51 protein-coding genes (1 of these 51 cut by a window edge) are annotated in these 57671 nt (G+C 63.0%); 35 read left to right on the top strand and 16 right to left on the bottom strand.

What is annotated here, in order from left to right; translation table 11 throughout:
* Positions 1-579, top strand: partial view of a pyrroline-5-carboxylate reductase gene (gene proC, locus A477_RS0111750; protein ID WP_017199188.1) — the 3' portion only. The gene continues 252 nt to the left of window position 1, outside the view; 579 of the gene's 831 nt are visible here — the last part of the coding sequence; its start codon lies off the left edge, out of view; it ends in the stop codon at positions 577-579.
* Between the two features lie 30 nt (positions 580-609).
* Here proC and A477_RS0111745 read toward each other — a convergent pair whose 3' ends face one another.
* Positions 610-1248: a potassium channel family protein gene (locus A477_RS0111745; RefSeq protein WP_011775951.1), complete on the bottom strand. Its 639-nt coding sequence runs from the start codon at positions 1246-1248 to the stop codon at positions 610-612.
* Positions 1249-1288: 40 nt separating this feature from the next.
* On the bottom strand, positions 1289-2722 hold the full coding sequence (locus A477_RS0111740) for a TrkH family potassium uptake protein (protein ID WP_026005556.1): 1434 nt from the start codon (positions 2720-2722) through the stop codon (positions 1289-1291).
* A gap of 102 nt (positions 2723-2824) precedes the next feature.
* Here A477_RS0111740 and A477_RS0111735 point away from each other — a divergent pair, with 102 nt between their 5' ends.
* The 3 genes from A477_RS0111735 (at position 2825) to gdhA (ending at position 6225) form a co-directional block, all read left to right on the top strand.
* The gene (locus tag A477_RS0111735) at positions 2825-4051 is read left to right on the top strand and encodes an acetoin utilization protein AcuC (RefSeq protein ID WP_017199186.1); all 1227 of its coding nucleotides are present in this window, start codon (positions 2825-2827) and stop codon (positions 4049-4051) included.
* A gap of 77 nt (positions 4052-4128) precedes the next feature.
* Positions 4129-4680 carry an ArsR/SmtB family transcription factor gene (locus tag A477_RS0111730; protein WP_017199185.1) on the top strand — a complete coding sequence of 184 codons (552 nt, stop codon included), beginning with the start codon at positions 4129-4131 and terminating at the stop codon, positions 4678-4680.
* Between the two features lie 207 nt (positions 4681-4887).
* Complete coding sequence (gdhA, locus tag A477_RS0111725; RefSeq protein ID WP_017199184.1) at positions 4888-6225, top strand: NADP-specific glutamate dehydrogenase; 1338 nt, start codon at positions 4888-4890, stop codon at positions 6223-6225.
* 75 nt (positions 6226-6300) lie between these two features.
* Here gdhA and A477_RS0111720 read toward each other — a convergent pair whose 3' ends face one another.
* Complete coding sequence (locus A477_RS0111720) at positions 6301-7647, bottom strand: alpha-hydroxy acid oxidase (protein WP_017199183.1); 1347 nt, start codon at positions 7645-7647, stop codon at positions 6301-6303.
* A 90-nt stretch (positions 7648-7737) separates the two neighbouring features.
* Between A477_RS0111720 and A477_RS0111715 the strand changes: the two genes are divergently transcribed.
* Positions 7738-8436, top strand: a complete 699-nt coding sequence (locus tag A477_RS0111715; protein ID WP_017199182.1) for a FadR/GntR family transcriptional regulator — start codon at positions 7738-7740, stop codon at positions 8434-8436.
* Between the two features lie 41 nt (positions 8437-8477).
* On the opposite strand, the gene A477_RS0111710 is transcribed toward A477_RS0111715, so the two are convergent.
* The gene (locus A477_RS0111710) at positions 8478-9509 is read right to left on the bottom strand and encodes a LacI family DNA-binding transcriptional regulator (RefSeq protein WP_017199181.1); all 1032 of its coding nucleotides are present in this window, start codon (positions 9507-9509) and stop codon (positions 8478-8480) included.
* 181 nt (positions 9510-9690) lie between these two features.
* Between A477_RS0111710 and A477_RS0111705 the strand changes: the two genes are divergently transcribed.
* The 5 genes from A477_RS0111705 to A477_RS0111685 are packed head-to-tail and all read left to right on the top strand — an operon-like array spanning position 9691 to position 15633.
* Complete coding sequence (locus A477_RS0111705; RefSeq protein WP_026005555.1) at positions 9691-11097, top strand: Gfo/Idh/MocA family protein; 1407 nt, start codon at positions 9691-9693, stop codon at positions 11095-11097.
* A 28-nt stretch (positions 11098-11125) separates the two neighbouring features.
* Complete coding sequence (locus tag A477_RS0111700) at positions 11126-12133, top strand: NAD-dependent epimerase/dehydratase family protein (protein ID WP_017199179.1); 1008 nt, start codon at positions 11126-11128, stop codon at positions 12131-12133.
* Positions 12130-13032 (top strand): 5-dehydro-4-deoxyglucarate dehydratase, encoded by a 903-nt coding sequence (locus tag A477_RS0111695; protein WP_017199178.1) that lies wholly within the window; start codon positions 12130-12132, stop codon positions 13030-13032. Before A477_RS0111700 ends, A477_RS0111695 begins: the two co-directional genes overlap by 4 nt.
* On the top strand, positions 13032-14201 hold the full coding sequence (locus A477_RS0111690; RefSeq protein ID WP_017199177.1) for a mandelate racemase/muconate lactonizing enzyme family protein: 1170 nt from the start codon (positions 13032-13034) through the stop codon (positions 14199-14201). Before A477_RS0111695 ends, A477_RS0111690 begins: the two co-directional genes overlap by 1 nt.
* Entirely contained in the window at positions 14182-15633 is a 1452-nt protein-coding gene (locus A477_RS0111685) for an aldehyde dehydrogenase (NADP(+)) (RefSeq protein ID WP_017199176.1), read from the top strand. Before A477_RS0111690 ends, A477_RS0111685 begins: the two co-directional genes overlap by 20 nt.
* 91 nt (positions 15634-15724) lie before the next feature.
* On the opposite strand, the gene A477_RS0111680 is transcribed toward A477_RS0111685, so the two are convergent.
* The 4 genes from A477_RS0111680 to A477_RS23305 form a co-directional block, all read right to left on the bottom strand.
* Positions 15725-16834: a M24 family metallopeptidase gene (locus A477_RS0111680; protein WP_017199175.1), complete on the bottom strand. Its 1110-nt coding sequence runs from the start codon at positions 16832-16834 to the stop codon at positions 15725-15727.
* Positions 16831-18897: a DUF6807 family protein gene (locus A477_RS0111675; RefSeq protein ID WP_017199174.1), complete on the bottom strand. Its 2067-nt coding sequence runs from the start codon at positions 18895-18897 to the stop codon at positions 16831-16833. Before A477_RS0111675 ends, A477_RS0111680 begins: the two co-directional genes overlap by 4 nt.
* Positions 18894-20156, bottom strand: a complete 1263-nt coding sequence (locus A477_RS0111670; protein WP_026005554.1) for a dienelactone hydrolase family protein — start codon at positions 20154-20156, stop codon at positions 18894-18896. Before A477_RS0111670 ends, A477_RS0111675 begins: the two co-directional genes overlap by 4 nt.
* Positions 20157-20326: 170 nt before the next feature.
* A complete protein-coding gene (locus tag A477_RS23305) occupies positions 20327-20491 on the bottom strand; it encodes a hypothetical protein (RefSeq protein ID WP_157367085.1) in 165 nt (54 codons plus the stop codon).
* Positions 20492-20533: 42 nt separating this feature from the next.
* Between A477_RS23305 and A477_RS0111660 the strand changes: the two genes are divergently transcribed.
* The 3 genes from A477_RS0111660 (at position 20534) to A477_RS0111650 (ending at position 23884) form a co-directional block, all read left to right on the top strand.
* Positions 20534-21478, top strand: a complete 945-nt coding sequence (locus A477_RS0111660) for a carbohydrate ABC transporter permease (RefSeq protein WP_017199172.1) — start codon at positions 20534-20536, stop codon at positions 21476-21478.
* Positions 21471-22403, top strand: coding sequence for a carbohydrate ABC transporter permease (locus tag A477_RS0111655; RefSeq protein ID WP_017199171.1), 933 nt, complete (start codon positions 21471-21473; stop codon positions 22401-22403). Before A477_RS0111660 ends, A477_RS0111655 begins: the two co-directional genes overlap by 8 nt.
* A 113-nt stretch (positions 22404-22516) precedes the next feature.
* Positions 22517-23884 (top strand): ABC transporter substrate-binding protein, encoded by a 1368-nt coding sequence (locus A477_RS0111650; RefSeq protein WP_017199170.1) that lies wholly within the window; start codon positions 22517-22519, stop codon positions 23882-23884.
* A gap of 69 nt (positions 23885-23953) precedes the next feature.
* Here A477_RS0111650 and A477_RS0111645 read toward each other — a convergent pair whose 3' ends face one another.
* Entirely contained in the window at positions 23954-25990 is a 2037-nt protein-coding gene (locus A477_RS0111645; protein ID WP_017199169.1) for a beta-galactosidase, read from the bottom strand.
* Between the two features lie 205 nt (positions 25991-26195).
* Between A477_RS0111645 and A477_RS0111640 the strand changes: the two genes are divergently transcribed.
* The 5 genes from A477_RS0111640 to A477_RS0111620 are packed head-to-tail and all read left to right on the top strand — an operon-like array spanning position 26196 to position 31371.
* Positions 26196-27482: an ABC transporter substrate-binding protein gene (locus A477_RS0111640; protein ID WP_017199168.1), complete on the top strand. Its 1287-nt coding sequence runs from the start codon at positions 26196-26198 to the stop codon at positions 27480-27482.
* A gap of 49 nt (positions 27483-27531) precedes the next feature.
* Positions 27532-28485: a carbohydrate ABC transporter permease gene (locus A477_RS0111635; RefSeq protein WP_017199167.1), complete on the top strand. Its 954-nt coding sequence runs from the start codon at positions 27532-27534 to the stop codon at positions 28483-28485.
* A complete protein-coding gene (locus tag A477_RS0111630) occupies positions 28482-29405 on the top strand; it encodes a carbohydrate ABC transporter permease (protein WP_026005553.1) in 924 nt (307 codons plus the stop codon). The genes A477_RS0111635 and A477_RS0111630 overlap by 4 nt, the downstream gene beginning before the upstream one ends.
* A 12-nt stretch (positions 29406-29417) precedes the next feature.
* Positions 29418-30059, top strand: coding sequence for a hypothetical protein (locus A477_RS0111625; protein ID WP_026005552.1), 642 nt, complete (start codon positions 29418-29420; stop codon positions 30057-30059).
* Positions 30060-30096: 37 nt separating this feature from the next.
* Complete coding sequence (locus A477_RS0111620; RefSeq protein WP_017199164.1) at positions 30097-31371, top strand: MFS transporter; 1275 nt, start codon at positions 30097-30099, stop codon at positions 31369-31371.
* Between the two features lie 111 nt (positions 31372-31482).
* Here A477_RS0111620 and A477_RS0111615 read toward each other — a convergent pair whose 3' ends face one another.
* Positions 31483-33546, bottom strand: coding sequence for a DUF6807 family protein (locus tag A477_RS0111615; protein ID WP_017199163.1), 2064 nt, complete (start codon positions 33544-33546; stop codon positions 31483-31485).
* A gap of 271 nt (positions 33547-33817) precedes the next feature.
* Between A477_RS0111615 and A477_RS0111610 the strand changes: the two genes are divergently transcribed.
* The 4 genes from A477_RS0111610 (at position 33818) to A477_RS23000 (ending at position 36846) form a co-directional block, all read left to right on the top strand.
* Entirely contained in the window at positions 33818-34837 is a 1020-nt protein-coding gene (locus tag A477_RS0111610) for an acetylxylan esterase (RefSeq protein ID WP_017199162.1), read from the top strand.
* A gap of 220 nt (positions 34838-35057) precedes the next feature.
* Positions 35058-36206 (top strand): 3-deoxy-7-phosphoheptulonate synthase, encoded by a 1149-nt coding sequence (locus A477_RS0111605; RefSeq protein ID WP_017199161.1) that lies wholly within the window; start codon positions 35058-35060, stop codon positions 36204-36206.
* Between the two features lie 163 nt (positions 36207-36369).
* Positions 36370-36582, top strand: coding sequence for a helix-turn-helix domain-containing protein (locus A477_RS0111600; protein WP_017199160.1), 213 nt, complete (start codon positions 36370-36372; stop codon positions 36580-36582).
* Between the two features lie 165 nt (positions 36583-36747).
* On the top strand, positions 36748-36846 hold the full coding sequence (locus A477_RS23000; protein ID WP_003792170.1) for a 30S ribosomal protein bS22: 99 nt from the start codon (positions 36748-36750) through the stop codon (positions 36844-36846).
* A 133-nt stretch (positions 36847-36979) separates the two neighbouring features.
* On the opposite strand, the gene A477_RS24005 is transcribed toward A477_RS23000, so the two are convergent.
* Positions 36980-37603, bottom strand: a complete 624-nt coding sequence (locus A477_RS24005) for a DUF559 domain-containing protein (protein WP_353579769.1) — start codon at positions 37601-37603, stop codon at positions 36980-36982.
* 486 nt (positions 37604-38089) lie between these two features.
* Positions 38090-38950, bottom strand: a complete 861-nt coding sequence (locus A477_RS0111585; protein WP_017199158.1) for an HAD family hydrolase — start codon at positions 38948-38950, stop codon at positions 38090-38092.
* A 169-nt stretch (positions 38951-39119) separates the two neighbouring features.
* Here A477_RS0111585 and A477_RS0111580 point away from each other — a divergent pair, with 169 nt between their 5' ends.
* The gene (locus A477_RS0111580) at positions 39120-39374 is read left to right on the top strand and encodes a glutaredoxin family protein (protein WP_017199157.1); all 255 of its coding nucleotides are present in this window, start codon (positions 39120-39122) and stop codon (positions 39372-39374) included.
* A gap of 75 nt (positions 39375-39449) precedes the next feature.
* Entirely contained in the window at positions 39450-40157 is a 708-nt protein-coding gene (locus tag A477_RS0111575) for a redox-sensing transcriptional repressor Rex (protein ID WP_017199156.1), read from the top strand.
* Positions 40158-40205: 48 nt separating this feature from the next.
* Here the strand turns inward: A477_RS0111575 and A477_RS0111570 are convergent, their stop codons facing one another.
* Complete coding sequence (locus tag A477_RS0111570) at positions 40206-41006, bottom strand: YhjD/YihY/BrkB family envelope integrity protein (RefSeq protein ID WP_017199155.1); 801 nt, start codon at positions 41004-41006, stop codon at positions 40206-40208.
* Here A477_RS0111570 and A477_RS0111565 point away from each other — a divergent pair.
* Positions 41005-41208: a PH domain-containing protein gene (locus A477_RS0111565; RefSeq protein ID WP_017199154.1), complete on the top strand. Its 204-nt coding sequence runs from the start codon at positions 41005-41007 to the stop codon at positions 41206-41208. The two genes, A477_RS0111570 and A477_RS0111565, sit on opposite strands and share 2 nt — an antisense overlap.
* A 60-nt stretch (positions 41209-41268) precedes the next feature.
* Here A477_RS0111565 and A477_RS23300 read toward each other — a convergent pair whose 3' ends face one another.
* Positions 41269-41961: a hypothetical protein gene (locus A477_RS23300; protein ID WP_157367084.1), complete on the bottom strand. Its 693-nt coding sequence runs from the start codon at positions 41959-41961 to the stop codon at positions 41269-41271.
* Positions 41962-42126: 165 nt separating this feature from the next.
* Complete coding sequence (locus A477_RS0111555) at positions 42127-42678, bottom strand: YceI family protein (RefSeq protein WP_026005548.1); 552 nt, start codon at positions 42676-42678, stop codon at positions 42127-42129.
* Between the two features lie 207 nt (positions 42679-42885).
* Between A477_RS0111555 and A477_RS0111550 the strand changes: the two genes are divergently transcribed.
* From A477_RS0111550 to A477_RS0111505, 10 genes are all read left to right on the top strand, one after another.
* Positions 42886-43551 carry a histidine phosphatase family protein gene (locus A477_RS0111550; protein ID WP_017199151.1) on the top strand — a complete coding sequence of 222 codons (666 nt, stop codon included), beginning with the start codon at positions 42886-42888 and terminating at the stop codon, positions 43549-43551.
* Positions 43552-43555: 4 nt separating this feature from the next.
* The gene (locus A477_RS0111545; RefSeq protein WP_017199150.1) at positions 43556-44161 is read left to right on the top strand and encodes a TlpA family protein disulfide reductase; all 606 of its coding nucleotides are present in this window, start codon (positions 43556-43558) and stop codon (positions 44159-44161) included.
* Between the two features lie 5 nt (positions 44162-44166).
* The gene (locus tag A477_RS0111540) at positions 44167-44922 is read left to right on the top strand and encodes a cytochrome c biogenesis CcdA family protein (RefSeq protein WP_017199149.1); all 756 of its coding nucleotides are present in this window, start codon (positions 44167-44169) and stop codon (positions 44920-44922) included.
* Positions 44922-46643: a cytochrome c biogenesis protein ResB gene (gene resB, locus A477_RS0111535; RefSeq protein ID WP_017199148.1), complete on the top strand. Its 1722-nt coding sequence runs from the start codon at positions 44922-44924 to the stop codon at positions 46641-46643. The genes A477_RS0111540 and resB overlap by 1 nt, the downstream gene beginning before the upstream one ends.
* Positions 46643-47710 carry a c-type cytochrome biogenesis protein CcsB gene (gene ccsB, locus A477_RS0111530; protein ID WP_017199147.1) on the top strand — a complete coding sequence of 356 codons (1068 nt, stop codon included), beginning with the start codon at positions 46643-46645 and terminating at the stop codon, positions 47708-47710. The genes resB and ccsB overlap by 1 nt, the downstream gene beginning before the upstream one ends.
* A 208-nt stretch (positions 47711-47918) precedes the next feature.
* Positions 47919-50015, top strand: coding sequence for an Hsp70 family protein (locus A477_RS0111525; RefSeq protein WP_017199146.1), 2097 nt, complete (start codon positions 47919-47921; stop codon positions 50013-50015).
* Between the two features lie 3 nt (positions 50016-50018).
* Complete coding sequence (locus tag A477_RS0111520; RefSeq protein ID WP_017199145.1) at positions 50019-52124, top strand: LuxR C-terminal-related transcriptional regulator; 2106 nt, start codon at positions 50019-50021, stop codon at positions 52122-52124.
* 175 nt (positions 52125-52299) lie between these two features.
* A complete protein-coding gene (locus tag A477_RS0111515; protein WP_017199144.1) occupies positions 52300-53595 on the top strand; it encodes an IniB N-terminal domain-containing protein in 1296 nt (431 codons plus the stop codon).
* Positions 53596-53719: 124 nt separating this feature from the next.
* Positions 53720-55594, top strand: a complete 1875-nt coding sequence (locus A477_RS0111510; RefSeq protein ID WP_237715789.1) for a dynamin family protein — start codon at positions 53720-53722, stop codon at positions 55592-55594.
* On the top strand, positions 55591-57066 hold the full coding sequence (locus A477_RS0111505; RefSeq protein WP_017199142.1) for a dynamin family protein: 1476 nt from the start codon (positions 55591-55593) through the stop codon (positions 57064-57066). The genes A477_RS0111510 and A477_RS0111505 overlap by 4 nt, the downstream gene beginning before the upstream one ends.
* Here the strand turns inward: A477_RS0111505 and A477_RS0111500 are convergent.
* Positions 57063-57479 (bottom strand): hypothetical protein, encoded by a 417-nt coding sequence (locus A477_RS0111500; RefSeq protein WP_237715788.1) that lies wholly within the window; start codon positions 57477-57479, stop codon positions 57063-57065. The genes A477_RS0111505 and A477_RS0111500 overlap by 4 nt on opposite strands.
* Positions 57480-57671: the final 192 nt, after the last annotated feature.

The following is a 57671-nucleotide window of genomic DNA, read 5'->3' as shown; positions in this document are numbered from 1 at the left end:
GCCCGGGAGATCAGCCCGGCGTTGGGGAAGGACACGATCGTTGTCAGCGTCGCGGCGGCAGTCTCCATCGCCCAGCTCGAAGCGGCGCTGCCGGACGGACAACCGGTGATCCGCACCATGCCCAATACGCCCGCAAGGCTGGGCCGCGGAGTCATCTCCGTCTCCCCGGGTACGCATTGCACGCCTGAGCAGCTGGCAATGGCCAAGAAGGCACTTGCCGGTGCCGGCACGGTGGTCCAGATTCCGGAGGAACAGGTGGACGCACTGTCCGCCATCAGCGGTTCCGGCCCGGCCTACGCGTTCTACCTCGCCGAAGCCATGGCGGCGGCCGGCGTCGAGCTTGGTTTGGACGAGGAACTGTCCGTGATGCTTGCCCGCGAAACCGTGGCAGGTGCCGGCTTCATGTTGGCCGAACCGGGAGCAAACCCCTCTGCCCTCCGCATCGCCGTCACCAGCCCGAATGGGACCACCGAGCGGGCCATCGCGGCCTTCGACGACGGCGGGATCCCCAAGATTATCGCCGACGGCGCCCGCGCGGCCGCAGCCCGGGCAGCAGAAATTACCAAGCAGCTCGGCTAAACCTACGGCTGGACCGCTACGGCTGGTCCGCTACGGTCGCGCCGCGAAGCGCTCCAGCAGGTCCACGTGTCCGGACACGATCAACATATCGTGGCCGGACACTTTGGTTTCCGGCCGGGCGTATGTGAAGTCCTCTCCCGGGGTTTTCACGCCGACAATGGTCACGCCGTACTTCGAACGGACCTTGGACTCCTCCAGGGTGAAGCCTACGGTTTCCTTGGGCGGGTACATCTTGACGATCGCGTAGTCGTCGTCGAACTCGATGAAGTCCAGCATCCGCCCGGACACCAAGTGGGCTGCTCGGACACCGGCGTCGGCCTCCGGATAGATCACGTGGTTGGCACCGATCCGGGTGAGGATCTTGCCGTGTGACGGCGTGATGGCCTTGACCCAGAGATGCTGGATGCCCAGGTCCACCAGGTTCACAGTGATGAGCACTGAGGACTCGATGGAGGTGCCAACGCCCACCACCGCTGAGCTGAATTCCTGGGCACCGAGCTGGCGCAGGGCATCAATATTGGTGGCATCGGCTTCCACCACGTGCGTGAGCACAGGCGCCCACTTCTGGACAAGGGTGCGGTCACGTTCGATAGCCAGGACTTCACGGCCCTGCTTGACCAGTTGCTCAGCCGTCGCGGAACCGAACCGGCCAAGGCCAATCACCAGCACTGGTGCGTTGTGGGCGGGGCGGTTGGCTGCCCCTGTGCTACTAGCCAATGATTGGCCTCTCTTCCGGGTAGTGGTACAGCTGGCTGCGTTGGCGCAGGGCCAACCCGGCCGCGAGGGTTACGGTGCCGACACGGCCGGCGAACATCAGCGCGGTTAAGACGTAAACGCCCGACGGCGGCAGCTCGGCACTGAGGTTTGTGCTGAGTCCCACGGTGGCGAAGGCGGAGATGGATTCAAAGAGCACCCTGTCCAGGGAGGCGCCGCTGATGGACAGGAGCAGGAAAGCCGCCACTGATACCAGGGTGGCTCCGGCCACGATCACGGAGATGGCCACGCGCATGGTGCCCTGCGGAATGGTGCGGCCGTAAACCTTCACGTCGGCGTCTCCGCGGGCTTCGGCCATGATGGCCAGGAACATGACCGCGATGGTGGTCACCTTGATGCCGCCCGCCGTGGACGCAGAGCCGCCGCCTGCGAACATCAGGGCGTCAGTGAGGAGCATGGTGGTGGATTCCATATGGTTCTGGTCCACCAGGTTGAAGCCACCCGAGCGGGTCATGACGGAGGCGAATAGTGAATGGATCACCTTGTCGCCCATGTCCATGCGGCCGATGGTGCGCATGTTGTCCCACTCCATCAAAGCCCACAGGACAGTGCCTGCCGCGAGCAGGATGAAGGAGACCTGGATTGTGAGCTTGGTGTGGAGGTTCCACTTTTTCCAGTTGAGCCCGTTCTGCTGCAGCACCATCACCACGGGGAAGCCGAGGCTGCCGAGGAAGACGCCCAACATGAGGGGAATGAGGATCCAAAGGTCGGTTTCGTAGGGGACGATGCCGTCCGAATGTGGCGTGAATCCGGCATTGTTGAAGGCGGAGATCGAGTAGAAGACACCGTGCCAGACGGCCTGCCAGAATGGTTCGCCCAGCACCATGAACCGGGGAACCAGGGCTATGGCCAGGGCCGCCTCAATAACCACGGACGTGACGATGACAATGCGCAGCAGCGTACCAACCTCGCCGAGCCTGCCGGCGTTGTTCATGGCTTCCTGGGCTATGAGCTTGCCGCGCACCCCCAGCCGTTTGCTGACCATGAGGGCCAGCAGCGAGGCGAGGGTGAGTGTGCCGAGACCACCAACGAAGATGCCCACCAAAATGACCAGCTGGCCAAAGAAGGTCCAGTGCGTTGCCGTGGAAACCACTGTCAACCCGGTGACGCAGACGGCGGAGACCGCCGTAAACATGGATTGGTGCAGGGGCGTGACTGTGCCGGCCGTGGAAGCGGCGGGGAGGGACAGCAATCCGGTAAAAACCAGGATCACCACGGCAAAGACGGTCAATGCCAAGCGGGCGGGGGAGGTGTTGGCAATGTTGTCAACGAAGTCGCGCACGCGCGTGAAGATCCAGAGACCTTCCCGCTCCTGCTGGTTGGGTTGCCAGCTAGTCGGGCTCGTGGACCGCGACTGGCTTTGAGACATGGCGCTCTTCCTCGGTTGAACAAGCTTTCCTGAGTAGTAAACCACTATTCCTGCGGCGTAACCGGGCGGTAGGCTACTCTGGGCTCAGGTAGCCTGTTCTGGATGAACTCACGGCTTGGAACAACAGCTTCCAGCATTACGCGGTCCGCATTGCCAACGACGGTGGTGTGGGATCCAGCCATGACTGCCTATAACTTTGGTCCGGGTCACCCCATGGCGCCGCAGCGGCTGGAACTTACCGCGCGGCTGGCCGAATCCCTTGGCCTGTTTGACCACAAGCATGTGGCCGTCGAAGCACCGACGGTGGCCACCGACGTCGAACTTTTTACTGTGCACAGCCGCGAATACGTGGAGGCCGTGCGCCGCGTCAGCGTCGATCCCTCGGCTCCCGAGGAGGACCGCGGACTGGGAACTGAGGACGATCCCGCGTTCGCCGGGATGCATGAGGCCAGCGCCCGGCTCGCCGGCGGTTCGCTGCTGGCGGCAGAGGCCATCCTGTCCGGCCAGGCTGTTCGTGCTGTGAACTTCAGTGGCGGGATGCATCATGCTGCGAGGGAGCGGGCCAGCGGTTTTTGCGTTTACAACGACGTTGCGATGGCTATCCAAAGGCTGCTCGACGGCGGCGTGCAACGCGTCATGAGTATCGACGTGGACGCCCATCACGGCGATGGCACGCAGAGCATTTTCTGGAACGACCCCCGCGTCATGACCATCAGCCTGCACGAAACGGGCCTCACGCTTTTCCCCGGGACAGGGTTTGCCAACGAAACGGGCGGCCCAGATGCTCCAGGGACCGTGGTAAACGTCGCGCTTCCTGCGTTTACCGGCGACGCGGCCTGGCTGCGGGCTTTCCATGCGGTGGTCCCGCAGCTGGTCGGTGCTTTCCAACCCGAAGTCATTGTCAGCCAGCACGGCTGCGATTCGCATCGCGACGATCCGCTGACGCACCTCAACCTGAGCGTTGATGGACAGCGTGAGGCGGCTTCCGCCGTCGCCGGCCTTGCGGCCCGCTATTGCGATAACCGCTGGATCGCTACCGGGGGAGGCGGCTACGACGTCACCGGTGTTGTGCCGCGCGCTTGGAGCCACCTGATCGGGATGGTGACGCAACGACCGGTGCCGCTCAGCACGCCCGTACCCGAAGCATGGCGGACCTACGTGAGGGAGACGTACGGTGTGTGGGCCCCGGAGTCGATGAGCGACGACGTGGACGTTTGGTGGCGCTCCTGGGAGGTCGGCTACGATCCCGCGGACGAGGTTGACCGGACCGTCATTGCCACGCGCAAAGAGATCTTCCCCCTCTACGGCTTGGACCCTTGGTTCGACTGACGGTCCTGGGTCGACTATTGCTGTAGTGCCACGAAACAGGGATGCCAATCGGCGTATATGTCGCTAGGGTGGGAGGCATGGTGACTGACGACGTATTTGCCGTCATAGCTGAGGCAACCAGGCGCGACATTCTGGTCTCCCTCCGCTCTGGGGATAAAGCTGTAGGCGAACTGGTGGAAGAGCTGGCTGCGAGCCAGCCCACCATCTCCAAGCATTTGAAGGTGCTTCGCGAGGCGGACCTCGTCAGCATGCGCGCCCAGGGCCAAAAGCGCTTCTACGCGCTGAATCCCAAGCCGCTAGCCGGCGTCGCCAGCTGGCTGGAGACGTTCGACGTCGGCACTCCGGCGCCCGCCGTCGTCGCGCCTTCCGAGGCGACACCCGCCGCCGAGCCCGCTGCCGCTGCTGTTGTTGCCTCCCCGCCGGAGGCCCCGGCCACCCGCACGGACGCGATAGGCCAGGCTGTGAAGGTGCATGCGAGCGGAACCCCGGTCACTTTGGATCCTGCGTCGGACGACACTGTGCCTCAACAGATCGGCCGTACCGTAGGCCGGGCGGCAACTAAGGCCGCTGATCTCTTGGCGAACCTTCCGAACTTGCCTAACCTTCCCAAGTTCGGGCGAAAGCGATAGTCAGCCTCGAGTTAACGTGATCCTTCTCACATTGTGAGTTTTCGTTAACCTCGTGTTTCCTTGAGATTTCAATGATTTTCTACACTTGTGTTAACTCCTTGATCCGAGTCACATTGCCTCCGGATGGAGATCCCATATCCCTCGGTGCAACCATGAGCGGGACTGACCGTCTCGCCGCTGGCCGGCGCACTGAGGATAGGAAGACGCATGGATTCAAGGCTCGAAGCAGTCCGCGACACTGTGTTGGCGCGGAACCCGGGGGAGAAGGAATTCCACCAGGCCGTCACTGAGGTCTTCGAAAGCCTTGGCCCTGTTCATGATCGTCATCCTGAATTCCTTGAGGGCGCTGTCCTTGAACGCCTGTGCGAGCCCGAGCGCCAGATCATCTTCCGCGTTCCCTGGACCGACGATGCCGGCCGCGTCCACGTAAACCGTGGCTTCCGCGTGGAGTTCAACTCCGCCCTCGGCCCGTATAAGGGCGGCCTGCGGTTCCACCCCTCGGTGTATCTGGGAATCGTGAAGTTCCTCGGCTTCGAACAGATCTTCAAGAACGCGCTCACCGGCATGCCCATTGGCGGCGGCAAGGGCGGCTCGGACTTTGATCCCCGCGGGCGTTCCGACGCCGAAATCATGCGCTTCTGCCAGTCGTTCATGACTGAGCTGTACCGCCACATCGGCGAGTACACCGACGTCCCGGCCGGTGACATCGGCGTGGGCGGCCGCGAGATCGGCTACCTCTTCGGCCAGTACAAGCGCATCACCAACCGCTATGAGTCCGGCGTCCTCACTGGCAAGGGGATCTCGTGGGGCGGCTCCCTGGTTCGTCCCGAAGCCACCGGTTACGGCACAGTGATCTTCGCCCAGGAGATGCTCAAGACCCGTGGACAGTCCTTCGACGGACAGCGCGTTGTGGTCTCCGGTTCGGGCAACGTCGCCATCCACGCGATCGCCAAGGCGCAGGCCTTGGGTGCAACCGTTGTGGCTTGCTCGGACTCGGCCGGCTACATCGTGGACGAGGCCGGGATCGACGTCGCGCTTTTGAGCCGGATCAAGGAAGTGGAGCGCGGGCGCCTGACGGAGTACGCCGCACGTCGGCCGGGGGCAAACCACGTTTCGGGGGGTTCCGTCTGGGACGTCAATGGCACCGTGGCCTTGCCCTGCGCAACGCAGAACGAACTCGACGGCGAGGCCGCGGCCAAGTTGGTCAGCAACGGCCTGATCGCAGTGGCTGAAGGCGCCAACATGCCTTCCACCCGTTCAGCTGTGTCAGTCTTCCAGGAAGCCGGGATCCTGTTCGGACCGGGCAAGGCCGCGAACGCCGGTGGTGTTGCTACCTCCGCGCTGGAAATGCAACAGAACGCGAGCCGTGACTCCTGGTCCTTTGAGCACACGGAACAGCGCCTCACCGAGATCATGGTGGGAATTCATGATCGCTGCGCCGAGACGGCCGACGAATACGGTGCGCCCGGAAACTACGTAGTGGGTGCCAATATCGGCGGCTTCGTCAAGGTAGCTGACGCCATGCTGGCACAGGGCCTGATCTAGTACCCCTTGCCCAACCGGGTAGCAGTAGGGGCCGTTTTAAAAAAACGGCCCCTACTGCTACCTATCTGGGTGGCTTTAGCGCTGGAGCAGCCGCACGTGGTCCGGGTTCAGGTCCGCTACTTTGCTGACGCCCAGGAGTGCCATGGTGCGGGTCATGTCCTTCTCGAGGATCTGGATGGTGCGGTCCACGCCTTCGCGTCCACCGGCCATCAGGCCGTAGAGGTACGCGCGGCCGATCAAGGCGAAGTCTGCGCCCAAAGCCAGGGCTGCCACGATGTCCGCCCCGCTCATGATGCCCGTGTCCAGCATGACGGCAGCCTTGCTGTTGTCCGCCTTCAAGGCCTCAGTGACCTCCGGCAGCAGGTGGAACGGGATGGGTGCGCGGTCCAGTTGGCGGCCGCCGTGGTTGGACAGGATGATGCCATCGGCGCCGTGGTCCACTACCTTGCGGGCGTCTTCAACGGTCTGGATGCCCTTCACCACCAGCTTGCCCTTCCAGGTTTCGCGCAGCCAGTCGAGGTCCTCGTAGGTCAGGGTGGGGTCGAACATCGAGTTGATGAGGTCAGCCACGGTGCCGGTGTAGCGCGAGAGCGAGGCAAACGTCAGGGGTTCGTGGGTGAGGAAATTGAACCACCAGGCCGGGCGGTAAGAGGCGTCCAGGACGGTCTTGATGGTCAGTGCCGGAGGGATGGTCATGCCGTTGCGGACATCGCGGAGCCGGGCGCCGGCAACTGCGGTGTCGACGGTGACCATGAGGGTGTCGTTGCCGGCTTTGGCCGCACGCTCAATCAGTTCAAGGGAGCGCTGGCGGTCCGTCCATAGGTATAGCTGGAACCAGTTGCGGCCGTTCGGGGCGGCGGTGGCAACGTCCTCGATGGACGCGGTGCCCATGGTGGACAGCGTGTAGGGAATGCCTGCAGCTTCTGCAGCTTGCGAGCCCGCGTATTCACCCTCCGACTGCATCATGCGCGTGAAACCCGTGGGTGCAATACCGAACGGGAGTCGCGATTCCTTGCCCAGGATGTCGGTGCGGAGGTCGATCCTCGAAACGTCGCGCAGGATGCCCGGACGGAACTCGATGTCCTGGAATGCCTGGCGTGCCCGGCGGAGGGTGATCTCCTCTTCGGCGGCACCGTCTGTGTAATCGAAGGGTGCCTGCGGCGTGCGGCGCTTGGCCATGTCACGCAGTTCCCAGATGGTGCTGGCGCGCTTTAAGCGCGCGGTCTTGCTGAACTCGGGCTTCTTGAACTGCATGAGCGGGGCCAGGTCGGAAACCTTGGGTACGCGGCGCTTCAGTGCAGGCGGCTGAGGTGCAGATGATTGCACGACGGCGGACTGCGGCTGGACGGTGCGTGCCACGTTTTGATCGCTGCCTGCATTGGCTGGGGCAGCGGTGGTCTTGGGGTCGAGGGTGTCGGTCATGCGGTTCTCCCTTGAAATCTGTGGTCCTACCACTGTGGTCTAACCACACTGTAATCCATGTGGTTGGACCACATCAACTAGTATTCCGTTATGCGTACCCACGAGTTGGTCCTGCAATGGATCGAGAAGCAGCTGTCTGACGGAGACCTCACTTTGGGCGGCCGGCTCCCGGGGGAACGTGCCATGGCTGAGCAACTGCAGGTTTCCCGGACCTCGGTGCGCGAGGCTGTGAGGATCCTTGAGGCCATGGGCGTGGTCCGGGCCGGCGTGGGTTCGGGCAAGGATGCCGGGACTGTGGTGATTGCCGAGCCGGGCTCCGCCCTTGGCTCTACGCTTCGGCTGCATGTAGCCACGCGCCATCTTCCCGTGGCAGACATCGTGGAGACCCGCGTGCTGCTGGAATCGTGGGCTGCGGAACGGGCCCACGTGGGCGTGCCGGCGCTGACGGAAGCCGCGGAGCTGCTGGACCAGATGGATGTGGCCCCGGACATTGACTCATTCCTGGCACTTGACGCGCGCTTTCACGTGGCGCTTGCCCAAGCGGCGGGCAACTCCGTGGTCAGCGCCATGATGGCCTCGCTTCGAGGCGCGATCGAGAACTATGCCAGTGAACTGACCGGTAATCTCCCCGACTGGAATGCGACGTGCAGCAGGCTTCGGGCTGAGCACCGTGCCATCCTCGCCGCAGTGAACAATAACGACGGCGGCAAAGCTGCCGAGCTTGTTGCCGCCCACATTCAAGGCTTCTACAAGGAGGCCGGCGTGGGCTCAAGCCCTTTGCCCACATGACACTTAATACTTATGCTCGGCGCAAACATTGGCATTAAGTGTCAACTCGCGGGCTTGAGGGCCGGCGCCGCGGTGCTCTTGCGGATCTCCATCCTGGGTGAGAACTCGTCCTGAGCCTGGGAGGGGGCCTCGCCCGCCTGCTGGATCTGTTCCCGCATCCTTCGCCAAGCCAGGCTTCCGAGCTCGTTGATGGGCACAGCCGCGGTGGTTAGCGGGGGAGTGGTGTATTTGGCGAAGGGGATGTCATCAAATCCCGTTACTGAGATGTCTTCCGGGACGCGCACTCCGCGCTCGTGGAGACCGCTGAGCAGCCCCATGGCTACGAGGTCGTTGAATGCCAGGATTCCGGTGGCACCACTGGCGATGATGGCCTCGGTGGACTCATGGCCGGAGTCGAAGTTGGAACCGCCGTGGAGCATTTGCAACTCAATTTCCGGGTGCTCCTCGCGGAATTGGTCCAAGCCCACCAGGCGTTGGCGATTGGATGCACTGTGCTCCGGGCCGGAGAGGAACACCAGGCGGCGGTGGCCCAGGGTCACCAGGTGCTGTGCCAGTTCCTGGATGCCCTGCCCGTAGTCCACGCTCAGGCTCGGAGTATTGGTGGCAATGGTGGTGCGGTTGATCAGCACCAGCGGATGCAGGGTGGGGGCCAACTCCTCCAGCTCGGCATCGCTCATGCGGGGAGCGCAAAGCACCACGCCATCGCAGCGGCGGCGGGCCTCGCCGGCGAGGATGGCTTCCTCGCTGGTAACTTCCGAGGAATCGGCAATGAGGACGCGGTACCCGTCCTGGGCAGCTGCGATGCTGAGTCCGCGGAGGATTGCCTGGAAGGTGGGGTTGGCCAGGTCCGGAACCACGATTCCGATGGTGTCTGTCTTGCCGAGTGCCAGGCTGCGCCCCACTGGATTAGGTTGGTATTTCAATTCAACCGCGGCAGCCCGAACCCTCGCGGCAATACCGGGATCCACAGCGGCATTACCGTTCATGACACGTGAAACGGTGGCGTGCGAGACGCCCGCCTTCTCTGCGACGTCGGCGATGCCTACGCGCCTGTTGGTGTTCCTGCGTGCCATGTGGCCCCTTCCCATTGGTCGCCTCCCGCAAGCTCCGTCGTTGGAGCAGTGGTTGACGTGACCACCAGAGTCTTGATACAAAGCTTATAACGCTCTGAGAAAACGCTTTCTCATGATTCTTCCCATACGAAGCCGGGCCGTCAAGCGGTTCACTCCTGCCTTCCTGAAAGGGGCACCCCACATGGTCAACGTCGACTCAGCCGAAACCAAGACCGAATCTGCCGAAACGACCACCCAGCCCCCCAAACGGACCCGTATCGCCCTGATTGGAACCGGTGGCCGCTCGGAGATGTATATCCGGGCCCTCTACGGGCAACACGCGGATGTCGCAGAACTCATTGCGCTCTCGGACGTCAACCAAGGTCGCGTGGGCTTCTACCAGGACCTGATCAAAGAACTCGGCGGGACTGAGCCGGTGGCTTCCTTCGCGCCTGGCCAGCTCACCAGCTTCATCCAGGCCAACGGCATCGAGCGGGTCATCGTCACCACGCCCGACTACACCCATGCGGACTACATCGTTGAAGCGCTTGAGGCTGGTGCCGACGTCGTGGTTGAAAAGCCCTTGACCATCGATGTGGAGGGCTGCCGCCGCATTACCGACGCCGTGGCGAAGACCGGACGCAACGTGGTGGTGACCTTCAACTACCGCTACTCGCCGCGCAACACCGCTCTCAAGGAAGTCATCCAGAACGGCGTGATCGGCAAGGTCACGTCCGTCGACTTCAGCTGGGTGCTGGACACCGTGCACGGCGCTGACTACTTCCGCCGCTGGCACCGTGAGAAGAAGAACTCCGGTGGCCTGCTCATCCACAAGGCTTCCCACCACTTCGACCTGGTCAACTGGTGGATCAACGACGTCCCGGAGCGTGTTTTCGCCTCAGGTGGCCTGCGCTTCTACGGCGAAAAGAACGCTGCCGAGCGAGGCCTGGGAGAACGTCCGGAGCGCGGCACCGTTGATGGTTTGGAGCACGATCCATTCCGCCTGGACATGCGCGAGGACGAGCGCCTGAAGGCACTTTATTTCGACAACGAGAAATTCGACGGCTACATCCGCGACCAGGATGTTTTCACTGAGGGCATCACCATCGAGGACAACCTCGCCCTCGTAGTGGACTACCAGGGAGGCCCCACGCTGAGCTACTCCCTGAACGCCCACAGCCCGTGGGAAGGCTACCGCGTCACCGTCAATGGCACCGAAGGCCGGGCCGAACTCGAAGTGGTGGAACGCGCCGCCGTAGAGTCCAGCACCGACAAGAAGACCGTGGTGGACCCGAGCGCCACGCCCATCGAGGAAGATGACGCAGTGCGCCGGAACGGCGAGCGCCTGGTGGTCCAACGCCATTGGGAAGCTGCTTACGAAGTTCCGATCATCAACGGCGAGGGCGGCCATGGTGGCGGAGACAATCTGCTGCTCTCGGACCTCTTCAACGGCCCGGGAGTCGACCCGCTGGGCCGCCCTTCCGGCTACATCGACGGCCTCCGCTCCGTGTCGGTGGGTATTGCCGGAAACGCGTCCTTGGACTCCGCCCTTCCCGTCCGCATCAGTGAACTTGGCCTCGGCGTCGATCTCAGCCGCGGCCAGGCCTGACCGTTCACCACCCAGCAAGGAAAATACAATGAGCAGGATTTTCGTCACCGGCGGTTCCGGCAGGCTTGGCCGAAGCGTTGTGGCCGGACTCGCCGAGGCGGGGCACATGGTGATCTCTGTAGACCGGGACGCTATACCGGCGGAACAGCTGCCGGCCGGAGCCGAGCAATACGCGGCAGATCTCTTGGCGCCAGGGGAGGCGGAGCGGCTGATCCGCGAAACAGCGCCGGACGCCGTCATCCACCTCGCTGCTATTGCCGTGCCATTCAGCGCGCCCGAGGACGTTATTTTCAGCACGAACACCCGGCTCGCCTATGCGGTGGTCAGCGCGGCCACCGACGCCGGTGTCCCCAGGATCGTGACGGCAAGCAGTCCCACCGCCCTGGGCTATGGCTCACCGGCGGGGTGGCTGCCGCCGTCGTTCCCGTTGGACGAGCAGACGCCGCCCAAGCCGTGGAACGCGTACGCGCTGTCCAAACTGATTGCCGAGCAGACCGTGCAGATGTTCGCTGCCGCTCAGGGCAACAAGATCAGGTATGCGGCATTCCGCCCGTGCTACGTCATTTCCCCGGAGGAGTGGGAAGGGGCGCTGACCCAGCAAGGGCACACGGTCCGGGAACGGCTTCAGAATCCGGCACTTTCCGCGCCCGCGTTGTTCAACTATGTAGACGCGCGGGACGTCGCTGACTTCCTCGACGTGCTGCTGGACAAGATGGATGCCATCCCAAACGGCGAGGTGTTCTTCGTTGGCGCGAAGGATGCCTTGGCCACGGCACCATTGGCTGGGCTGTTCCCGCGATTCCTGCCTGGCAGCGGACCCCTGACTGAGAACTTGACGGGCACCCGCCCGGCGTTCTCCATCGACAAGGCCCGGGAACTCCTGGGCTGGGAGCCGAAAAGAACCTGGCGCACCGAACTTACGCCGCCTTTCGAGGGCGAAGACACAGCAGCTGAAGAAGAAACCGAACAAGCAGCACTCAACGACGAGATCCCCTCCGGCCTGGTTCCGGCGGGAGCAACCAAGGAGACCCCATGAACTTCGACGGCGTACTGTTCTTTCCCGTCACTCCCTTCGCCGAAGACGGCACCGTGGACGTGGCACTGCTCAAGGAGCACATCACCTCCCGGCTGCCGTTCGGCCCGGGTGGTGTGTTCCCCGCGTGCGGCACGGGCGAATTCCATGCGCTCTCCCTTGAGGAGATCCGTACTGTGGTGGTTGCCGCCGTCGAGGCCGTTGCGGGAGCCGTACCTGTGATCTCCGGTGCCGGTGGACCCTTGGGTCACGCCATCGCGGCAGCCAAGGTGGCCGAGGAAGCCGGGGCGGACGCCCTCCTGGTGCTCCCGCCGTACTTGGTCACCGGTCCCACCGACGGCGTCGTGGCCTACGTCGAAGCCATTGCCGCTGCGAGCAGCCTGCCGGTCATCGTGTATCACCGCGGGACCGCCAAGTTCACCGCCGACGCTATCACCCGCCTCACAGCCAACCCGAAGGTGGTTGGCTTTAAGGACGGGATCGGCGACGTCGGCCTGGCCCAGGAAATCGTGTCGGCAATCAACGCCAGCGGCCGCACAGACTTCGCGCTCTTCAATGGCCTGCTGACCGCTGAACTGACCCAGGGCGCCTACCGCGGCCTGGGCATTCCCCTGTACTCCTCGGCCGCATTCGCCATGGCTCCGGAAATTGCCAAGGCATACTACGACGCCTATGTATCCGGTGACGAGGAGCGCCGCCACGCTTTGCTGGAAGGTTTCTACGCACCGCTGGTTCGCCTCCGCGACCAGACTCCTGGCTTCGGCGTCTCCCTCATCAAGGCCGGGCTTCGCCTGGCCGGGCTTCCCGTTGGTCCGGTTCGTCCGCCCCTGGTGGACCCCTCCGAGGAACAACTACTGGAGCTCAAGTCCATCCTGGCCAAGGGCCACGAGCTGGCCAGCTGATGCCGGCCCGCATTACGGGCCTCACCACCCGGCTGATCACGGTCCCGCTGCTGCGCAGCTGGGGTGCGGAGGCACCCGAAAACCATGTGATTGTTACGGAACTGACCACGGACGACGGCGGCACGGGCCACGGTTTCTCGTGGACACCCACCATCGGTCCACAGGCGGTCAAAGCCCTCTTGGATTACGACATCGCACCGTTCATCCTGGGTTTGGAAGACAACCCGGAAATCGTGTGGGACCAGCTCTGGAAGCGACTGCACGAAGCCGGTGGGGGTGGCCTCACCACCATTGCCATGGCTGGCGTTGACCTGGCTCTTTGGGACTTGAAAGCGCGACAGGCAGGAACATCTGTCACGGGACTTCTTGGTCAACGCCAGGAGTCTGTGGAGGTGTACGGCTCCGGTGTGAATCTCCATTACACGCTGGATCAGCTCGTCGAGCAGGCCCAGCGATGGGTGGCCGCCGGGCATCATGCCGTGAAGATCAAGGTGGGCAAGCCCGAGCTCCGGGAAGACGCCGAGCGTGTTGCCGCTGTCAGGCAAGTCATCGGACCGGACCGGCTTCTCATGATCGACGCCAATCAGCGGTGGGACCTCGCCCACACCTTCCGTGCTTTGGATGTTTTGGGGGAGAACGGACTGGAATGGCTGGAAGAGCCCATCCGAGCCGACGACCTTGGGGCTTACCGGCGTTTACGCAAGCACTCGCCGGTGCCCATTGCCTTGGGTGAGAACGTCCACACCATCTACCGTTTCCGCGACTTCATTGAAGCCGAGGCGGTAGACATCATCCAGCCCAACATTGTCCGGGTGGGAGGCATTACGCCTTTCCGCAGGATCGTTGAGTTGGCCCGCGCCAACAGCATCAGGGTGGCCCCCCACCTGCTCCCGGAACTCTCCGGGCAGCTGGCGCTCACCCTTGCCGACACCGTGAGCGTGGAGGACGTGGAGGACGCCTCCTTCGAGCAACTAGGCATCCTGGATGGGCCCTCGCCCGTAAGGATCAGCAACAGCACCGGAAGAAGCAGGCTCAGCAGCACAGGCCGTCCCGGCCTCGGCTTCGAATTCAGCGGACAGCCGGCACAGCTGCTCGCCACGGAGACCGGTGTCCCTGAGACCGCCGCCCCTGAGAGTAAAGGAAACCGCATTGAGTACAGCAACTCTTGACCTGACAGCTATCACGGCCGCAGCCACCGAGGCGGCTAAGGTGACCGCATCAGCTTCCGACGCCGAACGCGCCGCCTGGCTGAACGCCGTCGCCGACGCCTTGGACGCCAACGTCACTGAACTAGTGGCGATCGCCGATTCGGAGACGAGCCTGGGCGCAATCCGGCTCACGGGCGAGGTAGCAAGGACCAGCGGACAACTCCGGTTGTTCGCCAACGTGATCACCGAGGGCTCATACCTTGAAGCGGTCATTGACCACGCTGACCCTGCCTCCACCCCGCCCAAGCCTGACTTGCGCCGCATCCTGCGTCCGATCGGTCCGGTTGCCGTGTTCTCGGCGTCGAACTTCCCGTTCGCTTTCTCCGTGGCCGGTGGCGACACCGCATCCGCGCTGGCGGTGGGTTGCCCGGTGATCGTCAAAGCTCACTCGGGACATCTCCGCTTGTCTGAGCGGACTGCTGAGATCGTCAGCGAAGCCTTGGCGAAGGCCGGAGCGCCCGAAGGAATCTTCGCCCTCGTCAGCGGCCGCGAGGCAGGCACAGCCCTGGTTCAGGACCCGGCCATCAAAGCCGTTGGCTTCACGGGATCCATCCCTGGCGGACGCGCACTATTCGATCTCGCTTCCTCCCGTCCGGAGCCGATCCCGTTCTATGGCGAGCTCGGCAGCCTAAACCCCGTAGTCATCACGGCGGACGCACTCGCGGAACGCGGACAGCAGCTCGCTGCCGGTTTGGCTGGCTCGTTCACCATGGGTGCCGGACAGTTCTGCACCAAACCCGGGCTCGTGTTCATCCCGGCCGGTACGGACTTCGCCTCACATCTGGCCGAGGCCAGCAAGGACAAGCCCACCGCTGCCATGCTCACGGAGCGCATCGCCGAGGCCTACCCGGATGGGCTGCGGAACGTCGCGGACCAGCCCGGTGTCGCCGTCGTCAGTGGAACGGTGCAGCAGGACAGCCTGGCCGACGGCGCCGCGCCCGTGGTGTTCTCCACGAGCGCCGCGAACGTCCTGGCACGCCCCGAGGAGTTGTTGGAGGAGTGCTTCGGCCCCACGACGCTGCTCATCGAGTACGCCAACCAGGAGGAACTGTCCGCGGCCCTGGCAAAGGTCCCGGGCAGCCTGACGGGCACGGTTCACGCACAACCAGGCGAGGACGTTTCCGCTCTTGTGGAGCAGCTCAGCGGTCTCGCCGGCAGGGTCCTCTTCGACGGCTGGCCAACGGGTGTTGCCGTGAATTGGGCGCAGCAGCACGGTGGCCCATACCCGGCCACGACGTCCCTGTTCACCTCCGTCGGCGCTACTGCCGTCCGCCGTTTCCAGCGTCCGGTGGCTTACCAGGATGCTCCTGAGTCTGTCCTTCACCCGGCACTGCATGACGCCAACCCGTTAGGCATCCCCCGGCGCGTGGACGGCGTGCTAACGCTCAGCTAACTCACCCAATTGGGTGGGGCATACACGAATGGGCGGGGTCACCATCGCGGTGACCCCGCCCCATTCGTGTTCGCTCGAGCTGGAGAAGGCGCTACCGGCGGAGCGTCAAAGGACGACGACGGCCATCCACTTCGGAGGTCGGCCAACGCTGGTCAGTGGTCAGGACGCGCAGCCCGGAATCCGTAAGCAGCACCGTGTCCTCGATCTTCACGCCGGGCCCCGACGGGTTCCACGTGAAGGGCTGGTTGAGCACCACCGCATCCGTGACGCCAGCGATGACCCTGGGATCGCGGCCCGCGTAGCCTGCGGGTCCGCCTTGATGGTGATGGGTCCACTGGTCCTCGCCAAAGCCGTGCCGGGCGTAGGCCAGCTTGATCTCGGCGAAGATCTCTGTGAGGCGGGCACCAGGGACAGTGGCCCGGAAGATGTCAGCCTCAACAGCTGCGATGCGGGCCTCGGCGTCGAGCTCTTGGGGAGTGCCGGCGTCGAACGCTACCCAACGGGTGACGTTGGCTACCAAGCCGTTCCGGCGAGCGCACACCACAGCCATGGCTCGGCGTCCGATGGGGGAATGCGTGGCGAGTGGATGGCGGAACTCGCTCCGTGAAGCACCGTTGCAGAGTAGGACAAGCGGCTCGGCCCCCACCGCCACAATCCGCGCTGCCAGCTCCGAGACGAGCTGAAACTCCGTGGTTTCCGGCGTTGCACCTGTGAGGACATCCGTCATGGCGGCCGCGGCGTCGGCGGACAGGTCAGCATAGCGGGCCGTTTCGGCGGGCAGGAGCTGTTGCCGGGCCGCGCGAAGTTCGGCGGTGACGGCCGCTTCCAGCAGGGGGTTGCCATCGATGGACAAGGCCGCCGCGGCCGCATGCAACTGGCCGTGCCACGGGACCGTGTCCAGGCTGACGCCGTCCGGCAATTCCTCTGCAGCGATCCGTCCGGCCTCATTGTTGTATGTGACCAAATGGTCGCCGGAGCGGTCCACCAAGAGGGCCGCGATGGGGTCGCCCGCCAGGCTGACGTGCACACGGCTGCCGTCCAGGTACCAGGTAAGGGCCGTGTTGGTTGTGAGCAATAGCGAGTCCCGCCCCGCGGCGTCCAGAATGTCCAGCACCCTCTGGCGCTTTACTGCGCGGTCGGCAACGTTGCGGGGCGCAGTGACGGCAGTCAGAGCCGGCGTTAATTGAGTAGGCGTGGTCATGCCGATTCCCCCAGGGTTGTGATGAGCTGTTCAATGTCTCGTGTTGCCAGGAAGCCGTCCGCGATGATCACTGTGACCGTTCGGTGGACAGGGTGGCCGGGCTCCGTGGATACGGGCGCATCCCAAGCCAGGGACAGTCCGACGCCGGGATAGCCCGAGTGCCGCACGAACCAAGGGTCTGGTGCCTGGGGTGCGGCAAGAAACACGAGCGTGGCCGGATGGCCAAGCCCCGGACCTCCGGTGACATGTGAGACGCCGGCGGTTCCGGCGTCGAACGTTCCGGACCAGGCCAGCCATGGCGCTGTGCGGCCGTGCACGGCGTCCTCGCCCCTCGAATCAGGAGTCCAGATGGTGGCGTCGGCGACCTTTGGCAGCCGCCAGAAGAAGCCACCATAACCGCCTTGCGGCCGCCCGTTGGAGCCGGGGCTGCCCAGCAGCACCGGACGCCCCGTGGCCGATTCCAGCGAGAAGTCCAACGTGAGTTTCCACGCTGAATTTCCGACGGCGGCCCAACGCCACTCGCGCTGTTCGCGGAGTACCGGTGATCCGTCGGGGCCGAGCCAGCTCAACTGTTCGCGTCGCTCTCCGTCAGCATGGTTCGCGGCTTCAACGACGATCCTTCCGTGGTCCTTCCGCCAGACGTATGCCCCGGCCTCGCGGGTGTAAGTGCGGCCGCCCCAGAAGTTGATGCCGTCAACGTCTTGGAGGGCAACTCCTGCTCCGAGATGCCACACGTGGTCCTCAGGGATGTGATCGGTGACCACAGTGCCTGCCAGCGTCCGCACGGGGTGGAGGTAGGGCCGCGGTGACGACGTAGGCCGGATGCGGGATCCGTCCTGCAAAGTTGCGACGGGTGTGCCGTCAATATCCAGGGTGGGTCCGCCGGATGAAGTCCACGGCGCGCCGAGCTCAACAAACGTGGCCTGCCCCAAGGTTGCCCGGCGGATTAGCGACTCGATTCCATGCACCACGGCGTGGGCGTCGTCGCCGGTGCCTTCCCACGTGATGAAGTCCGAAGGTATCTCCCGGGGTGCATCGGCCGTTCGGATGGCCTCTAGGACCGACACATATGCGCCGGCCCCGGAGAGCGGGCTGAGGAGGTCCTGTTCGTTGCGGGCAGCCAACAGGTTCTCCAGCAGGTCGGTCCTTCCGAACGTCTCGGTCCGGACACCCCTGGGAGAGGTGACCTCCAGGCGGTCCTCCGTATAGAAGAGCGTGAGCTGCCCCAGCGTTCCGTAAATGGTGACCGACGGCGCGGACTGCACGGGAGCGCAGAGCGTCAAGGCGCAGGTCAGGACAGTTCTGCCCGTCAACGCAGTGCCACCTGCCACCCGGACCCTCACTACGGAGGTGTCGTCACTTTCGGTGTCGTTTGCCCGGTAAAGGTCGGTATCCACGGACTCAACGTCCGTCACCGTCCGGGCGCCAGCCAGCCGCAGCCCCGTCGCAACAGCGTGGGCCAAAGCGTTGGTGGCTACTCCGTCCACCACGTCGATCCCGTTGAGACTGCGTTTCCCGGCCCATCGGGACCGCTCGAAGTACGCCTTGCTCCGCAGCCACTGCCCCGTGGCGCTGATGCCGCGGACTTCGCCGATTTCGCCGGACTCCACGAGGGCTTCGATCCCAGGAAGGGCACCTGAACCCAGGCTCTGGAAACCCACCTGCACCAAGCGGCCCGCGCTCGCGGCCGCTGCCATGACCTCTTCGTATTGCGCCATGGACGCCACCGGTGGCTTCTCCAAGTAGACGTTGGCCCCGGCCCTGAGAGCAGCAAGGGCAAGCGGCGCGTGCGTCTGGATAGGTGTGGAGACGATGACGACGTCAGGGGCGGTTCCTGCAGCCAGGAGCTCGTCAAGGGAAGCGAAGACCGCGACGTCGGGGTCGAGCGTTCCCTCTTCCGGGGGTTGCGGATCGGCAACGGCAACCAGCTCGAGGGTACGGTCAGCACCCAGACGAGCGAGGTTTTCGAGGTGCCGTTCGCCGAAACCGTGCACACCCACGAGTGCGATACGGGGGAGCCGGGCATTGCCCTTCACTGTGGTGGCGGTGAGGGGTTGTGTCATTGGTATGTCCTAGTGGAATCAGGTGAGGGCGTGCTGGTGGGGTGGCGGGGCTGCAAGGTTGCGGTGAGGAAGGACGCAGCCTCGTCCTGCATTGCCGGAGTGAAAACGTGGGGTTCCTGCCAGAACCTGCCCGTGTACCGGGCCGGGATGTTCTCAGAGAGGTGGTGATGGGCGTCGCGCATTCCCAGTTCCGGGAACAACTGGTCAGCCAGCCCGTATTGGACCAGGATCGTGGCCCTGGAGCGGACTGCCAGATCCGGCCAATCCCCGAGCTTTGCCAGCCCGGGGGTGTGCAGTAGCCAGGAGTGTGCGTCCAGGTGGGAGGGCAGGAGCGAGTCGAACGTGGTCATCATGCACGTCACCACGTAGCTGCGGATCAGCGGGGTCAGCGCAGCGAGCACCATCGCCCGCCCTCCACCGCCGGAAAAACCCAGACAGCCAAGCCGGTCCATGTCCACTCCCGGCAGCGATGCGAGGACACCCAATGCCGCGAGGTCGTCGTGCGCAACGGTCCCGGCAACACTGGTGCCTATGAGCGTTGCGGCCTTCGCCACCGTTTCCTCGTGGGCGGCAGCCGCTGCATTGTACTGGTCCGCTGCGGAAAGTTCGACGCCGGCCTCCCTCCGGAGTGCGTTCTCGCCGCTGACGGTCTTGGCAGTTCGCCAAGGAAGGGGATCGAGCCCGAACCGGCGGCTTCCCCACATGAAGGTGTCGTGGGCAAGGACGGCGAAGCCCTGTTGAGCCAACCATGTGGCCAGTGCCCGGCCGCCATAGAGCTTCGCCCTGATTTCGAGGGGTGGCAACCGAAGCGGGGCAGAACCGATGGCACCGCCGGGCCTCTCACCCAAGTGTGCGCCGCCGTCGGGATTGTCCAGGCCGCGGGAATCTTCCAGGCCGTCGGGCAGGGACACAAGCCGCTCAGCACCGTAGGCCTTGATCCCGCCGTGGCAGTGCAGGGCGAGCAAACCGGGTAGTGGCCCGGTTGCCCCGGCCGGCCTCACGAACCAAGCGGACGTCCTTGGCCCGAAACCCAACTGCCACTGCAGACGCGAGGTGATGACGCCGTCGTGCTCTGAGTCGGAGAGCACTGCGTACTCCAAGTCCGGTGTTACGGCGGGTACGCCGAGTGTGTCAGCGAGTTGCCGGGCATCCTCGGTGTCAGCGGTGAGTCGGAGCCGGCCGGCGTAGGCAGGCCAATCCTCGTAGCCAGCCAATGCGCTGGGGCGGGTGGTGGATGCTGCCATGTCAACGGCGGTCATGGCAGGCGGAGTCAGTGGGGAACAAATAGTGTCCTGCCTTATCGATGCGGAAAGGGTGGGCCGTAGCGCACGCCGGGTTTCTTCAGCGTTGAAAAACATGTTCGTGCAGCTTTGCAAGAAAACGCTTTCTCAAAAATTAGCAAAAGGCTGTACATGGGTCAAGAAAACGTTTACTTTGGTACGGAGCCGCTGAACACCGGGACTTGGAGCCTGGCGTTTCGAAGGGGTAGCGCCATAGCAATGGCGGCGTCCTGGACGGCAAGCACCAACCACACTTGTATGCCGTGGATGGCCACGATGACCAAAGGAGACCACATGGCCGCTGTACTACGCACGGGGACGCCGCAAGGCGTTCGCGCTCCGGCGAGGGGGAAGCAATGAGCGCTATAGGCGAACTCTCCACGATGACCCGGCGCAAGGGTCCCCTGTCCAAAGAAGAGAAGAAGGCGAACGGCCGCGACAACAAAGCCGCCTACGTATTCCTCCTTCCCTGGCTGATCGGCTTGGTCGCCATCACCGTGGGCCCCATGCTGATGTCGTTGTACCTGTCCTTCACGGACTACAACCTCCTGCAACCACCGGAATGGGTGGGGCTGGATAACTTCGTCCGCATGTTCGGCGATGCCCGCCTCCATAACTCGTTACGCGTCACGTTCACGTACGTGCTGGTGGGTGTGCCGCTCCAATTGGGTGTAGCCCTTCTGATTGCCCTGGTCCTGGACAAGGGGCTGCGCGGTCTTCCGTTCTACCGGTCCATCTTCTATTTGCCGTCCCTGCTGGGCGGGTCCGTAGCTGTTGCCATCCTGTGGAAGCAGATCTTCGGGACCACCGGCCTGGTGAACCAGGTCCTGGCGATGGTTGGTATCGAGGGACCGGGCTGGATCTCGGACCCCAATACCGCCCTTGGTTCCATCATCCTGCTGCACGTGTGGACCTTCGGCAGCCCCATGATCATCTTCCTGGCCGGCCTTCGCCAGATTCCCGTGATGTATTACGAGGCCGCCAAAGTTGACGGCGCCACCACACTGCAGCAGTTCTGGCGGATCACCCTGCCCATGCTGAGCCCCATCATCTTCTTCAACCTGGTGCTTCAGATCATCGGCTCGTTCCAGTCGTTCACGCAGGCGTTCATCGTCTCCGGCGGCAACGGCGGCCCGTCCGACTCCACCATGTTCTTCACCCTGTACCTGTACCAAAAGGGCTTCGGTCAATTTGATATGGGCTACGCCTCAGCGATGGCCTGGTTCCTGCTGGTCATCATCGGCGTCTTCACCGCCATCAACTTCATCGCTTCAAAGTATTGGGTGTTCTACGATGACTAAACTCCAAACCCTCCCCGCCGCCTCCGGTTCCTCCTCCGCGAAGGACGGAAAGAGCCCGCGACGCCGTGAGTCTCCAGGCAGCCTGGCCTTCAGCCGCAGCGCCCGTATCAAGGGCTTGGTCAAGCACGCCATCCTGATCATCGTGGGCGGGGTAATGATCTACCCGCTGCTGTGGATGGTGGTCTCCTCCCTGCGGCCCAATGACCTTATTTTCCGCGAGCCCGGCCTGTGGCTGGAGAGCCTGGAGATGAGCAACTACACCGATGGTTGGTCTGCCCTGACGCACCCGTTCGGGCACTACATGATCAACTCCGCCATCGTGGTCCTGGGCTCGATCCTGGGCAACCTGGTCTCCTGCTCCATGGCCGCCTACGCCTTCGCCCGCCTGCAATTCAGCGGCAAGAAGATCTTCTTCGGCATCATGCTGCTGACCATCATGCTGCCGTTCCATGTGGTGATCGTGCCGCAGTACATCCTGTTCTCGCAGATCGGCTGGGTGAACACCTTCTGGCCGCTGATCGTGCCCAAGCTCCTGGCCACCGACGCGTTCTTCGTGTTCCTCATGGTTCAGTTCATCCGTGGTATTCCGAAAGACCTCGATGAGGCAGCCCGCATCGACGGTGCCGGCCACCCCAGGATCTTCCTCCGCGTGATCCTGCCCCTGATGGTTCCGGCCCTGGCCACCACCACCATCTTCACGTTCATCTGGACCTGGAACGACTTCTTCGGTGCCCTGATCTACCTCACGGACCCGGACATGTTCACTGTTCCTGTGGCCCTCCGCGCTTTCGTCGACTCGCAGTCCGCCACCAGCTGGGGATCACTCTTCGCGATGTCCATTGTGTCCCTGCTCCCGGTGTTCCTGGTCTTCCTCTTCGGCCAGCGGTTCCTGATCAAGGGCATCGCGACTACCGGCATCAAGTAGGACAAGTAAGACAAGTCAGCATCTTGTAATACAAGATTGTGACTTGTATCATCATCGCAACGAGAAAACGCTTTCTCAGTTTGCATCAAGATCAAAGAAGATCGGAGACAACAGTGCCGGTAAATCCAAAGGGTGAAGCAGTCGCCCCCGCAGCTACCTCAAAAACCCATGCGTCAGCGCCGAAGGCCAAGCGCAGGCTTCGTGCCTCCGCACTCGTTGCGGCCACAGCTGCCGCGGTCCTCGCCCTTACGGCGTGCGGCGGTGGAGCAGAGCAAAAGAGTGCCGACGGCAAGGTGGAGCTCCGCTTTTCATGGTGGGGCGGGGACAAGCGCGCGCAGCTGACGCAGGAAGCAATTGCCGCCTTCGAGGCCGAGAATCCCAACATCAAGATCAAGCCCGAGTACGGCGATTGGAGTGGCTACTGGGACAAGTTGGCCACCCAGGTTGCGGCCAACGATGCCCCGGACATCATCCAGATGGACGAAAAGTACATCACCGAATACTCCACCCGTGGCGCACTGCTGGACCTCTCCAAGTACGACATCGATACGTCCAAGCTGGATGAGGCCGCGTTGAACGCCGGCAAGGGTGAGGACGGACTGACCGGCATAGCCGCAGGCATCAATGCCGCCACCATCCTCGCCAACCCGGCAGTCTTCCAGGCCGCAGGCGTCCCGCTTCCCGACGATAAGACATGGACTTGGGAAGACTTCGAACGGATTGCGGCCGAGGTAACCGCCAAATCCCCGAAGGGAACCTATGGCGCGGCTGCCTACGGCACGGATGAAGCTTCCCTTGGTGTGTGGCTGCGACAGAACGGCAAGTCGCTTTACACCAAGGACGGCAAGCTTGGTTTTGAGCCCGCGGACATCAAGGGCTACTGGGAATTTCTTAAGCAGATGAGCGACAACAAGGCCGTACCCACCGCCTCGGAAATCGTTGAAGCTGAAGCTGCGCCGCTGGACCAGAGCGGACTGGCCACGGGTAAGAACGGCATGGCGTTCTGGTGGTCGAACCAGCTTCCGGCACTGGAAAAGGCTGCCGGCGGTGAGCTGCAGATCCTCCGCTTCCCGTCAAAGACCGGCAAGGCTGAAGATGCCGGTCTCTGGTACAAGGCATCGCAGTTTTGGTCCGCTTCCTCCCGGACCAAACACCCTGAAGAGACGGCAAAGTTCATCGACTTCCTCACCAACAACGTCAAAGCCGGCGAGATCCTCCTTGCTGACCGCGGCGTGTACCCGAACTCGGACGTCCGCGAGGCAATTGCTCCGAAGCTGGCCAAAGCAGACGTGAAGGTGGTCGACTTCATCGGCGCCATCAAGGAAGAACTTGGGGAGGCTCCGGCAGCCCCGCCGAAGGGCGCAGGCGCCATCCAGGAAATCATCAAGCGCTATACCTCCGAGGTCATGTTCAACAGGCTCTCGGCGGAAGAAGCAGGCAAAAAGGCAGTGGACGAAATGAAGTCCGCGATCGGAGCCTAGCTCAGCAGGAAGTACAAGCCGCGCCCGGGCGAATCATTCGTGATCCGCCCCGGGCGCGGCTTGCTTACGTCAGTCTTCCGCGATGACGGCCACGGCTCCAGCGGGTACCACGCCAGTGAAGCGGGCGCCGCTCAGCAGCTCGCCGCCGTCGGCCTTCACGGTAACGTCCTCCTGGCCGTGGTTAATGGCGAACAGGAAGCTGCTGCCGTCGGCGGCGCGACGCCGGACAAGTTCGACGGCGGCGGACGCCTCGGTCACGGCCGTCACCCCTGCTTCCTCCACGAGTCGGCCGGTGAGCGAGTCGATACCATCGGCGTCGGGAAGCGTCGCCAGGTACCAGGCCGAACCTGATCCGACGGTGCGTCGCGTCAGCGCCGGGACGTCGCCGAGCGGGTAGTCGGTGAAAGTTGCGAGAACCTCCGTGTCCTGGAAAGCGTGTACGTGCTCGCTCCACACGGTTCCGGCTGTTCCGGGTTCAAATACTCTTCCGTCGCTCAACGTGACAGACGTGCCGGGGAAGAGAGGGTGGAATTCCTCGCTCCGAACCCCCAGCAGATCGCGGAAGGCGCCGGGGTAGCCGCCGAGCCGCACGTGGTCCCGTTCGTCCACGATGCCACTGAAGTAGCTGATGAGCACGGTGGCTCCGGCCCCGGCTGCAGCAGCAATTGAGGCAGCCGCCGTGTCCGTTACGGAGTACAGGGTGCACACCAGGATGAGGTCATAACCGGACAGGTCCGCGGACGGGTGCACGAAGTCCGCAGTGATCCCGCGCAGGTACAAGGATCGGTGGAAGGCGCGCATGGTGTCGAGGTATTGCAACGAGTTGCTCGGGTGCGAATCCAACTCCGAGGCCCACCAGGCTTCGTAATCGAACACGATCGCGACGCGGGAGTCCACGCGGGTGCCCTTGACGGGTTGCAGTTTGGACAAAGCATCTCCGAGATCCACCACGTTCCGCCACACCTGGGTGTCCCGTCCGCCGTGGGGAACCATGGCCGAGTGGAATTTCTCGGAGCCGGCTGTGCTTTGCCGCCACTGGAAGAACATGACGGCATCGGCGCCCCGGGCAACGTGGGCCAGCGAGTTGCGGAGCATTTCGCCGGGCATCTTGGGCTGGTTGTGCGGTTGCCAGTTCACCGCCGACGTCGAATGCTCCATGAGGATCCACGGCTCGCCGCCCGCCACCCCGCGGGTGAGGTCGGCGCTGAAAGCGAGCTCGATTTCGCGCTCCGGGTTTGCGGCAACGAGGTAGTGGTCGTTGGCGATCACGTCCATGTCCTTGGACCAATCGAAGTAGTCCAGGGCTTTGGTGGCGCTGGAGACCATGAAGTTGGTGGTCGCCGGGACGTTGGGGGTGACCTCGCGGATGACGGCCAGCAACTCGCGGTAGTAGTCGATGAAGGCCCAGGAGTTGAAGCGAGCGAAGTCCAGCTGTTGCCCGGGATTGAGGGTGGTGGGCGCGGCGCCCGGTGGGATGATCTCGTCGAAGGAAGCGTAGTGCTGCGACCAAAACGCTGTACCCCAGGCCTCGTTGAGGGCTTCGATGGAGCCGTATCGCCGTTCCAGCCATCCTCGGAAGGCGGCGGCATCCTCCTCGCCGTGGAACTCACCAACGTGGCAACCAAGCTCGTTGTCCACGTGCCACAGCGCCAGGGCCGGGTGGTTCTTGTATCGTTCGGCGAGCACGCGGGTCATGGCGGTGGCGTACCTGCGGTACCCGGACGACGACGGCGTGTAGTGGCGTCGTGAGCCCCGCTCCAGTCTGATTCCTTCCGCGGTGACGGGGAGAATCTCAGGGTATTTGCGCGCCAGCCAGGCAGGGGGAGAAGCAGTGGCTGTTGCCAGAGCCACCTTGATCCCCGCTCCGTGAAGGTTATCCATGACATCATCCAGCCAGGCGAAATCGTAGTTTCCTTCCGTGGGTTCCAAGAGGCCCCACGAGAAAATGCCGACGCTGAGAAAGTTGACGCCGGCCTCTTTCATGAGCTCGATGTCCTCTAGCCGGATGTCTTCAGGCCACTGCTCAGGGTTGTAGTCGCCGCCGTAAGCGAGGCCTTGGATGCTGTTCCAGACGGATGGGCTGCGGGGGATTTCGGGGGAGGTCAAGGGGACTCCTTCGTCAGGTTGGCCGTGCTGGTACTCATGGTACGGAGTTATGGGTGCAGCGTTTCGCTAAAAACATGATCATTGGAAAACGCTTGCCCAGATTCCCGATTGGGGATATTGTATCGATTCAGAACGAGTGTAAGCGAGATCACTGCCACGTTGTAGAGAACTCGGAAGCTTGCACCAACTGAGCAAGGAGGCTCTCATGATCGATAGAAGGAAATTCCTCACCACGGTGGCTCTCGGCACCGCATCTGCCGCGTTCCTCTCCGCTTGTGGCCAGTCCTCGACCGCGGGACAGACGGGCTCCGCGGAGAACCCTGTCACCATCAACTACACCTGGTGGGGCAACGACGACCGGGCAGAGCGTACCCGTAAGGCGATTGCCCTGTTCGAGTCCAAGAACCCCGACATCAAGGTGAACGGCAACTTCACTGACTTCGCCGGATACTGGCAGAAGCGCGCCACGGAGGCAGCAGGCGGCGGCTTGCCGGACGTCATGCAGTGGGACCTTTCCTACCTGCGGGACTACGGCCAGCGGAACCAGCTGCTTGACCTCAGTACCGTGAAAATCAACACGGACGCCTTCGATAAGTCCCTCCTCCCCTCGGGACAGATCCGCGGCAAGACCTATGGCATCCCCACCAGCACCAACGCCTTCGCTGTCTACTACGATCCCGCCAAGCTCCAGAGCCTGGGCGTTGCCGAACCGGATGGACAGTGGACCTACAAAGAGTTCAACGCATTCATGCTCGAGGTAGGACAGAAGGGCAACGGAGCGTTCTACGGCGGCACCGACTACACCGGGGTGTGGTGGATGTTCAACATCTGGCTGCGCCAGAACAACATCCAGGCCTTCACCGACGACGGCAAGCTGGGCTTCACCAAGGACGACCTCAAGAAGTGGTGGAACACCACTGCCGAGCTTCGCGGCACCCCTGCACTCGTACCTGAAGAGCGGGTCACCCAGCTCGCCCCCAAGTCCGCCATGGGCTCCAACGTCACTGCCAGTGAAGTCACATGGGACAACTTCATGGCCGGCTACCTGGGAGACAGCGGTGCCAAGGAACTCAAGCTGGTGCCGGTCCCGTCTGACGATCCGGACAACCTGGGCCTGTTCCTCAAGCCCTCCATGCTCATGGTGGCCAGCGCCAAGACCAAGTACAAGGATGCTGCCGCCCGTTTCATCGACTTCATGGTCAACGATCCCGAGGTTGGCCAGATCTTCAAGACCTCCCGCGGTGTCCCGGCGTCGAAGACCCAGCGCGACGGCACCACTTTCGAAGGCACTGACAAGCTGGTGGTGGACTACGAGAAGTCCATTGAGAAGTACCTCAAGGACGCCCCAGAGCCCCCCATCGTCGGTTTCGGCACGCTTGAAGCCTCATTCAAGCGCGTCAGTTCCGAACTGAACTACGGCAAGCTGACCCTGGACGGCGCAGCCGATGCATGGTTCAAGGAAGCCGAAGACCTCATCAAGCAGAACGCCTGACCAGACCCATGCGTCTGATCCAGGCATTCCCGACTGACGGACTGATCTCGTGACTCAAAGCCCAACCCTGAGCAGGCGCTCATCGCCGTCCGCCTCCCCGCAGCCGCGCAAGTCGCGGCGGCGGGGCACGGATGCCCGCGCCGGCTACACCTTCCTGTTGCCCTGGCTGCTCGGATTCATCGCACTGACCGTAGGTCCGATGATTTCCTCGCTGTACCTCTCCTTCACCAATTACAACCTCTTCGAAGCTCCCAAGTGGATAGGGCTGGACAACTACGCCACCCTCTTCCAGGACGAGCGTTTCCTGCAGTCGGTGGGCGTAACCCTGAACTACGTCATCTTCGGTACTCCGTTGAAACTCGCCGCCGCGTTGGCCATTGCCATGTTGCTCAACAGCAAGCGCAAGGGCCAGGGTTTCTACCGGTCCGCGTTCTACGCACCGTCCCTGATCGGCGCGTCCGTGTCCATCGCCATTGTCTGGAAGGCGATGTTCGGTGACGCCGGCCCAGTGGACCAGGGCTTGTCGTTCTTCGGGATCAACCTCGGTGGTTGGGTGGGCAACCCTTCCATGACCATGCCCATGATGATCCTGCTGACCGTTTGGCAGTTCGGTGCCCCCATGGTGATCTTCCTGGCCGGTCTCAAGCAGATTCCGGCAGACCTCTATGAAGCAGCCTCGATGGATGGTGCCGGTCCGGTGCGGAAGTTCATGAACATCACCTGGCCCATGCTTTCCCCAGTGATCTTCTTCAACCTGCTCATGGAAACAATCCATGCTTTCCAGATCTTTGCTTCGGCCTACATCATCTCCAACGGTGAAGGCGGCCCGGCAGGTTCCACCCTCTTCTACACCCTCTACCTGTACTTGCGCGGTTTCAGCGACTTCCGGATGGGCTACGCCTCGGCAATGGCCTGGCTCCTGGTGATCGTGGTCGGCGTCATCACGCTGATCTTCTTCAAGACCTCCAAGTCCTGGGTCCACTACAGCGGTGATTCGAAATGACAACCATGGCAACACCTACCCAGCCCGCTCCCACGAAACCACCAGCGGCACCGGTGTATAACCCGAAGTCCGAGTCCACCACGGCCAAGCGCGTCAAGAGCACCATCTTCCACATTGTTGCCTTGGCACTGGTGGCGATGGTCCTCTACCCGGCCATCTGGATGATCTCCGCATCCTTCAAACCGAACTCCGAGATCGGCGGCGCCAACAACGCGCTCTGGTCGAACAACTTCAGCTTCGACAACTTCGTCACGGCCATGGAAGGAATCGGCGGCGTCTCCACGCTGACGTTCTTCACCAACTCGTTGATCCTGGCCGTCGGCGCCGTGGTGGGAACTGTCCTCTCGGCGTCCATCTCCGCCTACGCCTTCGCCCGGATCAATTTCCCCGGCCGAGGCCTGTTCTTCGGCATGATGATCGCCACCCTGCTCCTGCCGTTCCACGTGGTGATCATCCCGCAGTACATCGTGTTCCAGCAGTTGGGGCTGGTGGACACGTACGTGCCGCTGCTGATCGGCAAGTTCCTCGCCGCGGACGCGTTCTTCGTGTTCCTCATGGTCCAGTTCATGCGCGGCCTCCCGGCCGAACTCGACGAAGCGGCCCGCATCGACGGCGCAGGTCACGTGCGGATCTTCGGATCCATCATGCTCCCGCTGATGAAGCCGGCCCTGATTTCCACCTCCATCTTCTCCTTCATCTGGAGCTGGAACGACTTCCTGGGACCGCTGCTCTACCTCAACACCCCCGAAAAATACCCGCTGCCCCTCGCATTGCGACTCTTCGTCGACCAGACCCAGAGCTCGGACTACGGCGCCATGATCGCCATGTCCGTGCTGGCGCTCCTGCCTGTGCTGGTCTTCTTCCTGGTCTTCCAGCGCTACATCGTCGAAGGCGTTTCGACGCAGGGCCTTAAGGGTTAAGGACAACAGAGAATGAGCGCAATGGACGCCACAGGCAAGTCTTCAGGGATCCCGGTAAACCGCTTTGCCCTCTTCGCCGAGACCATCCTGGCGGGAGTCATCGTGCTCCTCCTCTCCGTCCCCTTGGTGACGGCGCCGGCCGCCTATGCGGCCGGCGTCGCGCACCTGGAAAGGCACCTCAGCGGGAGGGACGATTCCCTTCGCAGCCTGTGGGGGAATTTCCGTCGAGCGCTTCCCGGCAGTTGGAAGATGGGAATCACGACGGCGGTAGCCGCCGTCGTGATTGTCCTTAACCTGTTGCTCGCCCTGGTGGGTCAACTGCCCGGCCGGGCGGTGATCCTGCCCGCTACCCTGATTTTGGCTGCAGCAGGCGCAGTCCTCTTCCTCCGGATCGCCGCCAACTGGAGCGGAGGCATCAACTGGAGCGGCGATGCTGATCAGCAGCCCGCCGATGCTCCCGGCCCGCAGCGCTGGGCGCTTGCCTACTCCCAGGCCAGGGCTGATGCCCTGCGCGACTGGACTGGTTCGCTGCTGTTGCTTGCTGCCGTTTTCATGACAGTTGTCTTCGTTTGGATGCTGCAGGCACTGTTCGTCATCGTTCCCGGGACCCTGGTCCTGGCCGCGGCTGCCATAAAAATCCGTTCCCACCGTTGAGATCCGACCGAACCCGCTGAATCGAGCAGAACACTCCGTGTCGTCGCGCCCGTTCCCACCGCGCCCCAAATCCACTACACCGCGTGCCCGCTCCACGGAAAGCTGGCATTACCCGCTGAGGCACCACAACTACCGGATCTTCGTCATCCTCTCCCTTGTAGGGAGTGGCGGAGTCTGGATGCAGCGTCTCGCTCAGGACTGGCTGGTGCTGCAGCTCACGGGCAGTCCGGCTGCGGTAGGCCTCGCCGTTGCACTGCAGTTTCTGCCCATGTTGGTGGTGGGTCCCATCAGCGGCGTGCTCGTGGACCTTTTCTCCAAACGGCGGATCCTCCTGGTCTGCCAGTCCGTCGCCGCGCTATTGGCTGCCGGCCTTGCCGTGTGGAACGCCATGGGAGGCGCGGATGTCTGGGTGGTCTATGCGTCCTGCGTTGCCCTGGGCATCACCAGCGCCATCGATGGACCGGCCCGGCAGGTGTTCGTCAATGAAGTGGTGGGCGACCAAGGACTGCCCGCCGCCATCGGGCTGAACAGTGCGATCGGCCAGTTGGGAGCCATGGCTGGCCCTGCGCTGGCAGGCGTGGTCATTGCCCAAGCGGGTCCGGCGGCGGCGTTCGGTGCCAACGCTGTGATTGGCGTGTCGGTCCTGGTCATGATTGCGTCCATCAGGCCGGGGGAGCTGCACCATTCTCTGGAAGCGCCTGATCCCACTGCCCGGAAAGGCCGGATCCTCGCGGGTTTCCGATTCGTCCGATCACGCCCGCCCTTACTGTTGACCATGCTGCTCGCGGGCTTGTTGGGTGCCTTCGGCATGAACGGCCCCGTTGTCCTCGCGGCGTTCGCCGACGGAGTGTGGCATAGCGGACCGGCCGGCTTTGGGCTCTTCAACACCGTCAGCGCTCTGGGAGCACTTGCAGGGGCGTTGGTGGCAACGCGGATCAAGCGCTTTGGACGGAAGGGGATTGTGGCCAGTGCCGGGCTCTTCGGCCTGACGCAAGCGCTCGCTGCGTTGATGCCTACGCAAGAGTGGTTCGTGGTGATGCTCATAGTTGTGGGCTTCATGACCCTGGTGTTCCTCACCAGCGCAGCCACTGCGGTACAGCTCGAGGCCGGGGCAAGTGTGCGCGGCAGGGTCCTGGCGCTGTACTTCCCGCTGCTGCTGGGTGGCCATGCCTTGGGTGGCTTGCTGGCGGGGTGGCTCACGGAGGACTTCGGCGTCCGCACGGGGCTTGTGGTCACGGGAGCGTTGGGCATGGTGTCCGCGGCCGTGATTGGCTTCTTGCTCTGGCGCTGTTCGGGCCGCCGTCGCTCCTAGCGGGCCGCCGGTAATTGCCAAACACCGTGACTTCGCGTTGCGGGGCCTGTTCTGCAGGCTATTCATGGCAAATACCATGCAGGGCGGGCCTCACAACGCGTCAGCGAGCACTCATCTGCCTGAAACCAAGCCCTCGATCTCCGCTACATCCAAGGTGCCGTCGCTGATCCACACGGTGTTGGTGCGCGTGAGGGAGTCCCCTGCCACCAATTCCACCGCAGCATCCCACGCCAGTGCAGAACCGACAGCTGGGTAGTCTCTGCACCGCACGAACCAAGGGTCCGCCGATTCGGAAGGCGCGCCAAACACCAGGGTGGCAGGGCCGCCGTCGAACTCTCCCGTCCAAGCCAGCCAAGGCGCTATGGAACCGTGAACAGAAGGCTCGCCCTCGGCTGTGGAGGAGAAGACGCGCGAGGAAGCATTGGCTGGGAGCCGCCAGAAGAAGCCGCCGTAACCGCTCCCGGCCGCGCCATGGGAACCGGGACTGCCCAGGGAAACGTCCACGACGGCGGTGAGCCGGGTCTGGATCTCGAGTCGCCATGTGCGCGCATCCAGGAGCGTGCGGCTCAGGGAGCGTCGTTCGTTGAGGACGAGGCTGCCGTCGGATGCCAGCCAGTTGAGGTCAAGTGTGGTGACGTCTCTTTCCCGGGAGACATTCACGGTCTCGATCCTGCCGTGGTCCTTCAAATCCACGTACTTTCCGGCCGTTCTGCGGTAGCTGCGGCCGCCCCAGAAGTTGCTCCCGTTGACGTCCTGCAGTGCGAAGCCCGCACCCAGGTGCCACACATGGTCTGAGGGCAGGTGGTCCGTGACCACGATGCCGGCTGGTGTGGACACCGGGTGCAGGTAGGGCCGCGGGGAGAGGTCGGGCTCGAGATTGCTTCCCGATCGGAGGACTGCTGTGGGAGTTGGGCGGGCGTCGGCCGGGCCGGTTCCGGCGTCGGGGGTGGCGAAGAGTGCCTCGGCGCCTTCGGTGATGGGCCGCGCCCAAGGAAGCCCCAGTTCGGAGAAGGTGGCGTGGGATCGTGTGGCACGTTCCAGGATGTCCTCGATGTTCGGGATCACCGCATGAGCTTGCTCGCCTGTTCCTACCCATTCGACGTAATCCCCGGGAATCAACGCGGGTGCCTCGGCTGTGCGGATAGCTTCCAAAACGCGCATGAACGCGCCGCTGTGATCGAGGGGGCTCAACAGCGGCGTGCCCTCAGACAGGTGTTGGAGAAGGTTCTCCGTGAGGTCGTCCCGTCCGAAAGAGTGCGAGGTTTCGCCCGCCTCCGTGAGGACTGTTACGCGGTCCTCTGTGTAGTGGAACACCGCCGTCCCCTCCGTTCCATGGAGCGTGACGTAGGGTTCCACGGATTCGGCGGCGCAGAGGGTGAGGGCGCACGTGATGGGCAAACCGTTGATGGTGCGCAAGCGGATCACTGAGGTGTCGTCCGCCTCGATATCGTTCGCGCGGTAGAGATCCGCTTCCACTGTCGCGAGGTCTTTCGCTGACCGCGCGCCGGCGATGCGGAGCGCCGTGGCGATTGCGTGGGCCAACGGGTTGGTGGCGACGCCATCAACCACATCAACGCCGTCGAGGCGGCGTTTGCCTGCCCAGCGCGAGCGCTTGTAATAGGCACGATCCCGGACCCAACGGCCCGTAGCGGAAATCCCCTTCAGGTTGCCGATGCTTGGCAGCTCTTCCGAAGCGTCCCCGCCCGCCAGCTTTTCCAAGGCCGCGAGGGCGTGGGATCCGAGGCTTTGGAAGCCGATTTGGACACTGCGGCCGGCCTGCTCCGCCGCTTCCTGGAGACGGAGGAAGTCGCTCATGGAGGCAACCGGGGGCTTCTCCAAATACAGATCCGCCGTGGAGGCGAGCACAGATAGGGCCAACGGTGCATGGGTCTGAATGGGGGTTGCCACGATGATGACATCCGGACGATGCTCGCCGGCCAACAGCTCGTCCAGGTTCGCGTGGACGGCTGTGGTCGCAGGCAGATCTCCAGCTGCCGGGGGATTTGGGTCGGCCACGGCAACAAGGTCCACCTTGCCTTGGCTGCTGAGCCGTTCGAGGTTGCGCAAGTGGTGTGTGCCGAAGCCGTGAACCCCCACGAGGGCGATCCGGGCAGGGGAGGTCCTGGCAGCGGCAGTCGCGAAGGGTGTTGGGCTACTGGCGGGCTGGGTGTCCATGGCTCTCCTAGGCTGGCGCGGCGACAATGGCGCGTGACGCCGTCGTCCGGGTCTTCACAAAAGTGTTCGGGCGGGATTAGGCTACACCTCAGCAAGCGCTTTCCCATGATCCGACTTTGTACAGTTTAGCTCGATCATCCGAAAAATGTAACGATTCAAGCGGGCGCGCAATGTTGGAGTCGAGATGACGTAGGATGTCCTCTAGTGGACGCAATCGCCCGCACCCCAGCCTGAATCAGCCTAGTCAGACCTACCTGAACCGGAATGGACCATGCCCCTCTTTGACCTTCCCCTTGATCAGCTCCGCGACTACACCTCCGAAGCCCAGGCGCCAGGCGACTTCGAGGAATTCTGGGACCGCACCATCGCAGATGCCCGCGCGCTCCCGCTTGATGCGGTGTTTGAGCCAGTGGACAATTACCTCAGCGTGATCAACACCTTCGATGTCACCTTCTCCGGCTTCGGGGGAGACCGCATCAAGGGCTGGCTCCACGTACCCGCGCAGCTCGAGCCAGGGGAGCAGCTTCCCGTGGTTGTGGAGTACATCGGCTACTCCGGTGGCAGGGGCTTGGTCAACCAGAACACCCGGTGGGCGCAGGCAGGCTACGCGCACTTCATCATGGATACCCGCGGACAGGGCTATGGTGGCGTTTCCGGCGACACACCGGATCCGCACCCATCTGCCGGTGGCATCAACTACGCCGGCCTCATGACCCGAGGTGCCGATCACCAGGACAACTATTACTTCCGACGGGTCTACGTGGACGCCTTCCGTGCCGTAGAAGCGGCGCAGAGCCATCCTGCCGTCGACCCTCGCAGGGTGGTGCTGACCGGCGTTAGCCAGGGTGGCGGCATCACTGTTGCTGCTGCCGGGCTGACGGCTGGAAGGCTCGACGGCGTTATCGCCGCGCTGCCCGACGTCCCGTTCCTGCAGGACTTTCCTCGCGCGATTGACATCACTCCCCGGGGCCCGTATCCCGAGATCGCAGGATTCCTGGGCCGGCACCGCGAAAAGTATGAGCCCATGCTGGCCGTGCTGAACTACTTCGACGGCGTCCACATTGGCCGCGCGGCCACGGTCCCGGCGCTGTTCTCCGCTGCGCAAATGGACGATATCTGCCCTCCGTCAACGGTGTTCGCGAGCTTCAACAACTACGGCATCGGCTCTCGCGGCCACTGCGGCGCCCCTGAAAAGGACATTGAGGTGTACCGCTTCAACAACCACGAGGGCGGGCAGGAGCACCACTGGATCAAGCAGTTGCAGTTCCTGCGCAAACTGCTGTCATCTTGATGGACACGATTTGCCTGCTGTGAAGAACCGCCGTTATGGTGTGGCTATGACTAAGCGTTGGTATGCGTATTTTTCGTTGGCTCTGGAGGGGCCCGCGTCTAACTGACACGCATCCAACTTTCCTTCAGAGCCAACAGGGCAGAGATTATTCTCTGCCCTTCGCCATATCCGGCGGGTTCTGAAAAGGGGCCCGCTCCGCATCCCGGAACAGGACCCAGAAATGACCAGCATCGCCGCAGAACCCACCGAATCGCTCGACTCCGCTGAATCCGGAGCCACCACTCAGCCCGCTACCTCCAACCTGCGGGTGGCCCGATTCGAGCCGCTTCCGGCCCCGCAGGACCTCATCGCCGAGTTGCCGCTTGACGGCCGCTCAGCTGCCGTCGTCGACCGGGGCCGGGACCAGGTCCGCGCCATCATGGACGGTGTGGACGATCGCCTCCTGGTGATCGTCGGCCCGTGCTCCATCCACGATCCCAAGGCCGGCCTCGAGTACGCCCGCCGGTTGGTCAGCCAGGCCGAGAAACACAAAGAAGACCTGCTGATCGTCATGCGGACCTACTTCGAAAAGCCGCGCACCACCGTTGGCTGGAAGGGCCTCATCAACGACCCCCACCTGGATGGCAGCCACGACATCGCCGGCGGCCTCCGCGCAGCCCGCGGATTCCTGAAGCAGGTCACCGCGTTGGGCCTGCCCACTGCTACCGAATTCCTGGAGCCCATCAGCCCGCAATACATGGCTGATCTCGTCTCGTGGGGCGCGATCGGCGCCCGCACCACGGAGAGCCAGATCCATCGCCAGCTCGCGTCCGGGCTGTCCATGCCCATCGGCTTCAAGAATGGAACCGACGGCGATCTCCAGGTGGCCATCGACGCTTGCGGTGCCTCTGCCGCTGAGCAGGCCTTCCTGGGAATTGACGACGACGGCCGCGCGGCTCTCGTAGCGACGTCAGGCAACCCGGACACCCATGTGATCCTCCGCGGCGGCCGCAAAGGGCCCAACTACTCCCAGGAAGACGTTGCCGCAGCCTCCGCCAAGCTCGCATCGAAGGGCCTTAATCCGCGGCTGATCGTGGATGCCAGCCACGCCAACAGCGGCAAGAGCCATCACCGTCAGGCGGAAGTTGCCTTGGAAATCGGTGCCCAGCTCGAAGCGGGGGAGACCTCACCCATTGCAGGGGTCATGCTGGAAAGCTTCCTCGTGGGAGGGGCGCAGAACCTGGACGTTGCCAAGCAGCTCGCGGGGGAGCAGGAGCTCGTTTACGGCCAGAGCGTCACGGATGCCTGCATGGAATGGGATGTCACGGCTTCGGTGTTGGAGCAGCTCGCAGCGTCGGCTCGGAAGCGTCGTGCGGTGGTTGCGGCGTAGATCCTGAAGCCGGGCTGGAGGTTGTCCCCAAGTTACTGGAGGCTCTTTCACATTGGCACCATCAGCCTCTAGAGTATCTAGCACATGGTTGTTTGATGGCTCAGCATCGGCACACCGTTCCACTGGGGGTGTCCTACTGTCTGAGAGCAAAGGAATATGGGAAATGTCCGCGGAGACTAACTTCTCGAATGCGCGTTTCATGACGGTGGCCGAGGTGGCCGATGTCCTGCGTGTTTCCAAAATGACCGTGTATCGTCTGGTCCACTCAGGGGAAATGCCCGCCGTAAGGTTCGGCCGTTCCTTCCGGGTTCCTGAAGAGGCCGTCGCCCAGTACCTCAAAGGTGCCGTGGTGGACGGGCAATCCGAGACCGCCTGAGGCTTGTCGGGGTCCGTCCCGCGGACCGTGGTCATGGGGTGCCCCTTTGAAGCGGTACTCTGTTAAGGAACGTTTTACGTCAATGTAAGAATCTGTCAGTTGTACTTGTCTGCTTCCGCGGATCTGTTCCAACAGACAGGAACTTCTAGTTTGTAAGGAACTTTCGTGGGTTCAGTTATTAAGAAGCGCCGCAAGCGTATGGCCAAGAAGAAGCACCGCAAGCTGCTTCGTAAGACTCGCCACCAGCGCCGCAATAAGAAGTAGAGATACTTCATCAAGCGTGAATGCCCGTTGCCTCTCGAGGTGGCGGGCATTTTTGCATCCACGCTCTCTCACCTTCCGCGGGTTTGGTGTGGATGCTCTCTCACGTCCCCGCGTGTTTGGTGTGGATGCTCTCTCACGTCCCGCGTACAAAACCAGATTCGACGGCGGGATCTATCCAAGCGCCGCGCAGGGTCTTCTTGATCAGCTGAACTGCTGCGTCGAAATCGTCGGCCAAATCTGCCTTATCGAAAACCAGCACCGTCCAGCCTGCAGCCTCGAAAGCCTTATCCCTGCGCCTATCGCTGAAGATCTGTTGCTCCTCAAGGTGGTGGCCGCCGTCGTACTGAATAGCGACTCGCCGCCGTCGATACCCGAGGTCCGCGGACGGCGAGAGCGGATCGTGGAGCCGGAGCCGCACCTGCAATTCGGGTTCGGGAAGCCCCGCGTCGAGAATTGCTAGCCGGAGCACCGATTCGGGCACTGAGTCGGAGCCGACGCGCATCAGTTCGAGTGCTTCCCTTGCGCGGACGACGCCTTGCAGGTTCTTGTGCCGGTCAATCATTGCGCGCAAGGACTCGATTGTTGTGAAGGCATAGTCCCGCTGTTCGAATTCTGGCCTGGGCTCGCGAATGAGTTCGTCACCCATGCAGACGAGCTCCTTCAACGGCAGTTGACGGGCCAGGTCCAACCATGTCCTCGATCGAGTGCTGATCCAGAAGCCGCGGGTCAATTCGATTTCTCCATCTGAGACCACCACGGTGTGTCCCCTTACTCCTTTGCGGCGCACCGACGGCAAATTCCTGGGCTTACTTAGGTGCAATTCGTTGGAATCCGACAGCCACGGTGGAAGGGACAAGCCATGGATTTTGGCGGCCGTGACGTGGGAAATCCAAGCGCCAGGGCTCGCGGCAGAGAGCGAACGGGCGGCCCCTTCAAGGTCGAAGTCCCAATCAGCTGGTCGGTAAATGCCCTGACTGACCCCTTCAATCTTGACGCGGTTCCAAATCTGAGACGGTGCGAGGCCAGCGGCCTTGGCCTCCTTGAGTGTAAACGGAGCGGATCTTAGCTGGGACGGGACAGGAATTGGCCTTTGCATACCGGCATTGTCGCCCAGAATCGACATGGACCGCCGATGTTATCCACAGGTCAGGAATCAAGCCGTTGGGAGGTGAGAGAGGGGTTGGTTCAAGCGCGAGGGAGGTGAGAGAGCGTTGGGTTCAAGCGCGAGGGAGGTGAGAGAGCGTCAGACGCGGGGGCCACGGAACTTGGAGAACCCACGCCACAGTCCGTACACAGCTCCGCCGACGGTCGCGGCTTTGAGGCCGAGCGTGGCCGCGCGGCGTCCCGAGCGGAAATCGTAAACGGGCCAATTGTTCTCACGAGCGTGCCGCCGAAGCTTCGCATCGGGGTTGATCACCACCGGGTGACCCACCATGGTGAGCAAGGGAATGTCGTTTGCGGAGTCGCTGTAGGCCCAGCAATGGTCCAGATCCAATCCCTCGCGATCGGCAACTAGTTGGACTGCGATCGCCTTTGCAGGGCCGTGGAGGATGTCGCCAACGAGCTTCCCCGTGTACACACCGTCGTCCACCTCGCCCACTGTGCCCAATGCGCCGGTTAGGCCGAGCCGGGTGGAAATGACCGTGGCGACCTCAATGGGCGTAGCCGTCACGAGCCACACCTTCCGGCCGACCCGTAGATGTTGTTCTGCCAGCGCCTTGGTTCCCGGCCAGATCCGTGACTCGATCATCTCGTCATAGACCTCTTCGCCCAGGGCCTTGATGTCATCCACGGTGATGCCGGCAGCAAGGGTCAGTGCGGAGTCGCGTACAGAATGGACGTCTTCCATGTTTTCGCCGCGCAGGACGAACTTGAACTGCTTCCAGGCGAACCCGGCAGCCTGGGAAAGTGTGAACGCTCTGCGTTCGTACATTTTGCGCGCCACATGGAAGAGGCTTGCACCTTTCATCAACGTATTGTCGACGTCGAAGAAGGCGGCTTCGCCAGCGTGCTTCCGCACGAGTTCCTGTTTCGCCGCGTCCTTCTGCGCGGTGTTTTGCACCAAGGCATCTGCGACCACGGCGGCGTTCTTCTCCTCGGGCATGCCTTGAGTCTAGTCAATCGCCGGGAACTGCGGTTGAGGGCGCACGGGCGGACTCGCCGCAGGGCGTGGGGTGTGAGTGAGGGTTGGTGGGAAGGGCTTGGGGTGTGAGTGAGGGTTGGTGGGAAGGGTTTAGGGTGTGAGCGAGGGGTGGGGCGGTTACCTTTGAGACATGGCTATTCCCGACGTCGTACTCCTTACCAAAGCTGACTGCCACCTCTGCACGGAAGCGCGTGCCGCCGTCGAGCGCGTCACGAAAAGCCTTGGCGTGCAGTGGACTGAGCAGAAGATCGACGGCGACCCCCAACTCCAGGAGCGCTTCGCAGAGGAAATTCCAGTGGTGCTGGTCGACGGCATCCAGCGGGATTTTTGGAAGATCGATGAGGAACGGCTCACCCGCACACTGAAGAAGGTCCTGGAAGGCTGAGGGTGGGTTACCCGCAGGTAATGGCTTTTGTTGTGTCCCGCCGAGGGTCATAGAGTGGAACAACAAAGCGATGCAATGGAGAATACCGTGACTGCGCTGGAACCGTCCCCGGACGCAACAACCGGGGACAACGAACCTGCCACCAAGCAGATCCCGCCCGCGGCTGTGGCCCGGATGACTCTCTATTTGCGCGCGCTCAACTCTCTCTTGGCCGAAGGTGTGGAACGCGTTTCCTCGGAAGCCTTGGCGGAGGCATCAGGCGTCAGTTCATCCACGCTCCGCAAAGACCTCTCCTACGTGGGCTCTTACGGGACCCGGGGCGTTGGCTATGAAGTCCAGTACTTGAGTCGGCACATAGCAGCCGCCCTCGGCTTGACCCACGACTGGAAGGTCGCGATTGTGGGCGCCGGCAACCTCGGCAAAGCCCTTGCGCGGTATGGCGGTTTTGAGTCCCGGGGCTTCGACGTTGTGGCCATCTTTGACGCGGACCCCATGGTGATCGGCAACGAGGTGGGCTGGCTGCGCGTGAGTGATTCGGCCGAACTGGAGCGAGTCCTGGAACGCACCCACGCCAACATGGTGGTGCTTGCGCTGCCTGCGACCGTGGCCCAAGCTGTGTGCGACCGCGTCATTGCCGCCGGAATCCGGAGCATCCTGAGCTTCGCCCCGGTGCTCCTGCAGGTTCCCCCGCACGTCAACCTCCGCAAGGTGGACATGGCAACTGAACTCCAGATTTTGGCCTACCATGCACAACGGGCGCAGACGCCGGGCCAGGCTGTTTAGCCTTTTCCGGGTCCGCGCCCGCGTTTCAACACTAGGAAGCGTGAGGGTTTAGCGACCGTAGGGGTTCTGGTACGGGTTTCCGAAAGGCTGGGCCTTACGGAAGTAGGGAGCCGACGCCGGCAGATACAGCATGACGATCGCTGCAACACCCAGCAGGATCACGATGAGCTGCATGATGCCGTAGGTTGCGCCGAACTGGAACAGGCCCGTGAGGCCCAGAACGGAGATGGCAGCGAACACGGTGCCCAGGATCCGGGCCCAGTTCTTGCCCTTCCGGACGGGGAAGGCGACCAACGCGTAAAGACCCAATGAGAAGATGGCACCGACTATGGCGCCCACTGCAATAGCACCGCGCATTCCCTCAATGGATTCCGCAGGGAACTCAGTGCCCTGCTGTGCGGCCTGCTGGTTCATCACGTTGATGAAGGCATCGGCTCCGGTGGTGGCCAGGAGCAGCGAGCTGATGGCAGACAGAATTCCGGCCGCAATGATCATCCAGAACGCGTAGTTAACCATTGGAGGGATAGTGGTGGGGCCGGGCTGCTGGCTTGGCCAGTTGTTGCCTTGGCCATACTGCGGAGCTCCGGGAGCCTGGCCATACGGGGAAGACTGCTGGCCGTACTGCGGTGCGGCGGGGGACTGCTGGCCGTACTGGGGCGCTGCCGGCTGACCGTAGGGGGAAGACTGCTGGCCGTACTGGGGCGCAGCGGGGGACTGCTGGCCGTACTGCGGTGCGGCCGGCTGACCGTACTGCGGTGCCGGCGGCTGCGGCGCTGAAGGCTGGGAGCCGTGCTGCTCGGGCTTGTTGTCGTCGCCCGGATTTGAGGGCGGGTACGGAGGGTTGCTCATGGCATTCCTTTGCTTGTTCGACTGCTGGTGCGGCCGCCGGGATCAGCAAAATGACCCTGCCCCCAGCGTGGTTCTGGTACCACCGTACCTCCAGCGTCCGACACTGCAGATGTTCACACGCAGGTATTTCAAGCTCACGGGAAAAATCATCATCCTGGCTTACGCCTTCATGATGAAGGCCGCGGGATCCGGGAGGATCTGACCGCGGCCTTCAGTTTCGCTTTACCGCCGAAATCGCACGACGACGGAAGTTGAGTCGGCGCTAAGCGTGGCCCTTCACAGTCTTGAACCAGAGCTGCGCATTGGGCAGCCACATCAGTACAACGGCAACTGCGCTCACCAGGAAGCCGAACCAATTGCCACCCAGGCCCATCCCGGAACCGCCACCACTTGCCGCTCCGAAGATGGCCAGGAGCAGGGAGACGCCGGCCAGGATGGTCAAGGCGAGGCGTGCCCACTCTTTGCCTTCCTTCATCTTCATGGCCAGGATCACTTGGGCGGCGGCGACCGCCAAAGTGAGCAGGAGGAGGATCAGTGCGATGGCGGCGAATCCCGGAGCAAAAGCGAAGGCCGCGATTACGGCAAAGAAAGCGATGAGGCCAAACAGCAGGCCCAGGAGTCCGGAGATCACCCAAATGAAGTAGGAGACCTTCAACTCAGTCGGCAGGCCCTGGGTCTTGAACATTCCCGAGAAGCCGCCTTGAGGCATGACGTCGTTGAAACTACGTGGTCCGTCAGTGGGCATTTCGAAGTGGAAACCGGAGCCGGGCTGGCCTTGTCCGGGCTGTGGATACTGCCCCGGTTGCGACGGCGGCTGGTAACCCTGCGGGGGTTGGTAGCCCTGAGGGGGTTGGTAGCCCTGCGGAGGCTGGTGACCCGCAGGAGGAACATTGCCGGGCTGCGGAGGCTGGGAGCCGGGCTGCTGTGGCTGAGGTGTTTCGTCTGGGGTACTCATGGCATCACTTTAGACCGCAGGTTGAGGGATGCATAGGAAATTCGGAGCCAACTCGCAGCTAAATACAGGCTGTTCGCCGAACAATTGCGGGGTGACTTCCGTATATGCGAAACGGCGCCCCCACAGCGTGAACTGTGCAGGGCGCCGTTTGGTGTTGCGTGCGGGCTACGCGGCAGCCGGTGCGATGAATGCGAGCTCAAGGTTGATGACAACCTTGTCGCTGACCAGGACGCCACCGGCTTCGAGGACGGCGTTCCAGGTGAGGCCGAAATCCTTGCGGCTGATGGTGGTTTCGCCGGAAACGCCGGCGCGGGTGTTGCCGAACGGATCCACGGCCACACCGTTGAACTCGGTCTCGATGGAGACTTCCTTGGTCACGCCCTTGATTGTGAGATCGCCCACGAGGTCGAAGCTGTTGCCGTTGGCCTTGACGTGGCGGGACACGAAGGTGATTTCCGGGAACTTCTCCACATCGAAGAAGTCTTCGCCCTTGACGTGGCCGTCGCGGTTGACGTCTCCGGAGTCGAAGCTGGCGGTCTGGATGGTGGCGGTGACCTTGGAATCGGTCAGCGTTTCGCCAACTTCCAAGGTGGCAGCAGCATCCTTGAACTGCCCGCGGACCTTGCTGATGCCCGCGTGGCGGACGGTGAAGCCGATCTCGCTGTGGGAAGCGTCGAGGGTCCAGGTGCCGGTGGTGACGGAAGCGGGGAGAGTCATCATGGTGTTGCTCCTATATCGAGTGGTAGGTACTGCTTGCTTGCTTGGTTGAGCTCATTGCTTGAAGCGTCAACCGAGCTTCGTATCCAGTATAAACATGCATATGCATCTTTTATTCCAACTCCACGGAACATTTCGGGAAAACTTTGAGTTCTACTAGCGGTAGAAGATTTCGGATCGCCCCGCTTCTTTGAGAAACTGGTAAACATGCCCCAAGCAACTGTCCATTTGCTTCGCCATGGCGAGGTCCACAATCCCGACGCCGTCCTCTATGGCCGGCTGCCGGAATTCCACCTCTCCGAACGTGGCCGCGAGATGGCCCGGATGCTGGCGGACCACTTCACGGCCCGCGCCAACCAGGGTGCCAAGATCGTGCATTTGGTAGCCTCGCCGCTCACGCGCGCCCAGGAGACGGCTATGCCCACGGCCGAGGCCCTGAACCTGGAGATCACCACTGAGCCGCGCATCATCGAAGCAGAGAACCACTTCGAGGGACTCCACCCCACCAAGAGCGAGTTCCTGAAGCCCAAGCATTGGATCTACTTCCGGAATCCGTTCCGCCCTTCCTGGGGCGAGCCGTACAAGGAACAAGCAGCCCGTGTGTTGGCCGCGGTCGAAGACGCCCGTGTGAAGGCAATCGAATTGGGCGGCGACGGCGCCGAGGCCATTCTGGTCAGCCACCAACTTCCCATTTGGTCCACCCGGTTGACTGCCGAGGGCCGCCGTCTGGCCCACGATCCCCGTAAGCGCGAGTGCACCCTCACGTCGCTGACCTCCCTCACACTCGACCACGACGGCAAGATCGTGCGCGTTGAGTACACCGAGCCTGCTGCCGTCCTGCTTCCCGGCGCGGCGAGCACCCCGGGAGCGTAGAAGCATGGACAACAATCTTTCGCGCCGCGGCGTGCTGACCGCCGGTGGTGTCCTTCTCGCTGGACTGACCATGGGCCTGTCCGCGTGTGCCCAGGAAGACTCCCTTGCCAAGCAAGCCAAGGCCGGAGACAACAAGAACTACGTGGCAGGCGATGGTTCGGTGACGGAGTTCGCCAAGGCCGACCGCTCCGCACCCGTTGCGCTCAAAGGCACTCTCTTTAACGGGCAGACGGTAAAGCCCGAGGATCTCCTGGGCAAAGTTACTGTCCTGAACTTCTGGTTTGCCGCTTGTGCTCCGTGCCGCATCGAAGCCCCCCAGCTTGAAGCCCTGCACTTGGACTTCAAGGACCAGGGCGTCCAGTTCTTCGGGGTCAACCTGCGGGACGAACAAGCCACCGCCGAGGCCTTCGACAAAACCTTCAACATCACCTACCCGAGCTTCAATGACAAGGATGGGGCAGTGCTGCTGTCCGTGTCCGGTATTGTGCCCCCTGGTGCAGTACCCACAACGCTGGTCCTGGACAAGGAGGGCAAGGTTGCCTCACGCGTCCTCGGCGAGATCGAGAAGAGCACCCTGAAAGCCCTCATCACCTCCGCAGTGGCCGAGTAGCACCCATGAACAGTCCTTTCGCCGAGACGATCCTCAACGGATCACTGCTGCTGGCTGTGCCAGTGGCGCTGCTGGCCGGACTGGTCTCATTCCTTTCTCCCTGCGTGCTGCCGTTGGTCCCCGGTTACCTTGGCTACGTCACGGGACTGACCGGCGTCGACCTCCAGAAGCAAAGGCGTGGCCGCATGCTGGCCGGCATCGGCCTGTTTGTGCTGGGCTTTTCGGTGATTTTCGTTCTCTTGGGTGGCGCCTTTGGGCAGTTGGGTACGTTGCTGACCGGCCCCCAAAACGCTTGGATCACGCAACTGTTGGGCATCCTCGTGATCATCATGGGCGTGGTGTTCATGGGCGGCTTCGGTTGGCTGCAGCGTGACGCGAAGATCCATGCCAAACCTCCGGCGGGCCTCTGGGGCGCACCGCTGCTGGGACTGACGTTCGGGCTGGGTTGGGCTCCCTGTATTGGTCCAACGTACTCCGCGGTACAGTTGCTGAGCCTGTCCGGCGGTTCATCGGCGGCCAAGGGTGCCCTTCTGGCGTTCGTTTACAGCCTTGGCCTTGGCATTCCGTTCCTCCTGATTGCCTTGGCTGTGCGTCGGGGCATGGGAGTCATGTCCTTCTTCCGCACGCATCGGCTGGCTATCCAGCGGATCGGCGGAGGCATCCTGATTTTGCTTGGAATCCTCATGGCCACCGGCGTGTGGGGAACCTGGGTGACCGAGTTGCAGTACTGGTTCCAAAACGATGTGAAGTTGCCAATCTGATGAGCGAGTCCGTGAAAGCCAAGAAGAAGTCACCAGCCGCTGAAAGCACCCCCGCAGAAGGCACAACAGGCGAGGGAAAACTCCAGCAGGCCAAGTCCGAGGCAGCTCTGCCCGCGCTTGGTTTCAAGGGCATGCTCCGATGGTCCTGGACCCAGCTGACCAGCATGCGCACGGCTCTGTTCCTGCTGCTCCTGCTTGCCGTTGGCGCTGTGCCGGGCTCCCTGTTCCCGCAGCGGCCCGCGAATCCGTCAGTGGTCACGCAGTACATCAAGGACAACCCTTCCTACGGCGAGCTTCTCGACGCCCTGCAGCTCTACGACGTCTACTCGTCGGCTTGGTTCTCGGCCATTTACATACTGCTGTTCATCTCCCTGATCGGCTGCGTCACTCCGCGCGCCATCGCCCACTACAAGGCCATGAAGTCGCAGCCGCCACGCACCCCCAAGCGCCTTTCGCGCCTGCCGGAGTACGGCACCTTGGCGGTGCCTGCCGACGCCGGGATCCCGGCGTCGAAAGCCATCAACGACGCCGCCGGGCTGCTGAAAAAGCGCGGCTACCGCGTTGAGGTCAGGGACGTCGACGGCGCCCTGCCGTCACTGGGTGCCGAGCGCGGCTTCCTGAAGGAAGTGGGCAACCTGGTGTTCCACACCTCCTTGATCGGCGTGCTGGTGTCCGTGGCCATTGGTGGCTTGTACGGGTACAGCGGCCAGCGGATCCTGGTGGAGGGTGATACATTCGTCAACACCTTGGTGGGCTACGACCAATTCACGCCGGGCACCAACTTCCAGAGCAGTTCTCTCCAGCCGTACTCGATGCAATTGGATAAGTTCGAGGCCAGGTTCGACCGCGAATCGCCCGGTAAGGCCGGCCAGCCCATCGACTACACGGCCGAAGTGACCACCAAGGAAACTCCGGACGCGCCGGCCAAGAAGGAAACCCTCAAGGTCAACGACCCCGTTTCGCTCGGGAATACAAGCCTCTACCTCACCGGAAACGGCTACGCGCCCATGGTGACGGTCCGGGACGGCGAAGGCAACGTTGCTTTCCAGGGTCCCGTAACGGCCAAGGTGCAGGGCGACAACTACTACTCCTCCGTGGTCATCAAGGTCCCGGACGCCAAGCCGGAACAGTTGGGCTTTGTTGGCTTCTTCCTGCCCACGGCGTTCGTGACGGAGGACGGAATTTCCTTCAGCGGCGCCCCGGAACTGATCAACCCGCAGCTGAGCCTGAACTCGTTCTACGGTGACCTCGGCCTGGACAAGGGCGTACCCCAGAACGTGTTCGAGCTGGACGTCAAGGACCTCAAACAGCTCAACGGCCGCGACCTCGCCGCCGGCGGCATCACCCTGAGCCCGGGAGCCACGGTCAACCTGCCCGAAGGCAAGGGCAGCATCACGTTCGACGGCGTCAAGAAGTACATCGGGGTGGACATCCACCACAACCCCGGCCAGCTCTACGCGCTGATCTTCGGTTTCCTTGCGGTCGCCGGCCTGGTCATGTCGCTGTACATCAACCGCCGCCGCGTTTGGGTCCGCACCGGAACCCACTCGGACGGCCGCACCATGGTGGAGTACGGCCTGCTGGCACGCGGTGAAGACCACCGCTTGGCCGGTGAAGCCGCAGCCCTCCGCGAAATCTTTGCCCGGGAATGGAATGTCCCGGAAACGCCGGAAAGCCCCACAACACCTGCAGGATCTTCCTCAACCTCGAAGGACCAGTAATGCCCGTCATCAACGAAACCCTGGGCCAGTACAGCGAGCTGTTCATGCTGTTGGCCGCCGGCACGTACACCGTGGCGTTCATCGCATTTGCCTGGGACTTGGCGAAGAGCAGCAAGATGCTCCGCGCCGTGGACTTGAAGGCAGCGGCCAGCGCCGCCGGCGAGAAGGTCACGGTTTCTGCGGGCCGCGTCGCGGCGGGCTTGGGAGGTCCTGACGCCGGTGGGCCGGCAGGCCGCGCCGAGCGTCCGACGTCGGGCCTCACTTTTGAGGGTGGAACCGCCGCCGGCGACATGAAGTACGCAGGCGAACGCCGCGCGCCCGCCCGCGTTGCGGTAGCGCTGACGGTGTTGGGCGTACTCATCCATGGCGCCGGCGTGGTCACCCGCGCATTTGGCGCAGGCCGCGTGCCGTGGGGAAACATGTACGAGTTCCTCACCACGGGTGCCTTCGTTGCCGTAGCTGTCTTCCTGGTGGTCCTCATCCGCAGGGATCTGCGCTTCCTGGGGACCTTTGTGATCGGGCTGGCCATCATCATGCTGGTGGCTGCTTCGGCGGCTTTCTGGACCCCGGTGGGGCACCTGGTTCCGGCGCTGCAGAGCTACTGGCTGATCATCCACGTGTCCATCGCAGTTCTGTCGTCGGCTTTGTTCACACTGACGTTCGCGATGTCTGTGCTGCAGCTGCTGCAGTCGTACCGCCAGAAGAACCTTGCCGCGGGCCGCGCGGACAACCTGGGCTTCATGCGCTTGGTTCCGAACGCGCTGAGCCTCGAGAATCTCTCTTACCGCATCAATGCCATCGCCTTCATCGGCTGGACGTTCACCCTCATGTTTGGTGCAATCTGGGCTGAAAAGGCCTGGGGACGCTTCTGGGGCTGGGACCCCAAGGAAGTCTGGACCTTCGTGATCTGGGTGGTCTATGCGGGCTACCTGCACGCCCGGGCCACCCGTGGTTGGACCGGAACCCGTGCAGCGTGGTTGTCGATCGTTGGTTATGCCTGCGTCATCATCAACTTCACTCTCGTCAACACGGTTTTCAACGGCCTGCACTCCTACTCCGGGCTCTAAGCCGCGGAACTGCAGCCTTCGCCCCCTGAGCAGGGGCTTTGCTCCCCTATGCGGAGACGGTCTTTGAAAATGACAATTCGGTGTATCAACTGTGACAGTTTGGTGTAGCAACTAAGCCTTTTACCCGTCCGGGGCAGGTGCTAACTTGTTCAGAACCCGCTTGTGATGCAGCCCGCTAGCGACGCGCCGTGTTCTTTTCGAGGTAACCATGAGCTATGTTCTCGCCATTGACGTCGGGACCAGTTTCACCGCCGCAGCCCTTGTAAAGCCCAACCAAGGCCCAACTCCAACAGCCGAGATCCTCCCGTTGGGGGTGCATGGCAGCGCCGTGCCTTCGGTGTTGTTCTATGCAGAAGACGGCCGCATTTTGATAGGCGAAGCAGCCGAACGCCGTGGACTGGACGATCCCCAGCGCGTGGTGAGGGAATTCAAACGCAGGATAGGCGACTCGGTTCCCCTCGCTGTCGGAGAGAGCTGGCTTGCCCCCGAGGACGTATATGCCGCCATGGCCCGGTGGGTGGTGGACAGGGCCCAAGAGCGGGAAGGTAGCTCGCCGTCGTCGATCATCATGACGCACCCCGCGGCATGGGGACAGCACCGTACGTCGTTGGTGCTTGCCGCGCTCAATATGGTTGGCCTGGAGGACATCACCTTAATCAGCGAGCCGGAGGCGGCAGCCCTGCACTATGCCTCCCAAACCCGTGTGGAAGATGGCAGCATCATCGCGGTGTACGACCTCGGTGGCGGTACTTTCGACACCGCCGTGCTCCGCAAAGCCAGCGCCGGCAACTTTGAGCTATTGGGCCGTCCCGATGGTATTGAGACCCTTGGCGGCGCCGATTTCGACGCCGCCGTCCTGCGTCACGTGATGGGCCACCTTGGCGAGGGCGTGGCATTGGATGTGAGCTCTCCTGAGACTTTGGCGGCCCTCTCACGGTTGAGGCGGGAATGCCGGGAAGCCAAGGAAGCACTTTCCCTGGACAGCGAAGCCAGCGTGGCCGTGTCCCTGCCCGGCACCCAGCTGTCCGTGCGGTTGGTCCGTTCCGAATTCGAAGCGATGATCGAGGCCCCTGTCAGGGACACGGTGGACGCCCTTGAACGAAGCCTTCGGAGTATCAACCTTGAAGCCCAGGACCTGAGCGCGGTGCTGCTCATCGGAGGATCGTCCCGGATTCCACTCGTGGCGGAGCTGATTTCCGTGGAACTGGACCGTCCGATCGCCGTCGACGCCGATCCCAAGTCATCCATCTGCCTTGGCGCTGCCGTGGCTGGCCTGCGCCCCAGTGGGGCAGGTTCAGTGGATGCGGAGGCAGCCGCCACAGCCGCTTCAGCCGCGGCGAACTTGTCCCTGGAATCAATAGCCCGGGAAAAAAGTGCGGACTCTTCGCTGGGGAGGCCACACGCGCCGAGCCGGGCTCCCTTCAGCCACCATCAAGCATCGACGGTCAAGCCTGGTCGCCATGCCCCGAGGCCTCGCGTTCGGATGGCGGCAGCAGCCGCCGCAGCCGCAACGGCGCTGACCATCGCAACCGCCACAGCGGCACAAAGCCCCGAAGGCACCGGACTGCTGGCCACCGTGTTTGGAAACCAGGCGGCCGATGTCATGCGCGACGGCGGTGCGCAGGCTTCCGGGGCCCAAGCTTCCGGGGCTGGCGGTGCTGCCGGTTCCAGCCCCGTCATCGGTGGACCGGCGGCTGGACTCGAAGCGAGCGTCAAGGCCGGGGTCACGAGGGCTGGGTCCAACGGAAGGGCTCCGGCCCGGCTGAATACAACGAACCCGGGCGCAACCAACGCGGGCAAAGGCAGCGCGGCCGATGGTTCGGGCAACACGGCAGGGACGGGTGCCGCCGGTACCTCCTCCGGTACAGCAGCAGGCGGGACGGGAGGTACCACCACGCCTGCTGCCCCCGGAACGGGGACTTCCACTCCGGGCACTCAGGCTCCTACGCCGCCTACCGCTGATCCTGATCCCACAGGGGGTGCCGCGGCCGGACCGACGCCTCCTCCGGCAGCCACAACACCACCACCGGTGACGACGGACCCGACAACTCCGCCGGTAGGCGAACCAACAACGCCGCCCAGCACCCCTACGGATCCGGTGACTCCGCCGCCGCCACCACCGTCTCCGGAACCCGAACCGGAACCGGAACCAACGGTGCCGCAGCCCGAACCCACGGTGGTCCAAGACCCGCCGGCATCTCCTGCACCTGTGCTGCCGCAGGAGACCACCCCGCCGGCCGTCCCTGACCCTTTACCAACGGAAACCAGCCCTACTTCGGATCCAGCGCTGCTCTCGGCGGTCTAACCCATGACGGGACATGACCATAAGCCTGGGCACTTTCGGCCCGGGGGAGACGATCACCCCCTCAACCACGCTACTGACACCCCGGGCGCAGATGACACCCTCGGCGCAGATACGGCCCCCACGCTGACAGGCGGGACTGCCGCTGTCCGCGAGCTGCTTCTGGCCCTGTCCGTGGGATTCTCCATCCCGTCGCCCCTTCCCGAGAGCCTGCGTGACCCTGACAGTTCCGACCACCCAGACGGCTTGGACTCGATCATTGCCGCTGCCAAGGACACCGGCTTGCTTTTGCCGGATGGGACTGTAGTGGGTACTGCACGGTACGCCCTGCTCAAGGGGACCCCCACTGCCCGTATCCGGGCGCTGCAAAGGGAGTTGGTGGACAAGACTCTCCAGGAAGGCCTGGTGCTAGGGGACCTGGCCCGTGACCTCGCAAGGAACGGGTTTCAGGACCCTCGTGTGGTGGCTGAGCTTGAACGGTCAGCGGACGATGCCTTGGCAACGGATCCGCGATTGGCTGCTGAACTTTACGCCGAAGCCCTCTTGGCCGGCGGTGACGAGGTTGCCAAGGCCGCGAGACATGCACAGGCTACAGCGGCCACCGGTGACTTGGACTCCGCGGGCAGGATGGTGGACCGGCTTCTGGCGGTGCCCGGGGCCCCCGATCTTCGTCTGGGAGTAGACGTGGCCGCGGCCGTCTGGGCGCAACGCGGAATGCTTGCCCGGAGCGCAGATACGTACCACTGGCTGGGGCCGGACCGGATCGACGGTTCGGCCCCGCTCGCTGCGGTGGCCATGATCGGTTCGGGAAACCCGGTGGATGCGGAGGAGCTTCTTGCAGCTGTTCCTCCGAGCGGTTCGCCTACGCTCCTGGCGGTTGCGCTGTCCCTGACTCAGCAGGGGCTTCGGGAAACCTTGGAGCCGGCACCGGAACTGGCGCTGGCCGAGCTCATCAGGGCCTCGGACATGATGAACGCGGCTGGCACTTCCATCCCCTTGCCGGAAACACCCGCTGCCCTGGCTGCCTTGTGCGCCCTCCACAGCGGTGAGCCGACCGTAGCGGACACCGTCCTCAAGGCAGCGTTGGCTGCAGGTCAGGGCGGCGACGCAGCCCGTCCCCGGCTGTTTCTGTTGCGCGCGTGGTCCTCCATGCAGCAGGACAACGCCGACGACGCCCGTTTGGCCATCAATGAGGCCGTCAAAGCCAATCACTGGGTCCTGGCGCCGAGGGACGAGTTCTTGTTGGCGGCCTTGGAAACAGGCCTGGCCAGGCGGGGCAGCGATGTTCATGAGCTCGTGCTGGCTTGGGACAGGGCCCGTGAAGCGATGATGCACGTTTCCGTGGACCTCTACAGCCTTCTATCTTGGGGCGAGTTGATGATCACCGCAGCACGGTTGAGGGAATCAAGGAGGGTTGCGCATTACCTGGAGAGTGCTTGGGACTTGCTGGGGAGGCTGGGCAATCCGCCCTTGTGGTCTGTGCCGTTGCACTGGGCGGCGGTGCAAGCGGCGTTATTGAGCGAAGACCCCGCCGGGCTTGCACCGCATGCGGCAGCGCTGGTGCGTGCATCGGAGCATAGCCATCTGGCTGCCGTGCTCGCGGCCGGCGGTAAGGCTTGGGTCTCCGTCCTGGCCGGCCGCTTTGAAGCGTCCGACGTCGAAACAGCGGCCCGCGGGTTAGCCGCCGTCAGCATGCCTTGGGAGGGCGCGCGCTTGGCGGGCCATGCCGCAGCGCATGCGGATGAGCGACGCGACATGGTGAAACTGTTGGCATGCGCCAGGGATCTGCACCCCCAAGGTTCGGCCCCGTCCGCCGGGGTTTCAGAACGGCAAGAAGTTGCTCGCGTTGCTGTTCCCGCTCAGCCTGTCATGGACATCGGGGGTGGCCCCGGCGCTCCTGACTCCTCCGGACTCAGCGCCAGGGAACGCGAAGTTGGTCGGCTCATCCTGGAAGGGAAGACCTACCGGGAAATCGGCGAAGCCATCTACATCTCACCCCGCACGGCGGAGCACCACGTGGCGCGCATGCGACGACGACTGGGGGCCGAAAGCCGCTCGGAACTCCTGGTCCGCCTGCGGATGGCATTGGGGGAGGGGTACCCACCTCCGTAAGGCGGCAACCCCTCCACCCCCTAACGGAAAGCCGGGCAATCCCCTAACGGTGAGGGGAGTGGTAGGGGGACCACCCCCGATGCCCGGTTACCGGCCACGGCAATACGTTGAATGCAAGCCCGGCAAAGGCGCCGGGCGAATCATTATCCATCACAGAATTTGAGGGAGCACTCCAATGCCAACACTCGCACAACAGCTCGTGCAGTTCCTGATGAGCCTGTTCAACGATCCTGATGCCGCTGAAGAATTCGTACGGGATCCCGAAGCAGCGCTCGCCGCAGCAGGCCTGCGCGACGTCTCGTCGGCCGACGTCGACGCCGTCCGCCCGGTGGTCCTCGATTACGCACCCATCAACGCCCGTTCGTCGTTCGACCGTGAATACAACACAGGAGGCAACAACGCTTCCACCGGCGGTGGCGGCGGCTGGGGTGGACACGACGACGATGATCACGACGGTGGCGGACACGGCGGTGGCGGGGGCGGCAGCTGGGGTGGACACGACGACGATGATCACGACGGTGGCGGACACGGCGGTGGCGGGGGCGGCTGGGGTGGCCATGATGACGATGATCACGACGGCGGTGGACACGGTGGCGGCGGTGGGGGCGGCGACTGGGATGACCATGCGCATGCCGTCCAGCAGCTTGTCCACGTGGTGAACAACTACTCCTACACCACCACCATCGACGACCGCGACACGATCACCGATCAGTCGGTCAACCAGAACATCTGGGCAGACGGCGATGTTACGCAGCTCTTCAACCAGGACGCTGTGGTTGCCTCCGGTGACGGCGCCATTGCTGCCGGCGATGATGTCAGCAACTCGGGCAACACGACCACCACAACCACCAACACTGATGACCATTCAACGGATAACTCGGTCACTGTGGATGCCAGGGGCAATAACGACATCTCCATCGGCAACGACTACTCGGATAACTCCGTGACCAAGGACTCCTACAACACGGACGTCGACGTGGACATCGATGCGGAGTTCAAGGACTCCTTCAACGACGACCACTCCACCAATACGGACAATTCGCACACCAACATCCACAACACGGACTCGTTCAACAAGGACTCCTACAACAACGAGACCGAGCTGGAAGTCGGCGACGTGGACGTGGAGTACACGAACATCGAGAACTCCACCATCATCAAGGACAACGAGGTGGATCTGGAGTACACCAACGATCACTCCACCAACGTGGAACTGGAAGATGTCCAGGTCAACTACGACTCCACCGTCATCCAGGACAACGAGGTGGAGATCGACAAGTCAGTGGACAACTCGGTTGAAGTAGGCGACGTCGATGTGGATTACACGAACATCGAGGGCAACACAGTCGTCGCCAACAACGAGCTCGATGTCGACTACACAGATATCGATGCCAACCACTCGCTTGTAGTTGCAGACAACGAAGTGGACGTCGAGGTCGAGAACACCAGCGAATACGATCCCGCCTCGTAGTAACCGCTGCGAGAACCATCACCCCAGCAGTGCCCGGCAGACGCCACAACGTCTGCCGGGCACTTCGTGGCCTCATCGGCGAGGCAGGCAGAGCAAAGGACAGACCGTGGCGGACACAGGACACATGACCACGTTGGTTGAGCAGGGCATGGCGCTGGTGGGGGACCGGAATGACCTCAGGCGCCGACTGGAAAGCACCCTCAACCGCTTGCGCGATCCAAGCGTCCGCGTCATGGTGGTGGGCGAGTTCAAACAAGGCAAGAGCCAACTCATCAACGCCTTGGTCAACGCGCCTGTCTGCCCGGTTGATGACGACATCGCCACCTCCGTCCCCACCGTCGTACGGCAGGGGGACCCGGCGTCGGCCGTTGTCCTTGTCCCCGGCCAACATGGCACGGACCCGGAAGGGGACGCAAGCGGGCAAGAGAGCGGGTTGGAACGGCAACCAGTGCAGCTGGATCAGCTCGCGGAATACGTCTCCGAAAAGGGCAACCCGGGCAACTCGAAGAACATCGTGGCGGCCGAAGTTTCCCTGCCCCGGAAACTGCTCACCGGCGGACTGACGATCGTGGACTCTCCGGGCGTTGGTGGCCTCGGCTCAACACACACCTTGACCACGCTGACTGCCCTGCCATCGGCGCACGCCATGGTGTTCGTCTCCGATGCTTCCCAGGAATTCACCGAGCCTGAGATGCGCTTCCTGCGTCAAGCGATGCGCATCAGCCCCAACGTCCTGTGCGTGCTGTCCAAGACTGACCTATATCCGAGTTGGCGCCAGATCGCGGAGCTGGACCGGAAGCACCTGGCCGAGGTCGGCCCTGATATTCCGTTGTTTCCAGTGTCCTCGCAGTTGCGACTCCATGCGGCGCGGCTGCAGGACGCCGAGCTGAACGCCGAATCGGGGTTTCCGGCGCTGATCGCCCACCTGCGGAACAACATTGTGGGCGGAGCGGCCAGGATCCAACGCAAATCCGTGAGCAATGACCTGTTGACCGTCAGCGAAAACCTCAGGCTGGCGCTGCAATCGGAGTTGGCAGCCCTGGAGAATCCGGCGGGAACTCCGCAGATGATCGCCGGCCTGAACGCGGCAAAGGAAGACGCCGATGCCCTCCGCAAACGCTCGGCCCGTTGGCAGATTACGCTCAACGATGGCATAGGCGACCTCATCGCCGACATGGAATATGACCTGAGGGACAGGCTGCGCAGGATACAACGCGAGGCCGAAATTGCCATAGACCAAGGCGACCCGGGACCTGCTTGGGAGCAGTTCACGCAGTGGCTGGAACAGAGCACGGCAGCGGCGGTATCGGATACCTTCGTGTGGACCAGCGAGCGTGCTCAATGGTTGGCCACGCAAGTGGCGGAGCACTTCTCAGAAGATGAGGTGGCCCTCCCCGCCTTGAGGGTAGCCGATACCGGCGGTGTACTGGACCCCGTCGCAGACATCCAGGACATGGAAGACGGCAAGCTCGGGCCGCTGCAGAAGGTGCTGATCGGGATGCGCGGGTCCTACGGGGGCGTGCTGATGTTTGGCCTGCTGACAGGCATCTTTGGGATGGCACTTATCAACCCGCTGTCCGTGGGGGCCGGCCTGATGCTGGGACGGAAAGCCTACCGGGAAGACAAAGAGGCCAGGCTCAAGCAACGGCAATCCGAAGCCAAGATCCTGGTCCGGAAGCACGTGGACGATGTTGTCTTCCAAGTAGGAAAGCAGCTCAAGGACAGGCTGCGGCTGGTTCAGCGGGCCACACGGGACCACTTCACGGAAATCGCCGAGGAGCACCACCGTTCCCTGACGGAGTCAGTGGCGGCCGCGCAGAAAGCGGCAGCTACCTACGCCGTTGAGCGGGACACGAGAATCAAAGACATTCGGAATCAGCTCAAAGTAGTGGATGCCCTGGCCAAAGCTTCTCAGCAGCTGCAGGAAGAGCCGCCAGCGCCGCAGACAGTCCCCGCAACCCAGGCCACAACAGCGCCTACCTCGGTCCCGGCGGGATGATCGAGTCGGGCATTGCCGGAGCCGCCGACCTGCTCCGGCAAGCAAGGGAGGTCTTCCACGACGACGCAGCGGCGCTCGCAGTGGTGGATGAGCTGGAGGACAGGCTGGAAGGTCCTTTGAGGATAGCTGTGGCGGGCATGGTCAAGGCCGGCAAATCAACACTGCTCAACGCCATCATCGGGGAGGAAATCGCCCCCACGGACGCCGGGGAATGCACCCGGATCGTCACGTGGTACCGCTATGGGCACACACCCAGGATCACGCTCCATCCGATTGTCGGGGAACCCCAATCCCTCCCCGTCACCCGCGAAGACGGCAGATTGATCTTCAACCTGGATAATGTCCGGGCCGATGACGTGGAGCGGATGGTCGTGGACTGGCCATCGGCAAGCCTGCGGGAGCTTACGCTGATCGACACCCCCGGGATCGCTTCCTTGTCACAGGATGTTTCAAGCCGGTCCACGGAGTTCCTCCTCCCCGAAGACGCTCCTGTGGCCGCCGATGCCGTCATCTATCTCATGCGGCATCTCCACGCATCGGATGTCCGATTCCTGGAGTCTTTCAAGGACACCGCCGCAGGCCAATCCGGGACTGTGAACGCCTTGGCGGTCCTGTCACGGGCTGACGAGATCGGCGCGGGAAGAATCGATTCCCTCATTTCCGCAGCAGTGATCGCTGACAGATACAGTCGTGACCAGAACCTCAGACCCCTTGCCTTGGGTGTTGTCCCGGTTGCCGGTTTGCTGGCGCAAAGTTCGAGGACCATGCGCCAGACCGATTTCGAGTCCATGCGGCTGTTGGCGCAGATGGAGAGAAACCAGCGGGAAAGACTGATGCTGTCAGCGGACCTTTTTGTCCGTGCCGGCCACCCCGATGGTCTGGACACGGCAGCAAAAGCGTCCCTCGTTCTAAGGTTCGGCCTTTTCGGGATACGCCTTGGTGTTGCCCTGATCCAAGGTGGCGTCAGCAATCCGACGGAACTTGCCCATGAGCTGGCGCGGCGTAGCGGACTTGGCCAGCTGTTGGACAACATCGCCTACCTGTTCCAGACGAGAGCGGACGCACTCAAGGCGCGTGCCGCCGTCGTAGGTTTGGAAGCGCTGCTGCGCAGTTCGCGCAAAGAGGTGGCGGTGCTTTTGGAAGCCAACGTGGAAAAGCTTCGAACGGGAGCCCACGAGTTCCGGGAATTGAAACTCCTGGCAACACTCCGGAGCGAAGGCCTGAACCTGGCTCCGGGGCAATCGGCAGAGGCTGAGCGGTTGGTGGGCGGCCGTGGCAGCACGCCACCGCTGAGGTTGGGCCTGGATGCGGACGCAAGCCCGGAACAGATAAGTGAGGCAGCGCGAAACAGCTTGAACCGTTGGCGGTTGCTCGCGGAGAACCCGCTTACTGAGCCGGCAGCACTGGACGCATGCCGCATAGTCATTCGCAGTTGCGAGGGGATGTTGGCCGCTATGCCCGCCGTTCCCTAAGGAACCCGTTCGCTAAGCAGCCAGGTGGTGGTGGACGGGAGAAAGAGCAGGATCAGGGCGGCTGCGGCCAGGATGAATTGGGCAGCCAACAGCACGATCGTCAGGACACCGTCCGTGCCGGGGGCCACCAGGAAATCGGCGGTAATGACTGTGACCACGGCATGGAGCAGAACCAACGGGGCAAGGGCCCAGCGAGACCAGATACGGCGTTTAAAGAGGACCGCCAGCAGGATAGCTTCCATGGCTATTACCAGCGCGAGCATGGTGAGGCTTCCCAGGAACACGACGGCGGTGGCTCCCTCTACTGCGTCGGCGTCGCCGTCGGGGACCATGCCTCCGATCACGCCTTTCAGCCGTTCGAACTGGGGATCACGGCCGAGAAAGCCTGTCACCACGACAGCTATTCCGGCCACGAAACTGGCTACCCAGAGTGTGCGTGACCAGCGTGCAGGTCCGGGAGGACGAACAACCGCCGCTATGGGGGGCGGCGTGGACAAGGAAATACCTGGACGTGGGGGCGGTGCGGAGGGTGATGCGGGCCCGCTGACTGATGGTGTGGAGGAGGGTGACTGCCGTGGTCCATCAGATTGCTGGGCCATGTTTGC

The organism is Arthrobacter sp. M2012083, from assembly GCF_000281065.1.
Taxonomy (GTDB): domain Bacteria; phylum Actinomycetota; class Actinomycetes; order Actinomycetales; family Micrococcaceae; genus Arthrobacter.
This window is presented reverse-complemented; position numbering and strand designations above follow the sequence as displayed.

Bases quoted from the DNA above. Each gene is read 5' to 3' on its own strand.
- A477_RS0111740 (WP_026005556.1), bottom strand. From the start codon at position 2,722: ATGTCTCAAAGCCAGTCGCGGTCCACGAGCCCGACTAGCTGGCAACCC.
- A477_RS0111735 (WP_017199186.1), top strand. From the start codon at position 2,825: ATGAACTCACGGCTTGGAACAACAGCTTCCAGCATTACGCGGTCCGCA.
- A477_RS0111730 (WP_017199185.1), top strand. From the start codon at position 4,129: ATGGTGACTGACGACGTATTTGCCGTCATAGCTGAGGCAACCAGGCGC.
- gdhA (WP_017199184.1), top strand. From the start codon at position 4,888: ATGGATTCAAGGCTCGAAGCAGTCCGCGACACTGTGTTGGCGCGGAAC.
- A477_RS0111720 (WP_017199183.1), bottom strand. From the start codon at position 7,647: ATGACCGACACCCTCGACCCCAAGACCACCGCTGCCCCAGCCAATGCA.
- A477_RS0111715 (WP_017199182.1), top strand. From the start codon at position 7,738: ATGCGTACCCACGAGTTGGTCCTGCAATGGATCGAGAAGCAGCTGTCT.
- A477_RS0111710 (WP_017199181.1), bottom strand. From the start codon at position 9,509: ATGGCACGCAGGAACACCAACAGGCGCGTAGGCATCGCCGACGTCGCA.
- A477_RS0111705 (WP_026005555.1), top strand. From the start codon at position 9,691: ATGGTCAACGTCGACTCAGCCGAAACCAAGACCGAATCTGCCGAAACG.
- A477_RS0111700 (WP_017199179.1), top strand. From the start codon at position 11,126: ATGAGCAGGATTTTCGTCACCGGCGGTTCCGGCAGGCTTGGCCGAAGC.
- A477_RS0111695 (WP_017199178.1), top strand. From the start codon at position 12,130: ATGAACTTCGACGGCGTACTGTTCTTTCCCGTCACTCCCTTCGCCGAA.
- A477_RS0111690 (WP_017199177.1), top strand. From the start codon at position 13,032: ATGCCGGCCCGCATTACGGGCCTCACCACCCGGCTGATCACGGTCCCG.
- A477_RS0111680 (WP_017199175.1), bottom strand. From the start codon at position 16,834: ATGACCACGCCTACTCAATTAACGCCGGCTCTGACTGCCGTCACTGCG.
- A477_RS0111675 (WP_017199174.1), bottom strand. From the start codon at position 18,897: ATGACACAACCCCTCACCGCCACCACAGTGAAGGGCAATGCCCGGCTC.
- A477_RS0111670 (WP_026005554.1), bottom strand. From the start codon at position 20,156: ATGACCGCCGTTGACATGGCAGCATCCACCACCCGCCCCAGCGCATTG.
- A477_RS0111660 (WP_017199172.1), top strand. From the start codon at position 20,534: ATGAGCGCTATAGGCGAACTCTCCACGATGACCCGGCGCAAGGGTCCC.
- A477_RS0111655 (WP_017199171.1), top strand. From the start codon at position 21,471: ATGACTAAACTCCAAACCCTCCCCGCCGCCTCCGGTTCCTCCTCCGCG.
- A477_RS0111640 (WP_017199168.1), top strand. From the start codon at position 26,196: ATGATCGATAGAAGGAAATTCCTCACCACGGTGGCTCTCGGCACCGCA.
- A477_RS0111630 (WP_026005553.1), top strand. From the start codon at position 28,482: ATGACAACCATGGCAACACCTACCCAGCCCGCTCCCACGAAACCACCA.
- A477_RS0111625 (WP_026005552.1), top strand. From the start codon at position 29,418: ATGAGCGCAATGGACGCCACAGGCAAGTCTTCAGGGATCCCGGTAAAC.
- A477_RS0111615 (WP_017199163.1), bottom strand. From the start codon at position 33,546: ATGGACACCCAGCCCGCCAGTAGCCCAACACCCTTCGCGACTGCCGCT.
- A477_RS0111610 (WP_017199162.1), top strand. From the start codon at position 33,818: ATGCCCCTCTTTGACCTTCCCCTTGATCAGCTCCGCGACTACACCTCC.
- A477_RS0111605 (WP_017199161.1), top strand. From the start codon at position 35,058: ATGACCAGCATCGCCGCAGAACCCACCGAATCGCTCGACTCCGCTGAA.
- A477_RS0111600 (WP_017199160.1), top strand. From the start codon at position 36,370: ATGTCCGCGGAGACTAACTTCTCGAATGCGCGTTTCATGACGGTGGCC.
- A477_RS0111585 (WP_017199158.1), bottom strand. From the start codon at position 38,950: ATGCCCGAGGAGAAGAACGCCGCCGTGGTCGCAGATGCCTTGGTGCAA.
- A477_RS0111580 (WP_017199157.1), top strand. From the start codon at position 39,120: ATGGCTATTCCCGACGTCGTACTCCTTACCAAAGCTGACTGCCACCTC.
- A477_RS0111575 (WP_017199156.1), top strand. From the start codon at position 39,450: ATGGAGAATACCGTGACTGCGCTGGAACCGTCCCCGGACGCAACAACC.
- A477_RS0111565 (WP_017199154.1), top strand. From the start codon at position 41,005: ATGGCATTCCTTTGCTTGTTCGACTGCTGGTGCGGCCGCCGGGATCAG.
- A477_RS0111570 (WP_017199155.1), bottom strand. From the start codon at position 41,006: ATGAGCAACCCTCCGTACCCGCCCTCAAATCCGGGCGACGACAACAAG.
- A477_RS23300 (WP_157367084.1), bottom strand. From the start codon at position 41,961: ATGAGTACCCCAGACGAAACACCTCAGCCACAGCAGCCCGGCTCCCAG.
- A477_RS0111555 (WP_026005548.1), bottom strand. From the start codon at position 42,678: ATGACTCTCCCCGCTTCCGTCACCACCGGCACCTGGACCCTCGACGCT.
- A477_RS0111550 (WP_017199151.1), top strand. From the start codon at position 42,886: ATGCCCCAAGCAACTGTCCATTTGCTTCGCCATGGCGAGGTCCACAAT.
- A477_RS0111545 (WP_017199150.1), top strand. From the start codon at position 43,556: ATGGACAACAATCTTTCGCGCCGCGGCGTGCTGACCGCCGGTGGTGTC.
- A477_RS0111540 (WP_017199149.1), top strand. From the start codon at position 44,167: ATGAACAGTCCTTTCGCCGAGACGATCCTCAACGGATCACTGCTGCTG.
- resB (WP_017199148.1), top strand. From the start codon at position 44,922: ATGAGCGAGTCCGTGAAAGCCAAGAAGAAGTCACCAGCCGCTGAAAGC.
- ccsB (WP_017199147.1), top strand. From the start codon at position 46,643: ATGCCCGTCATCAACGAAACCCTGGGCCAGTACAGCGAGCTGTTCATG.
- A477_RS0111525 (WP_017199146.1), top strand. From the start codon at position 47,919: ATGAGCTATGTTCTCGCCATTGACGTCGGGACCAGTTTCACCGCCGCA.
- A477_RS0111520 (WP_017199145.1), top strand. From the start codon at position 50,019: ATGACGGGACATGACCATAAGCCTGGGCACTTTCGGCCCGGGGGAGAC.
- A477_RS0111515 (WP_017199144.1), top strand. From the start codon at position 52,300: ATGCCAACACTCGCACAACAGCTCGTGCAGTTCCTGATGAGCCTGTTC.
- A477_RS0111510 (WP_237715789.1), top strand. From the start codon at position 53,720: ATGACCACGTTGGTTGAGCAGGGCATGGCGCTGGTGGGGGACCGGAAT.
- A477_RS0111505 (WP_017199142.1), top strand. From the start codon at position 55,591: ATGATCGAGTCGGGCATTGCCGGAGCCGCCGACCTGCTCCGGCAAGCA.